This is a genomic window from Chryseobacterium populi (assembly GCF_000282115.1).
GTDB classification, from domain to species: Bacteria; Bacteroidota; Bacteroidia; order Flavobacteriales; family Weeksellaceae; genus Chryseobacterium; species Chryseobacterium populi.
This window is the reverse complement of sequence record NZ_AKJY01000035.1, coordinates 57,672-106,183: the sequence shown is the minus strand read 5'-3', so window position 1 is coordinate 106,183 and position 48,512 is coordinate 57,672. Positions and strand designations below refer to the sequence as shown.

At 35.7% G+C, this 48,512-nt stretch carries 50 protein-coding genes and 1 pseudogene (1 of these 51 only partly in view); 29 read left to right on the top strand and 22 right to left on the bottom strand.

Annotated elements, in window-relative coordinates; translation table 11 throughout:
* Positions 1-70: 70 nt before the first annotated feature.
* Complete coding sequence (gene cphA / locus PMI13_RS10850; RefSeq protein ID WP_007843568.1) at positions 71-2,698, bottom strand: cyanophycin synthetase; 2,628 nt, start codon at positions 2,696-2,698, stop codon at positions 71-73.
* 201 nt (positions 2,699-2,899) lie between these two features.
* Here cphA and PMI13_RS10845 point away from each other — a divergent pair, with 201 nt between their 5' ends.
* The 3 genes from PMI13_RS10845 to PMI13_RS10835 all read left to right on the top strand — a co-directional run bounded on the left by PMI13_RS10845 (position 2,900) and on the right by PMI13_RS10835 (position 5,064).
* A complete protein-coding gene (locus PMI13_RS10845; RefSeq protein ID WP_034669712.1) occupies positions 2,900-3,787 on the top strand; it encodes a cyanophycinase in 888 nt (295 codons plus the stop codon).
* 100 nt (positions 3,788-3,887) lie between these two features.
* Positions 3,888-4,730: an isoaspartyl peptidase/L-asparaginase gene (locus PMI13_RS10840; RefSeq protein WP_007843564.1), complete on the top strand. Its 843-nt coding sequence runs from the start codon at positions 3,888-3,890 to the stop codon at positions 4,728-4,730.
* Positions 4,731-4,827: 97 nt separating this feature from the next.
* On the top strand, positions 4,828-5,064 hold the full coding sequence (locus tag PMI13_RS10835; RefSeq protein ID WP_007843561.1) for a YtxH domain-containing protein: 237 nt from the start codon (positions 4,828-4,830) through the stop codon (positions 5,062-5,064).
* A gap of 48 nt (positions 5,065-5,112) precedes the next feature.
* Here the strand turns inward: PMI13_RS10835 and PMI13_RS10830 are convergent, their stop codons facing one another.
* The 6 genes from PMI13_RS10830 to PMI13_RS10805 form a co-directional block, all read right to left on the bottom strand.
* Positions 5,113-5,910 (bottom strand): class I SAM-dependent methyltransferase, encoded by a 798-nt coding sequence (locus PMI13_RS10830; protein WP_007843559.1) that lies wholly within the window; start codon positions 5,908-5,910, stop codon positions 5,113-5,115.
* Between the two features lie 99 nt (positions 5,911-6,009).
* Entirely contained in the window at positions 6,010-6,546 is a 537-nt protein-coding gene (locus tag PMI13_RS10825; protein ID WP_007843557.1) for a PH domain-containing protein, read from the bottom strand.
* Between the two features lie 65 nt (positions 6,547-6,611).
* Positions 6,612-7,259 carry a GNAT family N-acetyltransferase gene (locus tag PMI13_RS10820; protein WP_007843555.1) on the bottom strand — a complete coding sequence of 216 codons (648 nt, stop codon included), beginning with the start codon at positions 7,257-7,259 and terminating at the stop codon, positions 6,612-6,614.
* Between the two features lie 69 nt (positions 7,260-7,328).
* Positions 7,329-8,678 (bottom strand): histidine--tRNA ligase, encoded by a 1,350-nt coding sequence (hisS, locus tag PMI13_RS10815; protein ID WP_007843552.1) that lies wholly within the window; start codon positions 8,676-8,678, stop codon positions 7,329-7,331.
* Positions 8,679-8,821: 143 nt separating this feature from the next.
* Positions 8,822-9,280, bottom strand: coding sequence for an HRDC domain-containing protein (locus tag PMI13_RS10810; RefSeq protein ID WP_007843549.1), 459 nt, complete (start codon positions 9,278-9,280; stop codon positions 8,822-8,824).
* 20 nt (positions 9,281-9,300) lie between these two features.
* Positions 9,301-9,633 carry a single-stranded DNA-binding protein gene (locus PMI13_RS10805; protein WP_007843547.1) on the bottom strand — a complete coding sequence of 111 codons (333 nt, stop codon included), beginning with the start codon at positions 9,631-9,633 and terminating at the stop codon, positions 9,301-9,303.
* A 300-nt stretch (positions 9,634-9,933) separates the two neighbouring features.
* Between PMI13_RS10805 and PMI13_RS10800 the strand changes: the two genes are divergently transcribed.
* From PMI13_RS10800 to PMI13_RS21720, 12 genes are all read left to right on the top strand, one after another.
* Positions 9,934-10,830, top strand: a complete 897-nt coding sequence (locus PMI13_RS10800) for an arginase family protein (protein WP_007843545.1) — start codon at positions 9,934-9,936, stop codon at positions 10,828-10,830.
* Positions 10,831-10,839: 9 nt separating this feature from the next.
* Positions 10,840-11,439, top strand: a complete 600-nt coding sequence (locus tag PMI13_RS10795) for an HPP family protein (RefSeq protein ID WP_007843543.1) — start codon at positions 10,840-10,842, stop codon at positions 11,437-11,439.
* Between the two features lie 5 nt (positions 11,440-11,444).
* Positions 11,445-11,789: a hypothetical protein gene (locus PMI13_RS10790; RefSeq protein WP_007843541.1), complete on the top strand. Its 345-nt coding sequence runs from the start codon at positions 11,445-11,447 to the stop codon at positions 11,787-11,789.
* 25 nt (positions 11,790-11,814) lie between these two features.
* Positions 11,815-12,720 (top strand): TIGR01777 family oxidoreductase, encoded by a 906-nt coding sequence (locus PMI13_RS10785; RefSeq protein WP_007843540.1) that lies wholly within the window; start codon positions 11,815-11,817, stop codon positions 12,718-12,720.
* A gap of 20 nt (positions 12,721-12,740) precedes the next feature.
* Positions 12,741-13,229 (top strand): hypothetical protein, encoded by a 489-nt coding sequence (locus PMI13_RS10780; RefSeq protein ID WP_007843538.1) that lies wholly within the window; start codon positions 12,741-12,743, stop codon positions 13,227-13,229.
* 47 nt (positions 13,230-13,276) lie between these two features.
* Positions 13,277-13,855, top strand: coding sequence for a hypothetical protein (locus PMI13_RS10775; protein ID WP_007843536.1), 579 nt, complete (start codon positions 13,277-13,279; stop codon positions 13,853-13,855).
* 36 nt (positions 13,856-13,891) lie between these two features.
* Complete coding sequence (locus PMI13_RS10770) at positions 13,892-14,473, top strand: Crp/Fnr family transcriptional regulator (RefSeq protein WP_007843534.1); 582 nt, start codon at positions 13,892-13,894, stop codon at positions 14,471-14,473.
* 63 nt (positions 14,474-14,536) lie between these two features.
* On the top strand, positions 14,537-14,893 hold the full coding sequence (locus PMI13_RS10765) for a DUF4406 domain-containing protein (protein WP_007843533.1): 357 nt from the start codon (positions 14,537-14,539) through the stop codon (positions 14,891-14,893).
* Positions 14,883-15,464, top strand: coding sequence for a GDP-mannose pyrophosphatase NudK (gene nudK / locus PMI13_RS10760; protein ID WP_007843532.1), 582 nt, complete (start codon positions 14,883-14,885; stop codon positions 15,462-15,464). The genes PMI13_RS10765 and nudK overlap by 11 nt, the downstream gene beginning before the upstream one ends.
* A gap of 22 nt (positions 15,465-15,486) precedes the next feature.
* The gene (locus PMI13_RS10755) at positions 15,487-16,023 is read left to right on the top strand and encodes a hypothetical protein (protein ID WP_007843531.1); all 537 of its coding nucleotides are present in this window, start codon (positions 15,487-15,489) and stop codon (positions 16,021-16,023) included.
* Between the two features lie 229 nt (positions 16,024-16,252).
* Positions 16,253-16,699, top strand: a complete 447-nt coding sequence (locus tag PMI13_RS10750) for a KTSC domain-containing protein (protein WP_007843530.1) — start codon at positions 16,253-16,255, stop codon at positions 16,697-16,699.
* 168 nt (positions 16,700-16,867) lie between these two features.
* Positions 16,868-17,590, top strand: coding sequence for a hypothetical protein (locus PMI13_RS21720; RefSeq protein ID WP_007843529.1), 723 nt, complete (start codon positions 16,868-16,870; stop codon positions 17,588-17,590).
* Positions 17,591-17,652: 62 nt separating this feature from the next.
* Here the strand turns inward: PMI13_RS21720 and PMI13_RS10735 are convergent, their stop codons facing one another.
* The 4 genes from PMI13_RS10735 to PMI13_RS10720 all read right to left on the bottom strand — a co-directional run bounded on the left by PMI13_RS10735 (position 17,653) and on the right by PMI13_RS10720 (position 23,953).
* Positions 17,653-20,838, bottom strand: coding sequence for an efflux RND transporter permease subunit (locus PMI13_RS10735; RefSeq protein ID WP_007843528.1), 3,186 nt, complete (start codon positions 20,836-20,838; stop codon positions 17,653-17,655).
* Between the two features lie 7 nt (positions 20,839-20,845).
* Positions 20,846-21,907 carry an efflux RND transporter periplasmic adaptor subunit gene (locus PMI13_RS10730; RefSeq protein WP_007843527.1) on the bottom strand — a complete coding sequence of 354 codons (1,062 nt, stop codon included), beginning with the start codon at positions 21,905-21,907 and terminating at the stop codon, positions 20,846-20,848.
* Between the two features lie 9 nt (positions 21,908-21,916).
* Positions 21,917-23,269 (bottom strand): TolC family protein, encoded by a 1,353-nt coding sequence (locus PMI13_RS10725; protein ID WP_007843526.1) that lies wholly within the window; start codon positions 23,267-23,269, stop codon positions 21,917-21,919.
* Between the two features lie 90 nt (positions 23,270-23,359).
* Entirely contained in the window at positions 23,360-23,953 is a 594-nt protein-coding gene (locus PMI13_RS10720) for a TetR/AcrR family transcriptional regulator (protein WP_007843525.1), read from the bottom strand.
* A gap of 196 nt (positions 23,954-24,149) precedes the next feature.
* Here PMI13_RS10720 and PMI13_RS21770 point away from each other — a divergent pair.
* Positions 24,150-24,311 (top strand): annotated as a pseudogene (locus tag PMI13_RS21770) (T9SS type B sorting domain-containing protein); the annotation flags it as partial.
* 36 nt (positions 24,312-24,347) lie between these two features.
* On the opposite strand, the gene PMI13_RS10715 reads toward PMI13_RS21770, so the two are convergent.
* Positions 24,348-25,172 (bottom strand): CvfB family protein, encoded by an 825-nt coding sequence (locus PMI13_RS10715; RefSeq protein ID WP_007843524.1) that lies wholly within the window; start codon positions 25,170-25,172, stop codon positions 24,348-24,350.
* Between the two features lie 130 nt (positions 25,173-25,302).
* Here PMI13_RS10715 and PMI13_RS10710 point away from each other — a divergent pair, with 130 nt between their 5' ends.
* Positions 25,303-25,755, top strand: a complete 453-nt coding sequence (locus PMI13_RS10710) for a hypothetical protein (protein WP_007843523.1) — start codon at positions 25,303-25,305, stop codon at positions 25,753-25,755.
* A gap of 108 nt (positions 25,756-25,863) precedes the next feature.
* On the opposite strand, the gene PMI13_RS10705 is transcribed toward PMI13_RS10710, so the two are convergent.
* Positions 25,864-26,316, bottom strand: coding sequence for a carboxymuconolactone decarboxylase family protein (locus PMI13_RS10705; RefSeq protein ID WP_007843522.1), 453 nt, complete (start codon positions 26,314-26,316; stop codon positions 25,864-25,866).
* A gap of 113 nt (positions 26,317-26,429) precedes the next feature.
* On the opposite strand from PMI13_RS10705, the gene PMI13_RS10700 reads away from it, so the two are divergent.
* Positions 26,430-26,897 (top strand): Lrp/AsnC family transcriptional regulator, encoded by a 468-nt coding sequence (locus PMI13_RS10700; RefSeq protein ID WP_316928701.1) that lies wholly within the window; start codon positions 26,430-26,432, stop codon positions 26,895-26,897.
* 275 nt (positions 26,898-27,172) lie between these two features.
* Here PMI13_RS10700 and PMI13_RS10695 read toward each other — a convergent pair whose 3' ends face one another.
* The 4 genes from PMI13_RS10695 to recQ form a co-directional block, all read right to left on the bottom strand.
* Positions 27,173-28,027, bottom strand: coding sequence for a DUF4476 domain-containing protein (locus PMI13_RS10695; protein WP_007843520.1), 855 nt, complete (start codon positions 28,025-28,027; stop codon positions 27,173-27,175).
* A 99-nt stretch (positions 28,028-28,126) separates the two neighbouring features.
* Positions 28,127-29,530 carry a dihydrolipoyl dehydrogenase gene (lpdA, locus tag PMI13_RS10690; RefSeq protein ID WP_007843518.1) on the bottom strand — a complete coding sequence of 468 codons (1,404 nt, stop codon included), beginning with the start codon at positions 29,528-29,530 and terminating at the stop codon, positions 28,127-28,129.
* 259 nt (positions 29,531-29,789) lie between these two features.
* Complete coding sequence (locus PMI13_RS10685) at positions 29,790-30,872, bottom strand: glycosyltransferase (RefSeq protein WP_007843517.1); 1,083 nt, start codon at positions 30,870-30,872, stop codon at positions 29,790-29,792.
* Positions 30,873-31,339: 467 nt separating this feature from the next.
* The gene (gene recQ / locus PMI13_RS10680; RefSeq protein WP_007843510.1) at positions 31,340-33,544 is read right to left on the bottom strand and encodes a DNA helicase RecQ; all 2,205 of its coding nucleotides are present in this window, start codon (positions 33,542-33,544) and stop codon (positions 31,340-31,342) included.
* 157 nt (positions 33,545-33,701) lie between these two features.
* On the opposite strand from recQ, the gene PMI13_RS10675 reads away from it, so the two are divergent.
* The 9 genes from PMI13_RS10675 to PMI13_RS10635 all read left to right on the top strand — a co-directional run bounded on the left by PMI13_RS10675 (position 33,702) and on the right by PMI13_RS10635 (position 42,515).
* Entirely contained in the window at positions 33,702-34,661 is a 960-nt protein-coding gene (locus tag PMI13_RS10675; protein ID WP_007843509.1) for a KpsF/GutQ family sugar-phosphate isomerase, read from the top strand.
* A 119-nt stretch (positions 34,662-34,780) separates the two neighbouring features.
* Positions 34,781-35,608 (top strand): twin-arginine translocase subunit TatC, encoded by an 828-nt coding sequence (gene tatC / locus PMI13_RS10670; RefSeq protein ID WP_007843508.1) that lies wholly within the window; start codon positions 34,781-34,783, stop codon positions 35,606-35,608.
* 63 nt (positions 35,609-35,671) lie between these two features.
* A complete protein-coding gene (locus tag PMI13_RS10665) occupies positions 35,672-36,172 on the top strand; it encodes a MepB family protein (protein ID WP_007843507.1) in 501 nt (166 codons plus the stop codon).
* Positions 36,173-36,416: 244 nt separating this feature from the next.
* Complete coding sequence (locus PMI13_RS10660; RefSeq protein WP_007843506.1) at positions 36,417-36,803, top strand: DoxX-like family protein; 387 nt, start codon at positions 36,417-36,419, stop codon at positions 36,801-36,803.
* Entirely contained in the window at positions 36,796-37,533 is a 738-nt protein-coding gene (locus tag PMI13_RS10655; RefSeq protein ID WP_007843505.1) for a DUF2071 domain-containing protein, read from the top strand. Before PMI13_RS10660 ends, PMI13_RS10655 begins: the two co-directional genes overlap by 8 nt.
* Positions 37,524-38,276 carry a methyltransferase gene (locus tag PMI13_RS10650; RefSeq protein WP_007843503.1) on the top strand — a complete coding sequence of 251 codons (753 nt, stop codon included), beginning with the start codon at positions 37,524-37,526 and terminating at the stop codon, positions 38,274-38,276. Before PMI13_RS10655 ends, PMI13_RS10650 begins: the two co-directional genes overlap by 10 nt.
* 11 nt (positions 38,277-38,287) lie before the next feature.
* Complete coding sequence (locus PMI13_RS10645) at positions 38,288-38,683, top strand: hypothetical protein (protein ID WP_007843501.1); 396 nt, start codon at positions 38,288-38,290, stop codon at positions 38,681-38,683.
* Between the two features lie 74 nt (positions 38,684-38,757).
* The gene (locus tag PMI13_RS10640; RefSeq protein WP_007843499.1) at positions 38,758-40,389 is read left to right on the top strand and encodes a M1 family metallopeptidase; all 1,632 of its coding nucleotides are present in this window, start codon (positions 38,758-38,760) and stop codon (positions 40,387-40,389) included.
* A 269-nt stretch (positions 40,390-40,658) separates the two neighbouring features.
* Complete coding sequence (locus PMI13_RS10635) at positions 40,659-42,515, top strand: M61 family metallopeptidase (RefSeq protein ID WP_007843497.1); 1,857 nt, start codon at positions 40,659-40,661, stop codon at positions 42,513-42,515.
* Positions 42,516-42,589: 74 nt separating this feature from the next.
* On the opposite strand, the gene PMI13_RS10630 is transcribed toward PMI13_RS10635, so the two are convergent.
* From PMI13_RS10630 to pepE, 3 genes are all read right to left on the bottom strand, one after another.
* Positions 42,590-43,759, bottom strand: a complete 1,170-nt coding sequence (locus tag PMI13_RS10630; protein ID WP_007843495.1) for a sensor histidine kinase — start codon at positions 43,757-43,759, stop codon at positions 42,590-42,592.
* A gap of 6 nt (positions 43,760-43,765) precedes the next feature.
* A complete protein-coding gene (gene dacB / locus PMI13_RS10625; RefSeq protein WP_007843491.1) occupies positions 43,766-45,136 on the bottom strand; it encodes a D-alanyl-D-alanine carboxypeptidase/D-alanyl-D-alanine endopeptidase in 1,371 nt (456 codons plus the stop codon).
* Positions 45,137-45,255: 119 nt separating this feature from the next.
* A complete protein-coding gene (pepE, locus tag PMI13_RS10620) occupies positions 45,256-45,948 on the bottom strand; it encodes a dipeptidase PepE (RefSeq protein WP_007843490.1) in 693 nt (230 codons plus the stop codon).
* A 185-nt stretch (positions 45,949-46,133) separates the two neighbouring features.
* Between pepE and PMI13_RS10615 the strand changes: the two genes are divergently transcribed.
* Positions 46,134-46,688 carry a tetratricopeptide repeat protein gene (locus PMI13_RS10615; RefSeq protein ID WP_007843489.1) on the top strand — a complete coding sequence of 185 codons (555 nt, stop codon included), beginning with the start codon at positions 46,134-46,136 and terminating at the stop codon, positions 46,686-46,688.
* 61 nt (positions 46,689-46,749) lie between these two features.
* On the opposite strand, the gene PMI13_RS10610 is transcribed toward PMI13_RS10615, so the two are convergent.
* Entirely contained in the window at positions 46,750-47,238 is a 489-nt protein-coding gene (locus PMI13_RS10610; RefSeq protein WP_007843488.1) for a YdeI/OmpD-associated family protein, read from the bottom strand.
* Positions 47,239-47,451: 213 nt separating this feature from the next.
* Here PMI13_RS10610 and fsa point away from each other — a divergent pair, with 213 nt between their 5' ends.
* Positions 47,452-48,105: a fructose-6-phosphate aldolase gene (fsa, locus tag PMI13_RS10605; RefSeq protein ID WP_007843487.1), complete on the top strand. Its 654-nt coding sequence runs from the start codon at positions 47,452-47,454 to the stop codon at positions 48,103-48,105.
* 212 nt (positions 48,106-48,317) lie between these two features.
* Here the strand turns inward: fsa and PMI13_RS10600 are convergent, their stop codons facing one another.
* Positions 48,318-48,512: the 3' portion of a GLPGLI family protein gene (locus PMI13_RS10600; RefSeq protein WP_007843481.1), read on the bottom strand. The gene runs 714 nt beyond the window's last position; only the last 195 of its 909 coding nucleotides appear in the window; its start codon lies beyond the right edge, outside the window; the stop codon is at positions 48,318-48,320.

The following is a 48,512-nucleotide window of genomic DNA, read 5'->3' as shown; positions in this document are numbered from 1 at the left end:
TCTGATTTAAGTATATTTGATGTATTAAACTAGTCAACCTTTTTCAGGACTAGTCAATCTGTCATTTTTATTAAATCTTATCATCTTCCAGCAATTCTCTTGCCTGGTATTCCTGAACCAGATCTATTGCATTGGAGATCACATCACTTAATGCAGTAATAAATGTACCTTCTTCGGCCATACCTATCGCATGTTTTAAAGCTTCAATTTCTTTCGGGATGATTTCATAGCTCACATCCTTTCCTGCTTCGTGAATCCCGTCTATGATCAGTCCGTTGATTTCTTCTTCTTTTCTTCCGCGAAGGTGTTTTTCATTTCGGATGATAATATAGTCAAACATCCTTCCTGCGATTTTCCCGCAAAGCTTGATATCTTCATCCCTTCTGTCTCCTACCCCGGAAATAATCCCAATCTTTTTGGTAGACTCCACATTTTTCAGATAATCTTCAATAGCTTCATATCCGGCCGGATTATGGGCAAAATCAATTAAAACTTTAAAGCTTTTGAACTTAAAAATATTCAGCCTGCCGGGAGTAAGCTGAGCACTTGGAAGAAATGTCCTCAGAGAATTTGAGATGTCTTCAATCCCAAAACCGTATAAATAAGATGCTAAACTGGCTGCCAAAACATTTTCAATCATGAACCTGGCTTTTCCTTCCATCGTGATCGGGAAGTCTTTTGCTTTTCCGATACGTATTTTCCAGTCTCCTTTTTTGATCGTTACAAACCCTTCCTCATACACACAGGTGATCTTTCCTTCTTTTGCAAACTTTCTGATATGCGGGTTATTTTCATCCATACTGAAGATCGCAACACTGCTGTCGAGATCATTCACAATTCTCATGGAATATTCGTCATCCGCGTTCATTACACTCCAACCGTTTTTCTTTACACTGTCAAGAACTACTCTTTTTACTTTGGTCAGGTCTTTCAGATTATGAATATCATTCATTCCCAAATGATCTTCTTTGATGTTGGTTAAAACTCCGATATCACATTGAGAAAAGCCCAAGCCTGAACGTAAAATTCCGCCTCTGGCAGTTTCCAGAACGGCAAATTCTACTGTTGGATCCTTCAGGACAAATTCAGCCGAAAGAGGTCCTGTGGTATCTCCTTTCGTCAGCATTGTATTTTGAATATAAATTCCATCAGAAGTTGTAAAACCTACTCTGTAGCCATTATTTTTAACGATATGGGAAATTAATCTTGTCGTGGTGGTTTTGCCGTTTGTTCCTGTTACTGCAATAATCGGGATGGTAAAAGGTTTTCCCGCAGGATAAAGCATATCTACAACAGGAGCTGCTACATTTCTCGGAAGCCCTTCACTTGGGGCCAGGTGCATTCTGAACCCGGGTGCAGCATTTACTTCTATAATGGCACCACCGCTTTCTTTAAGGGGTTGTGTAAGATTTTCAGCCATAATATCAATTCCACAAACATCAAGGCCAATAATTTTAGAGATCCTTTCTGCCATTGTGATATTTTCCGGATGAACCATATCAGTGACATCAATTGATGTTCCGCCGGTAGAAAGATTTGCTGTAGATTTCAGATAAACGATTTCTCCTTTTTGAGGAACAGTTTCAAGGGTATACTGAAGTTTATCCAGAAGCTCGAGGGTATCTTTATCTATTTCTATTTCCGTCAGTACATTTTCATGACCATATCCTCTTCTCGGATCCTTATTTTCTTTGTCAATTAATTGCTGAAGATTATGCTCACCATCACCCACAATATGAGCAGGAACTCTTCTTGCGGCAGCAACCATTTTATTATCGATCACCAAAACCCTGAAATCATATCCGGTAATGTATTTTTCTACAATTACTTTCCTGGAATATTTCTGAGCATGTTCCAACCCTGTTTTTGCCGTTTCCCAATCATTTACATTGATGGATGAGCCTTTTCCGTGGTTTCCGTCCAAAGGCTTTAAAACAACGGGATAATTTATTTTTTTAATGACTTTTTCCAGATCTTCTTCATCGACCACCAGATCCCCGATCGGAACAGGAATAGCTGCATCGTGAAGCATTTTTTTCGTCAGCTCTTTATTGCATGCAATATCTACCGCAATTGAACTTGTTTTTCCGGTAATCGTTGCCTGAAACCTCTGCTGATTAACTCCATATCCGAGCTGTACTAAAGAATTGGTTCCCAATCTGATCCACGGGATTCTCCGGGAAACTGCTTCTTCAACAATACTTCCGGTTGAAGGGCCCAAACGAACACGTTCCCTGATTTCTTTTAATGTATGGATGCAGGTGTTTAAATCATATTCTCTGTCTTCAATCAAAGCTTCAGCAATTTTTACGGCTTCTTCAGCAGCATAGATTCCTGCATTTTCTTCAATATAATTAAATACAACATTATAAATTCCCGGCGATTTTGTTTCACGGGTTCTTCCGAAGCCTACGTCCATTCCTGCCAGTGTCTGGATTTCCAGTGCAATATGTTCAATAACATGCCCCATCCAGGTTCCTGTTTCTACCCGGTGGAAAAAACCGCCTTCTACCCCTTCCGAACACCTGTGCGTGATCAGTGATGGAATGAGTTTTTCTATTCTTTCTCTGAATCCTTCAATTTTATTGGTGGGGAAATTTTCCATTTCTTCAAGATCCAACCTCATCTGTATCAGTTTCTTCCTTCTTATGCTCCAGATATTAGGACCACGCAACGCCTGTATCTTCTCAATTTTCATAGTCAATTTGCATTTTCTTAGTTAACAATAACTTCTTCTAAAATCAAAGATAATGTAAAAGCATAAACAAAACCATAGCATACTTAAAGATTTATCAAAAAAAAGTTAAATAATATTAGTAATTTTAAAATCCTCAAAATCAATTTAAATGCTACTGATATTTCGTTAAATATTAATTATTTTTTAACTTTGCATCCTATGATGAAACCCGTTGGAAAATTAATTGTTATCGGAGGTGCTGTAAATAAAGGAAGCTTTGCAGAAACCGATTTTGATCAAAATATAGAGAAAAACCTTAACTTTTTTGAAAGAGGTATTTTACGAAAGATAATCAATGAATCTAAGCATAAAGAAAATTCTGTAATAGAAATTATCACCACAGCTTCACAAATTCCTCAAATCGTAGGAACAGAATATAAAAAAGCGTTTGAGTTTCTGGGGGCTAAAAACGTAAATATTCTTGATATCCACAACCGTGAAGAAGCCAATTCTGATGCAATGGTCGCAAGAGCCAGTGCAGCAGACGTAGTCATGTTTACCGGTGGAGACCAGCTAAGATTGACTTCTATTCTCGGTGGAACAAGATTTCACGATACCATTTTACTGAAATATCAGGAACAGGATTTTATTTATTCGGGAACTTCTGCCGGAGCTGCTGCTGCATCAGAAAACATGATCTACCAGGGAAGCAGTTCTGAAGCACTGTTAAAAGGAGAAATCAAAACAACACAAGGATTGGGGCTTATTGATAACGTTATTATCGATACTCATTTTGTACAGCGGGGAAGAATCGGACGTCTTTTCCAGGCCGTGGTCAACAATCCAAGAACACTGGGTATTGGCCTAGGTGAAGATACCGGACTTTTTATCTATAATGATGTGATGACAGCAGTAGGTTCAGGCCTTGTTATTATTGTAGACGGAAGGTTTATCAAAGATACCAACCTCACCAATATCAATCTGGGTGAGCCCATTTCTATTGATAATTTAACGGTACATGTCATGTCGATGAATGATCACTATGATCTTACAACCAAAACGCTTACGATAGAAAATTCGCAGTTTAACCCGATCCCACAAGACAAATAAAGAAGTGAATTGGTAATGGTGAACGGTAAATTTTATCAGCACCTATTTTTATATTAAGCTTTAAAAACTGACGATTCATAATTGACTATATAAATACAATATGAAAATAATCATTCACGGTGGTTTCTTTTCTGAAAGCGATCAAAGTCACGAAGTAAAGACAGCCAAACAAAATTCCTTAAAAAATATAGCCCAAAAGGCTTTTGAATATCTTCAGTCACATTCTTCTTTCGATACGGTAGCCTATGCTGTTTCTCTTCTGGAAGATGATGAACTGTTTAATGCAGGAATTGGTTCCCAGATTCAAAGCGATGGGATCATCCGTATGAGCGCAGCCATTATGAATGGTGAAACTCAGAAACTAAGCGGTGTAATCAATATCCAGAATGTAAAAAACCCGGTTTTCATTGCAAAAGAATTAATGAAGGAGGATGACAGGGTTTTAGGGGGAAACGGAGCAAAAAGGTATGCTTCAGAACATGGTTTTGAAAATTTTTCTACTGAAATTCCTCAAAGAAGAAGGGAATATGAAGCAAAACTGGGCAACGGTGGAAAAGGAACCGTAGGCTGTGTTGCTATTGATAGAGATGGCAAACTGGCAGTAGCTACTTCCACCGGGGGAAAAGGTTTTGAAATTCCGGGAAGAATTTCTGACTCTGCCACTGTGGCAGGAAATTATGCCAATTCATATTGTGCGGTAAGCTGTACAGGTGTAGGAGAAGACATTGTAAGCAATGCTACCGCCACAAAAATTGTAACAAGGGTAACCGACGGAATGAGCCTTGAAAATGCTTTCAGCAAAACTTTTGAAGAGCTTAAAATAATTGATGGGTTTGCAGGCGCCATTGCTATTGATAAAAACGGAAATATTTTTCATCAGGATTCTTACCCCACTATGGTTTTTGCAAGTTTTGATGGAGAAAATTTTGAAGTTTTCAATTAATTTAACATTATTTTATCATTCAATCTATTTTTTTGGCACGTATTTTACATGTTTATTTATATAACAAATCTTATATTAACTTAAAAAAATAGAAATCATGGGAAATAAAACAAATGGCTTACTGGCTTTATTAGGTTTAGGTGCTTTGGCATATTGGAAATATAAAAAATCAACTCCGGAACAGCAACAAGCGGTAAAGGATAAAATTAACAATGCTAAGGATAATCTTAACAAATGGGGAAATGATCTTAAGAATAAGGCAAATGATGTAGCTTCCCAGGTTCAGTCTAAGGTTGACGAAGTAAAAACAAAAGCTGAAGATTCTTTAAATTAAGACTAGTTTTTTTAACATTCATATATAGAAAGTCATCGTAGTTTAATATTACGATGACTTTTTTTGTGCTGAGATTCCATAAACTATCGGTACCTTATTCCCGAATTTTTCTATCCGCCATTTTCCTTTTTCAAACTCTGTTATATGTTTAAAGCAGGGATAAGGTGACCAGTCAAATTCCTGGAATTTTTCTATCTCCAGGTTATTTTTAATTAAATTCTGAAGAACTTCTGCCAGGGAATGGTTCCACATCACATATTCCTGAACAAGATCTGCAGAACGGTCGGCATACGTTCCTTCATAGGTTTCTACAATTGGCTTTTCATTAAAATAGTTATAACCCACTCTTTCGAAATCATCATCAAACATCCAGATTACAGGATGAAATTCTGCCATTACAAATTGCCCGCCGGGTTTTAGAAAATGCTGAATCACATTTGCCCATTGGTTTAGATCGGGAAGCCAGCCGATGGTCCCGTAGCTTGTAAAAACAATGTCATATTTCTGATCTAGAACATTCGGAAGGTTGTAGACATCCGAACAGATAAACTCTGTGTCAGTTCCGCATTTTTTAGCCAGATCTTTTGCTGTTTCAATCGCTTTGTCTGACAAATCTATTCCGGTAACTTTTGCTCCTAACCTTGATAAGGAAATAGAATCCTGCCCAAAGTGGCACTGCAGATGAAGAATCGTCTTTCCTTCAATATTTCCCAAAAGATCCAGCTCAATTGAATTCAATGAGCTTTTTCCATTTAAAAACTCTTTCACAAAGTAGAAGTCTGATTTCAGATGGGGCTCGACTTTGGCATTCCATGAATTTTTATTGATTTCAAGATAGTTTTCCATTAGTTTTTTATTATTTGTGATACACTTTCATATATCAGAAATTTATTTAAAATTATTTGGTAACCTTTTAATTACCTTTTCAGGCTTTATTTTCGGATATTACAATTTTTCAAGAAGTTTAGCCTTTTGTTCCAAGAATTCCTCCTCTGTTAAAACTCCATTTTCTTTAAGTTTTCCCAATTGTTCCAGTTGATCTAATACTGAAGGTTTTGTTTTAGGTTGAAAATACTCTTTCGGACGCGACATAAAATCTCTTGTTTTCTCGCAGAACAATTCTGCCTCATACTTGCCTACTCCATCAATCTCAACAATATCTCCTGAAACTTTAATATCTATTGAAGCCAGCATCAACTCTTTCTCATACTGTATTGAGGTGACTTTATCATACGAAAAGTCTTCCACCTTTAATCCGTACAGCATTTCTTTATCAACAAAAATCAGTCTTCTGTCTGTAGCTACTAAAATAATGTGATGCTTGGTGGTTTTATTCCGGCCTTCAACCAGATAAACGATTCTTTCGTCCGTTGAAAGAACGTTGGGTAACTCACGAATCTCTTTTCTTGCAAAAAATGTAGGATTGACATCTAATTTTTCCAGTTCGTCTTTTATTTCGTCAAATCTTGATCGCTCGCTCATAGTAATAGTTTATGAGGCCTAAATTACTACTTCTTTACGAATATCATTTCATGCAGATCAAAAATTTAAGCCCTCCCGGGAATCACGATTGAAGTATAAGAACTGTAAAATTCCCAGCCTAATGATTCGTATAAAGACCTGCCTTTTTCTGTTGCCACCAGAAAATTATCTAAAATGTTTTTTGACAGAGCCATTTTTTCAAGTTCTTTCATCAGGAAAGAAGCAAGCCCTTTTCTTCTGTGGTTGCTTTCAGTAGAGATCCTGTCATAGATAGCGAGATCATCGACGATAACAACACGGCCTATTGAAGCTAATTCTCCTGTTTTACTCAGTATTTTGACAACAGATGTTGAATTGTAATGGTCATATTCCAATAGATAATCCTCATGCAGATCAATATTGGGAGTATGCATGGGTTGAAAGCATGACATCATATAGCCTTGTGGCTGAGTCTTCCATTTATCAGGTATATTATTTTTGAATCTATCGGAAGAAGTACAGACTTTCAGAAAAACCCAGGGCTCATCAACCGATTTTGCCAATTGGATGAAGTCCTCATTGGGTTCAGCAAATACATAACGGGATTTTTGTTCAGGATCTCCAACCTCAACTTTAAATCCTGATTTATATTTAACCGGCAAAGGCTTATTTCTTGACAGGGTCCAACCTTTGAGCCATTTTTCCAGAATATCCGAAGAAATTTTTTCTTTCATTTTTCATCAGAGTCATTTACGTAACCATCAAAACAAAAGCATTATCAAAATAGACAATGCTTTTTATTTTTAACTTAAAAACTCTTCCAGGGAAATCGTTTTCTGTTCCCCGGCTTCAAGATTTTTAAAGGTTACTCTTTTATTTTTAATCTCCTCTTCGCCTAAGAAGACAAGGTTTCTTATTCCTTTCTTTTCTGCATAAGTGAACTGTTTGTTCAGCTTTGCATTTTCAGGATAAAGTTCTGCAGAAATTCCTTTTGCTCTCAGCTGCATAATCAGTTTTAAAGCTTCCAGAGTTTCGTCGCCACCGAAATTAGCAAACAGATATTCTACATTGGATGAAGCTTCTTCAGGGAAAAGGCCTAATTCTTCCAGCACCAGGTAAATTCTGTCTAATCCAAAGGAAATTCCGATTCCCGGGATATTTTTCACTCCGAAAACTTCCGTAAGGTTATCGTATCTTCCTCCCCCTCCGATAGAACCCATCTGTACTTCATCTGCTTTTACCTCGAAAATAGCTCCTGTATAATAATCCAGTCCTCTAGCCAGAGTGATATCAAAAACCAAATTCTCAATATTCACGCCAAGGCTTAAAGATTGTGTCAATACAAATTCCAATTCTTCAACACCTTTTAATCCGATTCCATTTCCTGCAAATTTTTCTTTCAGCTGAAGAAGGTTTTCCAAAGCATCATCAGATTGGGTAAACAAGAAATCCAGCTTATCAATAGATTCCTGAACAATTCCTCTTTCCAATAATTCATTAACAACGCCTTCTTTACCGATTTTATCTAATTTATCAAGAGCTACGGTAAAATCTATCAGCTTATCGGTAATTCCTGCATATTCTGCCAGACCGGAAAGAATTTTTCTGTTGTTCACATGAATAGTAACCGGAACTTTCAGATCTGAAAACGATTTTAAATACAGCTGAACCAGTTCTACTTCCTGTAAAAGGCTTTCGCTTCCTACAACATCTGCATCACACTGATAGAATTCTCTGAACCTTCCTTTCTGAGGACGGTCTGCTCTCCAAACCGGTTGAATCTGGTATCGCTTATAGGGAAAGGTTAATTTCCCATGATTCATAGCAACAAATCTTGCAAAAGGTACGGTAAGGTCATAGCGAAGAGCTTTGTCTGAAATCTGGGAAGTTAATTTCTGATGGCTTTTATTTTCCCAGTCTGCCTGATGCACTTTAGAAGTATAATCTCCCGAATTTAAAATTTTAAAAATAAGGCGATCGCCTTCTTCTCCGTATTTCCCTGTTAATGTTGAAAGATTTTCAAAGCTTGGTGTTTCCAGCGGCTGAAATCCGAATAATTCAAAATTATTCTGTAAAATATTAATGATATACTTCCTTCTTGAAACTTCCTGTGCTGTAAAATCTCTCGTCCCTTTTGCTAAACTTGGCTTCATTTTATAATTGATAATGATAAGTATTTGCAAAAATAAGGAATTGAAAGGACTTTTAACTTACAACATAAAAACCGGAGAAATAATTTTCTCCGGCCCATCTGAATGGTCTCATCATTTGTGCCTTAGAGCCATTCTTTTTAAACTCAGACATTTTCAAGGATTTCTAATATCTCCTCGCCGTAATTTTCTATTTTGTGCTTTCCGAAACCTTTAATATCCAATAATTCTTCTTTTTTAGCCGGTTTATATTTAGCAACAGACATCAGTTCCTTATTACTGGCTATAAAGTAAGTAGGCAGGTTTTGTTCTTTGGCTTTTTCAGACCGCCATAGTTTTAAGGCACTCAGAATCTTTTCTTCATCAAAACTCAGAATATCATTTTCCGCTGAATATTTGATCGTTTTAGATTCTTTAACACTGCTGGCCGACATGGGCTTAAGTTCTTCAAAATACAGTACTACCGACCAGTAATTTTCGTTATTTACAAAAGCTGTTTCCACTTTTATAATCTCATGACTGGCAAGAAAATGATCCAGTGATTTTTGATCTTTATGTAAAAATTCTTTGCCCAATCTTATGGTAAAAACTTTTATTTTCATCATCTGCGTTTTTTTGATTAGTATTATTTTCCTCCTAAAAGAAGAATCTCATCGACTCTGATCTCGGTAATATATTTCTTTACCCCATCTTTATCATCATAAGATCTGTACGTAAGTTTTCCTTCAATAGCAATTTCTTTCCCTTTCGGAACATATTTCTGAAAAATTTCCGCTACTTTTCCAAAAGCTACGAGATTGTGCCATTGTGTTTCTTCCACTTTTTCACCTTTCGCATTGGTGTAATGATCGCTTGTTGCCAAAGACACACCTGCTTTTACATTTCCGTTATCGAAGTTTACAATTTCAACTTCTTTTCCTGTGTAACCAATTAATGTTACTTTGTTTCTTAGTGACATAACTATAAAATTTTTAAAGATTAATTATTCAGATCAGAGACGTTCACTGTTTTCTCTAATCTCTGTTGCAAAGATTGCATAACTCTCAAACTAAAGCCGGTATAAAACTATTTAAGTTCATTTGTAGTCGTTTGTAAACGGGTAAAAATATTGATATCCTCCAATCTGCTTTGCTGATCAATTATTTAAAATTCACCGAATAATTTTAAAACTGTATACAAAAGATTTATACGGAAAGATTAACAAATTCTCAACCGTTTGAAAACGGATAATTCTGTATCTTTGACTAAATATCAATTTATGAAAAGGGATATCAATATTTTTGAGTTTCCCCTCAATTTGGGACTTACGAAAAAAGAACACGAAATTGAGCCCGGCGTAAAAAAGCTTCCGGATTGGCTCAGAAGATTTGATTTTCATAAAAGAATTGATCCTAAAAATATTTTCAGACTGGATTCACCGGAATATTCAATGGATTTTGATGAAGAAACCGGTGTTAAAAATTCTGACAAAATTATTGAGTATGCTAAGAAGCAAGCAGAACTTGTTCTTAGGAATTACGATAAAAGCACATTCAATATTATTCTGGGAGGTGATTGCAGTATTTTAATAGGAAATGCAATTGCCCTGAAACAGCTTGGAAATTTCGGACTTTTTTATCTGGACGGGCATACCGATTTCATTCCACCAGGGCTTTCTCCAAGTGGTGGTGTAGCAGGAATGGATCTGGCGATCGTCTCCGGAATAGGGCATGAAAAGCTCACCGATATCCATCATCTCAAACCTTATTTCTATGAGGAAAATATATTCTGCGTCGGAAATGCAGAGACAGATGATGATGAATATGTGGAACAGATCCTAAATTCTGAGATCCATTATTTTGATATTGAAAGCCTCAGGAAAAATGGTTTCAGAAAAACATCTGAAGATTTTTTACAATTAGTAATTGCCCAAAATCTGGATGGCTTCTTTATCCATCTTGATGTTGACGTTTTGAAAGATGAAATTATGCCTGCCGTTGACAGCAGAATGGAAGACGGAATTGATTATGAAAATCTTAAAGAAATTCTGAAACCTCTTATTAATAATGACCGGTGTTTCGGAATTGAAATTACTATTTTAGATCCCGATTATGATGAAGAAGGCTATTATACCAAAACTTTTATAGAAAATTTAATTCCGTTGATCAATAATTAAGAAGAATAAATGAAGAAGACCATAAAAAGAACATTCAGGGTTTCAAAATATGTAATTTATAAAGAAACGCTTGTCGATTATAAAGAGCATTTCTGGTCATTTCTGGGAGCATTTTTTGGCATTGGAATTATTGCATTCATCCAGTCACACTCGTTATTACAGGCTGAAAACATATTTCTGATTGGTTCTTTCGGAGCGTCAAGTGTACTGATTTACGGAGCAATTCAAAGTCCACTCGCACAGCCCAGAAATCTTGTAGGTGGGCACGTGATTTCGGCATTGGCAGGTGTTACGGTTTATAAAATATTTCCGGATATTATCTGGCTGTCTGCACCATTGGCGGTAGCCTTTTCTATTGTACTGATGCAATATACTAAAACCCTGCATCCACCGGGTGGAGCAACAGCTCTGATTGCTGTGAGTTCTACCGGGAAAATTCCTGAACTGGGATACTGGTACGTCATCTCCCCTGTTTTATCAGGATGTATTATCTTATTGCTGGTGGCTTTATTTTTTAATAATATTACCACCAACAGAAGTTATCCTACCCATATCAGGTTTATGAGATTGCTGAAAAAGAAAAAACACACCCACAAAATGAAAAAATAAATCCTATGAATTGCCTCGAATGTGGCGAAAAAATTATCGGCCGGTCAGATAAAAAGTTCTGCAATGATGCCTGCCGAAACGCCTATAATAATAAGCAGAACAAGGACTCGAGTAACCTGATGCGGAATATCAATAATAAGCTCCGTAAAAATTACCGTATCCTCAGAGAAATCAACACCGAAGGGAAAACAAAAATTTCAAGATCAAAACTTGATGGCTTGGGTTTTGATTTTGATTATTTTACCAATATAAAGGTTTATAAGAACGGTTCCGAATATCAGTTTATTTATGATTACGGTTATAAATTTCTGGAAGACGACTTTATTCTGATTGTCAAAAATCAGGTATAATCACTCTAACCGAAATAAATTATTTATGAAAGAAGTTGTTTTGATTACAGGCGCCGGTGGCATGATTGCACAGGAACTATCGAAGAAAATAGAAAAAGATTATACGGTCAGGTTTTTAACCCGGAAAAAAAAGCGCGATAATGATTATGAATGGAATGTACAAAAAGGGATCATTAATGAATCGGCTTTTGAAAATGTTGACCATATTATCCATCTTGCAGGAGCCAATATTTCTGAGCAACGATGGACTGAAGATCGAAAAAAAGAACTGATTTCCAGCCGTATAGATTCTGCAAAACTGATTCTGGATACTTTAAAAAAGAAAAATATTAAGCTTAAATCTTTTATTTCCGCATCCGGGATCAATGTTTACGGAACCCAGACAACGGAAAACATTTATAAAGAAGATGATGAAAAAGGCAGTGACTTTCTCAGTAAAGTAGTGATTTTCTGGGAGCAGGCAGCCGACCGGTTTCTTGAGGAAAACCTAACTGAAAGAGTGGTTAAAGTACGAACGGCTGTTGTTCTTTCTGAAAAAGAAGGAGCTTTAAAAAAGATGTTGCCAACTGTACAATTGGGTATCGGGTCACCTCTTGGAACAGGAAAGCAATATATGCCCTGGATTCATGTTGATGACATTTGTTCTGTTTATGAATTTGCTTTAAAAAACCCCCACGTAACAGGGGCGTACAATGCATCCTCACCACAGCATACCACTAATGAAAACTTTACAAAAAAGATTGCAGAAGTTTTAAAAAAGCCAGTGTTTATGCCAAATGTTCCTGCATTTGTTTTAAAATTATTATTCGGAGAGCTGGCAGATGCTTTGCTTGAAGGTTCAAGAGTATCTTCCGGGAAAATAGGGAGTGAAGGATTTCAGTTTAAGTTCCCTGATTTAAAGAGAGCTTTGGAAGATCTACTTCAAAAATAAAGATTAATTTAATTTCATATATGAAGAAGACATTATCTATTGTTGCAACATTTATAATATGCTTAATAAGCTGCACTCAAAACTTAAGAGAAAAGCAGATTTTAAATTCAAATATAAAAAAAATGAACAATTCAGATTTAATTGAAAATGTAAAACTTGCGATTAATCCTAAATTTCAAGATTGGGTTTTATTCAAAAATGGAACTTATATTATTTTTGATAATGTAGATACGATAAAAGCAGTCAATGATGAAGCAATAAAACAGATGAAAGAGTTTGGACCTGTATTTGCGGGTGGTCCTGCTGGTGATTTCAATACAATTCATTTAACCAAAACTGATGGATGGATTGTTTCGGGACATGGGTATGGCATGTATACCTATGTAAACCCTTCAGAAATTGAAAATAAAACGCCTAACGATATTGAAATCGGAATATTCGGAAGATCAAAAAGGGATCTTGATGGCAAGAACCCCGAAATACTATATATAAATAGTAGCAAAAAATAGATTTTCCTTAATTATTATAGCTAGAAATAAATAAAATTATGAAATATATGAAACTGTTAATTTCATTAGGTCTTTGTTTATCATTGTCAGTAAATGCCTTTGCCCAGAAAAAAGAAACGCTGAGTACAAAGGATAAAATTATTGCCGAACAGTTTAAAAAAGACTATCAGAAGAAAAATTACAAAAAATTTACCGGAAAAATAATTGTCACAGATCTTCAGGTTAGGTTTGATGACAAAGTTATCTTTTACGATAAAAAGAACCAGAATACAAAATTAATTTTACAGGAAGGTCTTATTTATCCTCAATTGCTGACCGATTATCTGATGGAAAAATTCCTTGATGAAACGACAGACAAAACACAAAAAAGATTTTTAAAACTTCAGAAAGATCCACGTGCTTCTTTTGATGTCAGCAATATGAAAATAGAAGGCTCCCATTATCTTTCTTTCCTGGATTCAGATCCCAAGACAAAAAAATTCAACCTTATCTGTAAAGACAATAAGCTTCCGGGGTCGATACAGTATCTAATAGAACTGACCAATAAAAATGCAACAAAAGATACTTCTATGGAAGATTTTATCAAAGGTTCAAAACTGACATTTTTACTGCAAAGAACTTTTTAACAGCACCAATTCTGATAAATGATGATGTAAATACCCATGAATGACAATTTAATTTTGAAGAATATCTCTAAGCATGTTTCACTCAATAATGAGGAGGCTTGCTATTTTATTTCTCTACTAAAAGAAAGAAATATTCAAAAAAAAGAACTTATTCTTAAGCAACAACAAATCTGTAAAGAAATCAGCTTTGTTCAGTCGGGTATTTTAAGAGCTTTTTATATGGATGCCGCGGGAAAAGAATCTACAATCATGTTTGCACTTCCAGACTGGTGGATTACCGATATGTTTTGCTTTATCAATAAGAAACCTGCAATGCTGAATATTGAAGCATTGGAAGGAAGCACTGTCTTGCAATTACAGAAAGATGATTTGGATAAACTCTATTCAAAAATCCCAAAATTTGAAAGGTTTTTCAGGATAATGATGCAAAATGCGTATATCAGAGAACAGCTTAGAATTATTGAAAATCTCTCACAGACGGCCGAAGAACGGTATTATACTTTTTTGCAAAAATACCCTTTGGCTTCGGAAAGAATCACACAAAAACAAATTGCATCCTATCTGGGAATCACTCCTGAATTCTTAAGTAATATTAAAACAAATAAGCATAAAAAGTAGTATCTCTTAAACTATCTTATTTTTTCTATATCTTAAATTCTGTTATTTTACTCAAAAAAAATTATGCTTATACTTATTGCCGGACCATACCGAAGCGGGACAAATGATGATCCTGAGTTAATACAACAGAATATGAACAATCTTGAATCAGCAGCGCTGCCTATTTTCAGAAAAGGGCATATTCCCATGATTGGAGAGTGGCTTGCATTACCATTAATTAATCTTGCAGGCTCAACTCACCCCGGTGATAAGGCATGGCAGGAAATACAATATCCTATTGCTCATCGCATTCTGGAAAAATGTGATGCTGTCTTGCGCTTGGAAGGAGCTTCAAAAGGAGCAGATGAAGATGTAAGACTTGCTAAAGAAAAAGGTTTGAAAATTTATTTTAACATAGAAGATATTCCATATGCAAAATAGTAATATAAAAATTGTAAAAACAGAAATTTTATCAGATAACTGGTACATCTTAAATAAAGTTACCTATGAAAAAACTAAAAAGGATGGCTCTACTGAGATCCAAAACAGGGAAGCCTATGACAGAGGAAATGGAGCCACTATCCTGCTCTACAATAAAAATTTAAGCACTGTTATTTTAACCAGACAATTCAGGCTACCTACCTATATTAATGGCAATTCAACAGGGATGCTGATTGAAACCTGTGCCGGATTACTCGACAATGATAACCCCGAGAAATGTATAAAACGGGAAACTGAGGAAGAAACCGGCTATAAAATCTCAAAAGTTGAAAAGGTTTTTGAATCTTATATGTCGCCCGGCTCAGTTACTGAAATCATTCATTTTTTTATCGCTGAATATTCCAAAGAAATGAAAACCGCAGATGGCGGCGGACTTGAGGAAGAAGGTGAAGATATTGAGGTTCTGGAATTTTCTATTAACGATGCCCTTACTATGATTGACACGGGTGAAATTAAAGATGCCAAAACGATTATGCTGTTGCAGTATGTAAGGCTTAAGAATATTATATAAGTTGAATACAACAAATAAACTAATGCCAAAAATATTAAAGAGCCAGGTAATATTTTTAATTATTACAGGGCTGTTTTTTTGTGTGTTCATTTTTCTGTTCGAACCAACAATCAAGGAAAAATATCTGGATTCTGATCTTAGCACCTTTAAAGATGATTCCTGGAAGTATACAATTATTCCATTTATCTTTCTTTTGATTGTTTATCTATTCCTAATCATTAAATCTAAAAGAAAGGATTTCTCAAATTTACCACTTGTCATTCTATTTTTGACACTTGGGTGTTTTGGCCTCCGTGGTCTTATTGACAAATTTCTGTTATATGTTAACACTCAAACAGAAAAAGAAAAGGTTGTAAGAATATATGAAGTAATAAACCACAAAGAGCAACAAGTTTTCTGGCTAAAAAGTAAAACCTTTATTCATTCTGATAATGAGATTGATAAGATTAACAACTACCGAATTAAGAAAAATTTAAAGTCTGTTTTTGAACTTAAAACTAATGATACCATTATCGTGACCTTAAAAAGAGGAATCATGGATGTGAGTTATCTTGATTAAGCTTAAACACAAATGCCACTAATTTTTCACACTAATGCTCACAAATAGATCACAATACATTTTCAAATAAATTAATAATGAATAACTTATGATTTTTAGAATTTAATTCCCTAATTTTGCACCCCGAAATAAGGATTCAGATGTAAACTTGTCTATAAAATACTGTACAAGCAAGTACCTACGAAAATATTGACTGCATATGACCTTAAAAATCAATAAATATCTACATATGAAAAGAGTCGGTGAACACAGAAAGCTTCTTGGGGTCGATAAAACCGTTACTTTAAAAGAATTAAAAACAATTTACAGAAATACGATGAAAGATTCGCATCCTGATAAATTTGTTAACGACGAAGCCGGGAAACTGGAGGCTGAAGAAAAAAGCAAATCTGTGATTGAAGCTTATCATTTTTTGGTGAGCATCAACCCGGAAACTCAGGAAAAATATAAAGAAGAATATACTGAAACCACAACAAAATCTAACATTCAGGATTTCTATTTTGAAAAACAGATCCTGACTGTTCAGCATTTGAATGGAAAAATGTATGAATATATTGGTGTTCCGAGAAATACTTATATAAAAATGGTCAATGCCGATTCTCCGAGCCGTTTTGCAAGAAGACACATTTATGGAAGTTTCATCTACAGAAAGTCTGGTGAGGCCATGGCAGATTAATTTCCTTATAAAAATAAGCAAAGGCTTCCGGTTTATTCTGGAAGCTTTTTTTATGGCTAAAAAATAAACGAATGACACTATCTTCTTGTTGATATGGACATTTCGTTCGTTGTTTTTTTAAATATGAATAATGAATCTTATTTTAATTCTATATAATAAGAATGCGAAATGTATAAAATTAAGTATATTTCAGCGCCAGAGATGTTTATGTCAGCAACGAAGATTATAACGGAAAACATAAAAAAAGAAATATTAATTAAACAAATGACCACTGAAGAATTCGTAAAAAACTTTTACATTGAAAAACAAAACATTTTAGATTCAGATTTTAAAACAAAAATTAAAGACTTAAATCTTGATGAGATTAAAACTGAAAAATTAAAGCAAACAATTTCTAACCTTTTAACAGATACTTTTTATACAATTTTACTTGGCTTAGATGGTTCTGCAAGTATTGGAAATTCACAAGAAGTTTTTAAAATTTATGATGAAGAAAATAATTTAATTTCTGAGGGTGGAGATTTGGAAGGCCATGCATATGAATATTTCCATGAAAATAAATTAGAAACTGAAAATTCAAAATGTGATTTTATTGCTCAAATTTATTTCAATAAAGAAAATGAAGGTGGAAGAACGCATCACGTTAAAAGTGATTACAGATCACAATTGGTTTTCAATTTTGACGATTACCAAACATCTCATCGCCAGATTTATATTGATACTAATTATGCTTTTCCAGGAGATATTGTTAATGCAGAAGTAGACATACTATCTCAGGAATATTTTTATGGAAAATTAAAAGCAGGAATGGGCTTCAAATTTTATGAAAGTTCACAATTGATTGGAACAGGAAGAGTCATTAAAATCATAAATAGTAAATTGAAAAAATAATTTAAAACAAAAAACCGTATCAAAATTGATACGGTTTTCGGTTAATTAAGGTTATTATATATTTAGTCTATGTGTTTAGGAGTGTACCCGTCATCACTTAGTTCTTTGTGTACGTAATCAGCTTTGATCTCAGCCTCGTAATCTACTTTTTCATGTTTACCCATTCTTCTCAGAACAGAATCAAACAGGGAGTACACTACCGGTACGATAATCAAAGTAAGGAAGAGAGACGATGTCAAACCACCGATAACTACCCATGCAAGCCCCTTGTTAAACTCCGCTCCCGCTCCTGTTGCGAGGGCAATCGGTAACATACCGAAGATCATCGCAATCGTTGTCATCAGGATCGGACGAAGACGTGCATGGTTTGCCTGTACTAAAGCATCATGCGTATTTGCGCCCGCGGCTTTTCTTGCATTCGTAAAGTCGACAATCAAAATCGCGTTCTTCGCAACCAGACCGATCAACATGATCATTCCCAACATCGTAAAGATGTTCAATGAATTGGCAGTTAAGGCAAGGATCACCATTACCCCGATCATCGCCAACGGAATGGAGAACAATACTACGAACGGATATACAAAACTGTCGTACAATGAAACCATTACCAGGTATACCAATACGATAGCCGCCAACAAAGCAATTCCTAACGTACCGAAACCTTCCTGCTGGTTTTCCATATCCCCGCTCCAGATGTAATCTACTCCTACAGGCTTGTTCTTATTATCCATAAACTGTGCAGCCCATTCGTTTGCTACGTCACCTACCGGTCTACCAACAGCTTTAGCTCTTACTTTCACGGAAGGTGATTTATCTCTACGCTCAAGCAAGCTCGGTCCTGATCCCATATTTACATCAGCAAACTGGCTTAAACGGATCTGCTCTCCCTGAGGATTGGTAAACATCAGGTTTTTAACATCATCAATTGATTTTCTGCTGTTATCTGCGAAACGGATATTGATGTCATATTCATATTCTCCGGCTCTGAACTTCCCGTCTGTATTTCCGTTGAATGCGGTCTGCATAGTCTGTCCTACACTTGAAAGGTTTAAGCCTAATGAAGCCATTTTATCCCTGTCGATATTCACCTGAACCTCTGGATTACCCGTGTCTGTTGACAATTCGGCATCTACTGCGCCCGGAACTTTTTTCAAAAGCTCTAAAATTCTTGTCGCTTCTTTTACTGCTATTGCATTATCCGGTGCCGTTACTACCATTTCGATCGGCGCATTTTCAGCACCCAGAATACCGATTGGAGCAGTTTTAAACTCAACTCCGGTGAATTTTTCTTCTAAAGCTCTTTTTACTTTTGCCGCTTTAATATTAGTACTTTCAGGGCGTTCAGACTTATCTGTCAGGTTTACCTGAACTTCAGACTGGTATGTTGTTGCCTGAGCACCGCCGAAACCTGTAGACTGCTGCCCCACTGTGGTAATCAGGTCCACAACATCTTTATCATTTCTTAAGAATTTCTCAACATCTAATGTCAGCTGGTTTGTTTTTTCAATTGTTGCATCTTTTGATAATTCCATCTGAACAAGGAACTGACCACGGTCTATCGGAGGGAAGAATTCACCACCGATGAATCCGAACGCCACCAGCATAAATGAGGAAATCAAAACAATAAAAGTGATCACTACTGTTGATATTCTTCTTAAAGTTGTTTTCAGACACCATTCAAGGATTCCTGTGATCCAGTGGGTGAATTTGTCAATTAAATCTTCAAACCAAAGGATGAATTTCTGAAACCAGTTTTTACCTGTTAAATGTTCCAGCTTACCAAATCTTGATGATAACCAAGGAATAATGGTGAATGAGGCCAGCAATGACAACATCGTTGCGATAACCACCGTGACACAGAACTGACCGAGGATATTTGCTACAAGCCCTGAACTCATCGCAATCGGTAAGAATACCACCACAATTACCAATGTAATGGCAGCTACGGTAAACCCAATCTCTGAAGCTCCGTCATATGCCGCCCTGATCTTGCTTTTCCCCATTTCCATGTGACGGTAAATGTTTTCCAGTACAACGATCGCGTCATCCACAAGAATACCTACCACGAGCGATAGTCCTAATAAACTCATTAAGTTTAAGGTGTATCCCATTAAATTCATCCCGATGAACGTTGCAATCAATGAAGCCGGAATAGAAACCATTACGATAAATGCATTTCTGATACTGTGAAGGAATAATAGCATCACAATTGCCACAAGAATAATCGCTAAGAACAGGTCAAAAATAACGTGGTTGGCAGATTCCAGGGTAAAGTCGGTCGTGTCATTTACAATTTTAACTTTAACTCCCTGTGCTGAATAGTTTTTCTGAACAGTTTCAATGGTTTTCTGTACACTTTCAGATACCGCTACCGCATTCGCATCAGATTGTTTTTTAACCTGCATTAAAATCGTCGGAAACTGATTGAATCTCGCTACTTTTTCAACATCTTTCTGAGCATCAAAAACCGTTGCAATATCAGACAGACGAACCTGAGCTCCATTTTTACTGGAAACAACAAGATTGTTCATTTCTGCTACCGATTTATACTTTCCTGATAATCTGATCGTAGATTTTGTAGTTCTTGTTTTCAAGCTACCTGTCGGGAAGTCAAGGTTTGATGAAAGGATAGACTGCTGTACATCTCCGATTGAAAGCCCGTAACCCTGTAGTTTTTTCTCATCAAGATTCACCTGGATCTCTCTTTCCTGTCCGCCCACAAGATCAACCTGCGCTACTCCGTTTACACGGGAGAAAATAGGTTCTATTTTTTTATCTAAAAGGTCATACAGGTCTTTACTGTTCAGTTTATCTGATGAAATACTCATTGTGATAATGGGTAAATCATCCAGAGAGAACTTATTCAAAGACGGTGCGTCCACATCATCCGGAAGATCTGCCAGAATAGCATTCACCTTTCTCTGAGCATCATTCAAAGCATAATCTACATCTGCTCCGTCATTCAGCTGAACCATAATTACAGATAAACTCTCGTAAGATGAGGATTCTACTTTTTTCACATTTTCCAAAGAACCAACGGCATCTTCAATCTTCCGGGTCACGGAAGTTTCCACCTCAGCAGGTGATGCTCCCGGATAAACCGTAGAAATGGTAACCATATTGGTTTCAAACTTCGGAATCAATTCGTATCCCATGAGCGTGTAACTCAGGATACCTCCCAACGTAAGAATTGTAAACAGTACAATAACTAACGAAGGTCTTTTAATCGATATTTCTGCTAACTTCATAAATCCTCTACTTTATAATATTGATTTTAGATCCGTTATCAAGATTGATCTGTCCGCTGGTAATAACCTGCTCACCGCCGTTAAGACCACTTAAAACCTGTACTTTATCTCCATAAACCTTACCAATTGTAACGGTAATCAGTTTAGCAGTTCCGTTTTGAACGATAAATAACTGACCTGAACTTACCCCATTTACGAATGCTTCTGCAGGAACCGTCAGCATATTCTGGGTTTCAGCTCCATTATTGGTTTTAAATATAGCAGTGGCATACATCCCTGCTTTTAAATTACCTCTGTTCTGTACTTCAATTTCAACCGGGAAATTTAAAGATGCATCACTTTTAGGAGCAATAAATGTAATTCTTCCGCTGAAAGAATCTTCAGGTAAAACATTGACCTTGATCGGAACTTCCTGACCTAACTGAATTTTTCCGATCTGGCTTTCATCAACCAATACAGAAAGTTTAAGACTGTTGATATTAACGATCTCAAACATCGAACTACCTACTGAAACTACAGTTCCCGGTTCAATCATTTTTTTATTGATCATCCCGCTGATCCCTGCACGGATGCTTGTATCATTTACTCTGACTCCCTGTGCACGAAGGGCGGCCTGCGCATTCTTCAGCTGTAATCTTGAGTTGTCTACCTGCTGTTTGGTAACTCCACCTGTTTTAAAAGCATTTTCATAACGCTGATTATCAATAATGGCATTCTGTAAATTATTCTGAGCCTGCGAAACATCCACTTCAATCGCATCTTTTTTGATGATTGCCAATGTCTGACCTGCTGAAACTCTTGATCCTTCTTTCACCAAAACGCTTACAATACGCCCTGCGATTTCAGAAGACTGCTCCATTTCCTGTTTCGGAAGGAAAGTTCCGTTTGCAGAATAATCTGTATCAATATTTTCTCTTTTTACAGTGACAACATTTACGTTGATTTTATCTACCTGCTTGGCAACCTCGGTAACTTCCTTGGTCTGCTTTTCTTTATTCCCGGCAATCTTATAAGCGGCTAAACCTACCAGTACAGCTGCTACGATGATATATATTAAAGTTTTTTTCATTATAGTTTATTATGGGTTTTGTAATGTGCTTAATTCTCCTTTAGCTTTTATTAATTTGATCTCAGCCTGCTTGTAATCCAATAATGCGTTTGAATAGTTCTGTTTTGCCTGTGTCAAAGCATTTTCAGCATCCAGAACTTCCGTCAATGTTGCCAGACCATACTGATAATTTGACTGCGTGTTTTTCTGAACCCTTTCTGCCAGACCCACATTATCTTTCATACTTTCGATATTGATCAATGCATTTTCCATATTGGTAACTGCATTTTTATAATCCAAACTTAAGTTTAGCTGGGTATTCTGAATATCCTGGTCTAAATCCTGAATATCAATTTCCGCCTGATTGATCTTAGCTTTTGTAGCTCCACCGGTGAAAATCGGAATGTTTATATTTAAACCAATCGCTGAATAATCACTCCAGAGAACTCCTTTGTTGATCCCATTTGTAAGAGGGAATTTTCCTCCTTGTCCACCCCAGGCGTAATTTGCTACCAGGTTTACGGTAGGATACAGATAAGCTTCCGTTGCTTTCTTATTATATACAAGAAGCTCTCTGTTTTTATTTAAAACTTTGATCTCCGTACGGTCGTCAAGGTTTACATTACTGGCAATCAGTTCCGGTTTTGGCTCGATTGTTTTTTCTTCAAGTGCAATATCTGTACTGATAGGAACCCCCATATAAAATTTCAAAGCATTTTTTGAAAGCTCTACCGAATTAATCAACGTCTGTTTGTTTGAACCAATATTGGTTAACTGAACATTCGTTCTATCCAGATCAATTGCCTTTGCCAAACCATTATCAACTAAACTTTTGATCACATTCCTTACTCTTTCCGTATTGGCATAGCTTGCTTCTACCGTTTTCAGATTTTCTTCCTGTACAAATACCTGATAATAGGCTGTTGCAACATTTTCGATGATTTGTTCATTAGTCAGCTGAGCATTCAGAATGTAGAATTCTCTTGTTGATTTCGCTGCCTTAAGGCCTGTAAAGACTCTTTGATCAAAAATAGCCTGCTGAACCTGTACAGAAGCAGTAGAACTCCATGGCTGTCCTAACTGAGCTCTTATTCTTTCCCCTCCAAATTCAAGCAATGACTCCTGAATAATAGGATTATAAGTTAAACCCGCTGTAGCACTCACCTGTGGTAAAGCTCCGGCTCTGGCTTCATCAATTTTGTATTCAGCTTTTTTGATCTGTAAAGCAGCCTTCTTAGCTTCTGCTTTGTTCTGAAGTGCCTGTTTAATAGCTTCCTGCAGGGAAACCTGCTGTTGAGCAGACACTGATGAAAAGCCGAAAATCATAAATGCAGCCGCTATCCCAATTTTTAGCTTTTGTGCAGTTATACGTTTTCTTTTCATAATTTTATACTTCGTTTATTTTTTTAATATTGTTTTTATCAGGTATTTATTTTTAAAGAACGAATCATATTTAAAAATACTTTAACATTCTTAATTTTTAAATAACATATTCAGAATAATCTCTTTTCGTTCTGAAATAATCAGGTCAAATTCTTTATCATCAATCATCAGATTTTCCATCAGAAGCGGGCGTATCGCACTTGGGAAAACCAAAAGAGAAACCATATTTAAAAGAAACTGGATAGGCTTCATCGTAGCAATATTTCCCAATTTCATTTCGCCTTCAATATCCTTGTACAGTTTTTTCAGTTCGTCTTCCTCGATATCTTTTTTATGACAGTTTCCTTTGTTGATCTGTGAAACAATATAAGTTTCCAGATATGGATATTGAAGACTTGTAGCCAGACTTCCTTCAATAAACTGGCTCATCTTTTCTTTAAAAGGCAAATCAGAGTTCATGATGATTTCAGATTTTTCCTTCTCAACCTTCTGAGCTTCATCAAAAATAATCTGGATAAGATTATCTCTCGAGCGGAAGTAGTAGTTGATAAGCGTTCTGTTGACTCCAGCTGCATCAGCAATTTCCTGAGTGGTAGCGTCAAACTTCCCTTTCACAAAGAATAAATTCTTCGTTGTCTCTTTGATCAATTCTTGTGTTTGGTCTTTTTTTGCTTGATTTGACATTTTTGTTAAACAAATTTGTGCAAATATAAACCAAACAAACGTTTTGACAAAATTGTTAAACAAAAAAAATAAACAAAATTATATGACATACATCAGGTTTACAGAATGGTATTCCAAATTAAGTACTGTTAATCCCCGTAAAGTATTTTTTTCTTTGCAGAGAATCAACCGGAACTGAAATGAGTGTTTTGACAGACGGGGAACTCCTGTTTTCAAGGAAACAATCAACAAAAAAGCTTTCGAATGGGACGGAAAATACAATTCAATACCATTACCAACAGGCAATTACTGGTATATTATCAAAGTTATTGACGGTAGAATATACAACGGATGGCTACTGATTAAAAACAGAAACTAAATAAAAAACGGGCAGAAATTTCTGCCCGTTTTGTTTTTATAATAATTTTATCCTGTCTTCCAGAATGTCTATAATTTTATCTTTATAAAGCCCGCCGATTGCCTTTTTGAAATTCTTTTTACTCATCTGAATCTCATCTTTGATCTCTTCCGGCGAAGATTTATCGGAAAGGTACAGAAGACCGTAGTTTTCCTCTAATTTATCAAGAATTTTCTGTTTGAATTCATCAATATTTTCAAATCCTTCCGGCTGCAGGGAAACATCAATTTTACCATCTTCACGAATCGCTTTTATATAGCCTGTTTCTTCAGATAGCGGATACAGTTTCTTGTATACATCAGATGCATAAATCAATCCGATATATTTTTTGTTGATCACCACATTCCAGCCCAGCTCACTTTCATTCATTAAAATCAGGTCTACCTTATCTCCTTTCTGAAAAGGCAGGTTATCATATTGCGGGTTCCTTTTGAATTTAGTCGTTCCTGTGATCAGATCAAGGTCTTCATCCACATAAATATTGACCAGATATCTTTTCCCTTCAATGATTTTAGATTTCTGCTGTTTGTAGGGAATGAATAAATCTTTGATGATTCCCCAATCCATAAACGCTCCACTAGGAAGGCTCTGTACACAGTTCATTACGGCAAATTCCCCAACTTCCGCCAACGGAATTTCAGTCGTTGCTTTCAGTTTATTATCATCCTGGTATACGAAAACCTCAACTTCTTCATCGATTTCTTTTTCTTCCGGCATGAAAATTTTGGGTAAAAAAGCCTTTTCACCAGATTCGTCAGTGAGTATCCATCCTGAACTTATTTTTTCTGAAATTTTTAAAGTCTGAGTTTTTCCGAGTAGCATTAATGATCAAATTAGTCTGCAAAGTTACGGATAATTAAGCAGAATTTTTTTTTTCTCTTCATGACGCTCGACAGAAAATAAAATAGTTATCAAATAAAACTTACATTTGACAATCAATAAAACTCTTATCATGAAGCTTTACAGTTTTTTATTCCTCTTGCTTTTTAACTTCCCGGTCACTGCTCAGGTTTTAAATAAAACGTCCATTAATCTGGCTTACCGTTATACCGGCCGCAATGTTCTGCAAGCAGGGCTGGAATTTAAAACCAATGATTCCAGTGCACAGTCTTTAATAGCCGGAGCTTCGTTTCTTTATACCAGAATAAACAGGGAAAATAAATTTCTTCCTGAAGTTAGTTTTCATTATACCAATATCAAAGGACAGTTATTTGGAGTATCACTAAACCCTTATTCTGTAGAACCCAGGCTCGGTTTCTCTCTTTTCAATCTGATGTATCTTAATACAGGATATGCCCTGCCAATACATAAAGAAAAATATTTTAAGGGAATCACTTTCGGAATACAGTTCAATATTGCACCGGTAAAATCATCTCAATTTTATGATCATCTCAAAATGATGTAAAAACTTTAAAACATTGATTTAGATTTTGGGATAAAGCTATTGGATAAACTTCTTAAAATGAAAACGGACTGTCATACTTTTGAGACCACTTTTTTGTCAATGCAATATTTACAGAATATCTTTTAATTTTGCAGCCGCATCTGTCTGCAGATCTTCTGTCAGATTAAATACTTTTCCTAATTTCTGTGAAGCATTCACAAATGAGATAAATGTACATAGCTCCGAAATTTCTTCCTCAGAGAAATGTTCTTTCAACATATCAAAATGCCCTTCGAAAATGGAACGATGATCTTTGCAAAATAATGCAGCAAATGCGGTTGTTAATGATATTCTAATTTGTGTTTGGTCAAAATCCGGTTTTCCTCCTTTTACCATACAATATTCACAGCCGTTTTCAAAAGCAGTTGTTCTTCGGATCTGTTCCAACAAGTTTTTGTCCAAAGAGCTATTATTCCATAGCGCTACCTCTAATTCGTTCCATTTTTTCAAGATTTCAGTATTGTGCCCGATCAGCTTTTCAAAGGCTGTTTTTCCATTTTCTGATAATTTTATTCTTGTCATATCTTTAGATTTTGTTTATCAAATTTCGGATAAAATAGTCTGTCGAAAAAAGCGGATTCAACCGTATATTTTACTATTTTTAACTAATTTAATTTTTAAAATACAGTTTAGCAATTAAAATAGTTTTAGATGAATTTGACTATAAGATTCTCAAGATTTTATGCAACAACTCAAGATTAAGCTATGCGGAGATAGGAAGAAAGATTTCGCTGTCGCAGTCGGCTACAAAAGAAAGAATTTTGAATTTAATTGATCTTGAGGTAATAAAAAATTTCAGTATAGGTATTGACTTTGAGAAATTGGGATATGGATTAAAAGTTCTGATCAGTTTAAAATTTAAAAATGATGATTTCAGAAAATTTATTGCTGACTTACCTAAATTTCCTGAAGTAATGACTTGCAAAAGGATAACTGGCGAATTTTGCTTAATTACAGAATGTATTCTGAAAGACAGCTCCCATCTCGAAAATCTTATCGACAGATTAATTCCCTATGGAACCCCAACGACTTCCATACAGCTATCAGAAGTAAGGATTGAAAATCTTTTTGACCACTTTACAGCAGCATCCAACAAAAGATGAATTAAATTCGGCAGTGAATACAATTTATTTTACAGCTACCAATTTTAACAGGGCTATTAAGAATAATTCCCGAAATTATTGGTTTCGGGAATTACTCATTTGTTTATTACTCTTTTCAGGATTAATAATTATGACTGGTCTCTGAAATTCGATACAGATTAATGGTAAGAAATTGCTCTGAGAACCTTTTAAATGATAAAAGTTGTCATCAGGCAGGAATTTTAAGACAGCCTTCCCATGAATACAATCTGCCAATAAAAAGAGAAACGTTTACTTTATGATTTTGTTATAAATTCCATGAGCTCCCGTTTGCTGCTTTCATAATCGAACGCATCGTAAACTAAAAAGTATTTGTTTTTATCGGCACATTTCCGGTACATAGACTTAGCCAGATCCAATTTGTTCCTATCAAAGCTTAAAGATTTCACCAGGCTTTTTATCTGGTAAGAAGTGAACATTGTGCTTCGCATCTGCTGATTGATCATTGCCATTTTACCGTCATCAAATTTTTCATTTCTCTCCAACATTTCAAAAAACCTGCTGAAGGCAGCATCTTCCATTACATTCTCCCAATTATTCCAGTTTCCAGACTGGCTTCCATAAGGGCTGTTCCAGACATCATTCCAGTCGCTGAAGCCTGAATATTGTCCCTGAACAGGATATGAATCCAATAAATATAAGCCTTCACTGGTGAAGAAATCCAGCACCATTCTATTGTTATTCCGAAGCATTAATGTTGTTCTGTAAATTAAAAATCCATTATCATAGATGGAGATCGGAACCCTGCCGGATGATAAATCAAAAAAACGATATTTCCCGGAACCGTTTGAAATCGTCTGATCATCAACTTCAACAGTGAAAAAGCCTTGCTCGGGAATACGCAGAAAGACTTCTGCATAGCCATAGTTTCTGTTCCACTGATAATTGGGATTTTTTGATCTGGTATTTTGACTTTCTGTATTTCGGTATTTTGACTGATCAAAAACTTTATTATTGGATTTTGCATTTCCGGAAGATTTCATCTCTGTTGTGGAAGCTTCATTTTTTAAAAGCTCACCCGCTTTTCCTGCTTCCTGGGCAAATGAATTAATTCCTACAAAAAACATCAAACTAATAAAAATATTTTTCATAATTACAATTTACAAAATCAATCCCCATTTTTATGCCAAAAAAAAGAGAAGCGCTGGCTTCTCTTTTTTATTTTAAATTTTTAAATGTTCCATCAGGCATTACATATGGATAGGCCTTTTCGCCGTAGCATCCAATGCAGCTTCTTTAATAGCTTCTGCATACGTTGGGTGAGCGTGTGAACTTCTTGCAATATCCTCAGCACTTGCACGGAATTCCATTGCGATAACACCTTCTGCAATAAGATCTGCAGCTCTTGCGCCTACGATGTGCATCCCTAAAACCTCATCGGTTTTTTCGTCTGCAATAATTTTCACCAGACCATCTACATCACCGCTTGCACGGCTTCTACCTAAAGCCCTCATCGGGAAAGAACCTACTTTGTAAGCTACTCCTTCTTCTTTCAGCTGCTCTTCAGTTTTACCAACTCCGGCAACCTCCGGCCATGTGTAAACAACGCCAGGAATTAAATTATAATTGATATGTGGTTTCTGTCCGGCCAAAATTTCAGCAACCAAAACTCCTTCTTCTTCGGCTTTATGAGCTAACATTGCTCCTTTGATTACGTCACCGATTGCATAAATATTGGCAACATTGGTTTGTAAATGATCATTTGTTTTTACTCTTCCTCTTTCGTCAAGTTCCACTCCTGCTTTTTCAAGAGCAAGACCATCTGTGTAAGGTCTTCTTCCTACAGAAACCAAGCAATAATCCCCTTCTACAACTACTTCTTCTCCTTTTTTATCTTTAGCGGTAATTTTCACAGAATCTCCGTTTCTTTCAACAGCTGAAACCGCCGTAGAAAGCATAAACTTCATTCCCTGTTTTTTAAGAACCTTTGTTAATTCTTTACTTAAAGCTCCGTCCATTCCAGGAATGATCTTATCCATAAATTCAACAACGGTAACCTGAGCTCCTAATCTTAAGTAAACAGAACCAAGCTCAAGACCGATCACCCCACCGCCGATTACCACTAAATGCTTAGGGATTTCTTTAAGGTTTAATGCTTCTGTAGATGTAATCACTCTTTCTTTATCAATGCTGATAAAAGGTAAGGAAGAGGGTTTAGAACCGGTAGCAATAATGGTATATTTAGATTCGATTATTTCTGATGAACCGTCATTTTTAGTTACTTTGATCTGGGTAGCTGATTCAAAACTTCCCACTCCTTCAAAAACAGTGATTGCATTTTTATTCATCAGGTAATTGATACCATCTGTATTCTGCTTTACCACTTCGTTTTTACGCTCAATCATTCTTGCGATATCAGCTTGCGGCTCATTGATAATGATCCCGTGGCCAGCAAAATTATGTTTCGCATTTTCAAAATGTTCAGAACTGTCTAGAAGCGCTTTTGACGGAATACATCCAACGTTAAGGCAAGTTCCGCCCAAAGTTGGGTATTTTTCAATAATTGCTGTTTTGAAGCCTAATTGCGCTGCACGGATTGCAGCAACATAACCACCAGGACCAGAACCTATTACGGTAACATCAAATTGACTCATGTTATTTTATGAATTTGTTTATTATTATCTTTCTTAATTCTCACAAATTTACAGATAAATTGCCAAGCACCAAAGTGAGTTTTATCAATTTTAAAATCGATTTTTTAAATCCACAGATTGTTTTTATAAATCCATATGTACTTTTCCCTGTTCGGATATACCGCTGCTGGAAAAATAAGATCTACTGTACAGATACCATTCTATATTTTCAATATATGGATTGCATTTTCCGGATTAAGGAAAAATTAAAAATATTGGATTATTTATTTGCTAAATCAAGAAGCACTTTTTCATATTTATCCAGAATAATATCCTTTGAAAACCGTGACCGGATAGAGTTTTTAATAGCACCTTTATCGTAAGACTGATGAAGGATGCTCATTATTTTCTGCGAAAAATCTTCATGATTGTCAATGTCTGAAATTTCGCCGTTCACACGGTTCTGAATGATCTCATTAATTCCGCCCGGGCAATTGTTGGCCAATGAATATGTTCCGCAGGCTCCGGCTTCCAGTAAAACGTTCGGAAAACCTTCATATCTTGAAGAAAGGACGAACAGATCGGCATATTTCAGAAACTGATACGGATTGTCCTGTCTGCCATGAAAAACAACATGCTTCAATCCAAGAAAATCTTTCATCTGATGCAGGATTTCCCTGTCTTTTCCGTCTCCTAAAATATGCAGCAGGATATTCTCGTTTTTAAGCCTTGAAAATACCTTCAACAGGTTATCAAACCCTTTTCTTGAAGATAGGTTTCCAATAGCTACTACATTTTTAAAATTATATTTGAAACTTTCCGGCTTGACAGAGTTTCTCAGCTTTTCATCAATAAAATCAAAATCCACAGGGTTGTTTATTTTGACAATTTTATTGGAATTAACCCTGAAATTCTTCATCAGATCTTTCATCATATCATCGCTCTGAGCAATGATCTTCTGATAATTATTATAGAAATTATAGAAAAACCTGATTTCTTTTCTTGTAACATGCTGGCTCACAACATTGGTTTCTCTGGCAATAAATTTGGTCCTTGGAAAAAGTTTGATAAATAATGATAAATAAGCATTCACTTCCCCAAACCCGGAAAATACAATATCCGGCTTTCTCCGGTAGATTTCCGCTAGAATAGGTTTTAACGAATGCCTGATCCTTTCGGTATTCAGATCAATAATTTCAACATCTTTTTTAACAAGATTAAGATATCCGCCTTGCTTACGCAACAGCAAAATCTTGGGCTCAAACCGATCTCTTGAGAGATGATTCGCAATGGTGGTAACAATTCTTTCTGCGCCTCCGGTTTCCAAATCCGGCAGAATAAATATAACAGAAATCTTTTTCATCAATGTAAATTTAGTAAAAAGTTTGGGTAAGTTTCAAATATTGGGAAACAGAAGCTTCAATCTTCATTTTTTGCCATTAAGAATATTAAGTTATTAAGAATAAAAAATTAAGTTTTGACCAATATTTTTATATTAACGCAAAGGAAAACAAAGATTTTTTAAAGAGGAATATTTTAAAGATAAACAAAGGCGTAAACTTATTAAGGTAATACAAATTTTCTGCATTTTAGATAGCAGTAAAGCAATACTTAATATTCATAAAACCTATACCATCTTAATGATTTAAAGTAAAACTATACCGTTCCTTGTATTTCACCAATAGGCAACACGGCTTTGTTTATCTTTAATTTAAAGCTTGTTTACTATTCTTTGTTTTGCTTTGCGGTAAAATAAAGCTCATTCATAAAAAAAGAAACTCTCTTTTGAAGAATTTCTTTTATTGTGTTTATACTAAGGTAAATTAACTTTTAATTGGCAACGTCACTGATGAATTTTATCCTCAGCATTCTCACTTCTTCGTCAGAAAGCTCATCCCCGAATTCATCCAATAAGACTTTCATGCTGTCACTTTCAGATTCATTCATAAATTCCATGAACCCGTCTACGATATCTTCATCAAAATTATCTTCGATATAATAATCGATATTGAGTTTCGTGCCCTGGTAGACAATACTTTCCATTTCCTTCAGCAATTCATTCATGCTCAGGTTTTTGGCTCTTGCAATATCTTCAAGGTCAATTTTTTTATCTGTGCTCTGGATAATGAAAACTTTGTGGCTGGATTTGTTGGCAACCTGCTTCAGAACCATATCCTGGGTACGCTCAATATTATGGTCTTCGACATAGGTTTTTATAAAGTCTGCAAATTCTTTACCGTATTTTTTGGCTTTTCCTTCACCTACTCCATAAATTTTAGCTATTTCTTCTACGGTAATCGGATACTGAACTGTCATATCTTCCAGACTCGGATCCATAAAAACCGTATAAGGCGGAATCCCGTATTTTTTAGCTACTTTTTTTCTTAATTCTTTAAGCTGACCAAATAAATTCTGATCCAAACCACCACCAGACTGCATCTGAATCTGATCACTTTCAGCTTTTGCCTGTGTTAAATCAAATTCCCTGTCTTCAGCAATTAAAAACGAATGTTCCAGTTCACCTTTAAGGACCAATTGCCCTTTTTCCGCAATTTTTAAAACGCCATAGGTCTCAATATCTTTTTGCAGAAAATTCTGAACAGTAGCCTGCCTTAAAATGGTTTTCCAGTAATTATCCTTTTCTTCTTTTCCGAAGCCGAAATGGGAACTCTGTTCCAGTTTATAAGACTTGGTAACCGCATTCTCTTTTCCTGCAATAACGGAAATCAGGTCTTTGGATTTGAATTTTTCTCCGGTATCTTTAATGAGCTCCAGTACTTTTTTGAGATCATCAGTTGCGTCTTTCAGTTTTGGAGGATCTGATGCATTGTCGCACATTTTAGCTCCTTCTCCGGTCACAGGATCAAATATTTCTCCAAAGTAATATAAAATATACTGCCTTCTGCTCATTGAGGTTTCGGCATATCCCACCACCTCATTTAAAAGCTGTAATCCGATCTCTCTTTCCGAAACAGGTTTCTGAGCTAAGAATTTTTCTAATTTTTCAATATCTTTAGGATCATAGAATGCAAGACAATAGCCCTCTCCGCCATCTCTTCCCGCTCTTCCCGTTTCCTGATAATAGCTTTCCAGGGATTTCGGAAAATCATAGTGAATAACGAAACGTACGTCCGGCTTGTCAATTCCCATTCCGAATGCAATAGTAGCTACGATTACATCCACTTCTTCCATCAGGAATTTGTCCTGATTGGCTACTCTCACCTTCTGATCCAGCCCGGCATGATAAGGTAAGGCATTGATCCCGTTTACCTGTAAAAGCTGGGCAAATTCTTCAACTTTTCTCCGGCTCAAACAGTATACAATTCCGGACTTACCTTTATGTTGGTTGATAAATTTAACGATCTCCTTATCTACATTCACCTTTGGGCGAACTTCATAGTATAGATTAGGACGGTTGAAACTTTCTTTAAATACCAAAGCATTCGCCATTCCCAAAGTTTTCTGGATATCATCCTGTACTTTAGGGGTTGCTGTAGCGGTAAGGGCAATCACCGGAACATTAGCAATCTTGTCAATAATAAGTTTCAAATTTCTGTATTCAGGTCTGAAATCATGTCCCCATTCTGAAATACAGTGCGCTTCGTCAATAGCAAAGAAAGAAATAGTAACTTCTTTAAGGAAATCAAGATAATCTTCTTTAATTAACGATTCCGGAGCTACATATAAAAGTTTTGTCTTACCGCTTTTAATGTCATCAAAAACCTGTTTGGTCTGGGTTTTATTTAATGAAGAATTTAAAACGTGTGCGACCCCGTCATCAGATGAAAGACCATTTACAGCATCTACCTGATTCTTCATTAATGCGATTAGGGGTGAAACTACGATTGCCGTTCCTTCAGAAATAAGAGCAGGAAGCTGGTAACATAATGATTTTCCCCCTCCTGTCGGCATCAAAACAAATATATCTTTTCCATCTAACAGGTTTTCTATAATTTGTTCTTGTTGACCCTTAAAAGTAGAAAACCCGAAATACTTTTTCAATTCGCCTGATAAATTGGCTTTTTTTGCGCTCATCTAATTTTCTATTGCTAAATTTGCATCTTATCCAAAGTTATAAATTTTTTGCTTAAAATAAAAGCGAACGAATTTATAAAAAATAAAATTTATATTAAATATTCTTTTTTAAATATAACATTTTTTAAGAGATTTTTTGTATACCTATAAAATAAAAATGGAAAAGACCGACATCATCTCAATCGCAAAGAGCACTTTAGAAATAGAAATTTCAGAACTTGAAAAATTAAAAAACAGGATTGATGACCAGTTTGTGAAAGCTGTGGAAGTCATTCATTCGGCAAAAGGGAAATTAATTGTAGTGGGAATCGGAAAATCGGCCCACGTCGGCAATAAGATTGTAGCAACCTTAAACTCTACAGGAACGCCATCACAATTCCTTCATGCTTCCGAAGCCATTCACGGAGATTTGGGAGTTATTCAGAAGCAGGATGTTGTTTTGTGTATTTCAAATTCAGGAAATTCACCTGAAATAGCGAATCTTGTTCCTTATTTAAAAGACTATTCTTCCGCACTGATCGGAATGACAGGAAATAAAAACAGTAAACTTGCAGAATTCTCTGAGATTGTCCTGGATACTCATGTAGATCTTGAGGCCTGCCCGAATAAACTGGCCCCCACAAGTTCTACAACGATACAAATGGCGCTTGGAGATGCGCTGGCTATCTGCTTAATGGAACTGAATGATTTTAAAGAAAATGATTTCGCAAAATTCCATCCGGGAGGAAGTTTAGGGAAAAACCTGGTTTCAAAAGTTGATGATTTTCTTTCTTCACAAAAACCTCAGGTGACGGAAGATGCTCCGGTAAGGGATGTTATTATCTCAATCAGTGCATCCAGACACGGAATTACTGTTGTGACGGATAAAGACCAGATCATTGGTGTAATTACCGACGGAGATCTGAGAAGAATGCTGATGAAAGGTGAAGATGTCTCTAAGGTTTTAGCCAAAGACATTATGTCTGCCCATCCTAAAACCATCGAAAGAAATATCCTGGCAAAAGAAGCCATGAAAATTCTTAAAGAAAACAACATCGGCCAGCTTATCGTTACGGAAAACGGAAAATATTTCGGGATTATTGATTTGCATAAATTGCTAGACGAAGGAATTAATTAATTCAGAAATAAAAAACAGAGGTTAAAAATCAGTAAATATTCAATCTGTTTATAAAGCCAGTTTCTAACCTCTAACTTCTTTAAATATTTCATAAATTTGGAACTTTAAAAAATTATTCTGTGAGTGAAGGTAAAGAAATGTCCTTTCTTGGGCATATTGGAGAATTAAGAGGTCACCTCGTACGCTCAATTATTGCTATTGTAATTGCCGCTTTCGCAGTCGGTTTTAATATCAACTGGATCATGGATCACATTTTCTTTGGTCCTACAAGAAACGATTTTCCAACATTTAAAATTGTCAATCACTTTTCCAGAATGCTTTTAGGAGAGGACAGCATTCATCTTCCCAAAGATTTCCCGGTGCGTGTACAAAGACTTTACCAGCAGTTCAATGTCATGATGTCTGTTTCTATCTTTGGAGGAGTTATTGCGGCATTTCCGTATATTGTCTGGGAGTTATGGCGTTTTATCAGCCCGGCTTTGCATCCTAGAGAAAGAAAGAATTCAATTTTTATCATTAATGCAGTCTGGATCCTTTTTATGACCGGGGTTTTGTGCGGATATTTTTTAATTCTTCCATTTGCAGTCAACTTCGGCGTAATTTTCAAAATTTCAGATATTATCGTTCCTTTGTATGACCTCAGTGATTATACTACTTTATTTTTACAGGTTATTTTAGGTATGGGTGTTATTTTTCTATTTCCTATCCTTATTTATTTCCTTACCAGTATCGGAATTCTGACCCCTACATTTATGAGGACTTACCGTCGTCATGCCATCGTATTGATCATGGTAGTAGCCGCAATTATTACTCCTGCAGATGTTTTGAGTATGATGATGGCTGCCTTGCCATTGCTTTTATTGTATGAGTTCAGTATTATCATGTGCTCTTACACTTATAAAAAAGTTCAGAAAAGAGACGGAAATCTTCCGGTAGTTCAGAAATAGCCACCATAGAAGGGAAAAAAGGCTAAAAAGCCGATAAGAAGGGAAAAATTAAAGAATAAAGGAATGGTTGGAATATTAAGCCGGATTGAAAATTCTGTCTTCAAGGCTTTGCAGTTAAAGTTATCGGATATTAAAGTCGAGCCGGAATCTGAAGACTATTCCGGATATAATTTTTCACTGGATCATTTAAGCATCAAATTCAGGAAATCAAAAATCACTCCCACAAAGAACGGGCAGTTTGTAACATTATGGAGAAGAAATTCAGCCGGAAAAACAGAACCTTTTGATGCATCCGATCATTTTGATTTTTATATCATTGCTGCCGAACAAAATAATAATTCCGGATTTTTCATATTTCCCGGAAACATATTGACTGAAAAACAAATTCTGACAAACAGCCAGAAGGAAGGTAAACGGGGATTCCGGGTTTATACTCCATGGGATGAACCTGAAAGCAAACAGGCTGAAAAAACCCAAAACTGGCAGCTACAATTTTTTATCGACATCAGTAATCCCGCAACTATTGATTTTGATACCTTCAAAAATATTTTAACCCAGCACTAGAATATTTGTCATAGGATTTCAGCATTCATCGGGCTAAAACAATAAAGTTCCTGTTTCTGAAACATCGATTCCAAATACATTGATTGTTACAGCATTAAATTTAAGAGAAATCATTTTTAAATTATATTTTCAATAATTATTGAAAGTTCAGAAAATAATATATATTTGTAAAAGATTTAGGAGTAAAAATTTCAAACGCACATCCCGAAATTTTATAACCATTAGAACCAATCACTTTTACTGAATGAGAAAAATCCATACCATATTGAATTACTGTATTGCTACAGTCTGGATTATAAATGGGCTGTTTTGTAAGGTTTTCAATTTTGTTCCCCGTCATGAGCAGATTGTTGCAAGAATTTTAAACAATGATCATTCAAGAATATTAACCATTCTGATCGGATTATCAGAAATTGTTATGGCATTATGGATTTTAACAGGAGTTAAAACAAAACTAAATGCCATTTTACAAATTACAACAATTGCAGCAATGAATATCCTTGAATTTATATTAGTCCCCGACCTATTACTCTGGGGTAAATTCAACTCATTATTTGCTTTTTTATTTATTCTGCTTATTTACTTCAATGAATTTTATTTAAATCCAAAAACACCACATCATAATGCTTGAATTTTTAAAAAATCACCCGTTTGCCGTTGAAGCTTTTTTTGAAAGTTCACTTGTTTTGACGTTTACTGTTCCTAAAGAACAATTACAAAACCTTATTCCCGAATGTCTGGAGCTCGACACATTTCAAGATAAATGGGCTTTTGTTGCAGTGGCAATGGTACAAACAAAAGACCTGCGCCCAAAAGGATTTCCAAAATTTATGGGAAATGATTTTTTTCTGATAGGTTATCGTGTATTTGTACGATACACAAACAATACAGGAAAAAAATTACGTGGCTTATACATCCTGAAATCTGAAACCAATAAAAAGAAAATGGAATTCCGGGGAAACTTATTTACCCATTATAATTACTCTACAACAGATATTCAGCAAACTGAAAAAGAAAATCTAAAAGAAATACAATCAATTAAGTCAAAGTTTAAAATTGTCTTCAGTACAGCAGAAGAAAACATTCCTTTACCTCAGGGCTCACCATTTGCAGACTGGAAAGAAGCAAGAAGATTTGCAGGCCCATTACCGTTTACATTCACCTATAACAAAAAAACCAAAGAAGTTCTTATGATTGAAGGGGTAAGGCAGAACTGGATCCCTAAGCCTGTAAAAGTGGTTGGGTATCATTTTGATTTTTTAAACACGCTGAAACTCGAAAACCCTATTTTAGCCAATGCTTTTATTATTAACAATATTCCATATTACTGGAAAAAAGGAAAAACAGAACAATGGAAGTAAGGAGAAGAAAATTTCAGGGCGTTTTAAATATTTTAAGTTTTAACCGCCATTTTTATATAGCAGGAATAGGAATTCTGGCATTCATTATCATTAGTCATCAGATATTTGAATGGTCGGATCTTTTATACATGACCATTATCGCAGCATTTCTTTATGGGCTTATAATGCCTTTAATAATATCAGCATATGTCTATGATTTCTCAGGATATTACACATTTCACTGGTTGAAAAATTGTTCAATTGATAAAGAAAATGTAAAACAAATTCTAAACATTAATGCAGGTTTTGACGAAACAAGCTATATTATTAAAGATAACTTTCCACAAGCTGATTTAAAGGTGTTTGATTTCTATGATGCAAAACGGCATACTGAGCCGGCAATAATAAGAGCCCGGAAAGTGAGCCTTATGTACCCTGATACCCAACAGATAGTAACAGATTCAATACCTATAAATGAGCAATCGGCTGATCTGATTTTTCTGCTTTCAGCAGCTCATGAGATAAGGTCACATGAAGAAAAAATTCTTTTTTTAAAAGAATGCCATCGGGTATGCAAAACTCATGGAAAAATAATTATGGTGGAACATTTACGGGATTTTCCTAATTTTTTAGCATTCTCGGTTGGGTTTACTCATTTTTTTTCAAAAACTACATGGAAAAATGCTTTTGAAAATGCAGGTTTCACATCATGTAAGGAGGTAAAATTTACCCCTTTTATGTCTATTTTCATTTATTCACTTTAAATTCAGTCAAAATGGAGTTGCATTTAAAAATAACCGGCGGACTTTTAATTATTTTAGCATTAGTTCATATTATTTTCCCAAAATATTTTAACTGGGAAAAAGAACTCAGGTCATTGAGCCTGATCAACAGACAAATGATGATTGTTCATACTATTTTTATTGCTTTAACGGTATTTCTTATGGGCCTGCTTTGTATAACATCTTCCAATGAATTAACAGAAACCTCTCTTGGCAAAAAAATATCATTGGGGTTAGGTATTTTCTGGACTATCCGGTTGATCGTTCAATTTTTCGGTTATTCATCAGAACTATGGAAAGGTAAGACCTTCGAAACAGTTATGCATCTGTTTTTTTCTTTCCTCTGGCTATACATAAGCACTGTGTTCTGGATGATATATTTCAAATGATTAAACAAATTTGTAATTAAATAAACGTATTGCTGTTAAATTTTCTATTTTTGGATAGATTAATTTAATTTCAAATGAAAAAACTGACCTATACCCTTCTGTTTGCATCGGGACTTGTTTTCGGGCAATTCTTTGAAAAACCTCAGGCTTTTACCAAGCAGGATACTTTAAAAGGCTCCAATACCAAATTCCGGAATTTCTGGGATGTAAAAAAATATGAACTGTCTGTAGAACCGAATTTTGAACAGAAAAGTATAAAAGGAAATAACACCATCAGCTTTGAAATTATAAAAGATATTACCAATCCTGTTTTCCAGATCGACCTGCAAAAACCGATGAGAGCAGATAAGGTAGAAGGCAGTTTCCCGATCGCCGAATATAAACAAGATGGTGATTTCATTTTTATTACAGCAAAAAAAGCCTTCAAAAAAGGAGAAAAGCATACGATTGATGTCGCTTATTCCGGGAACCCTGTTATTGCCAAACGTGCGCCCTGGGACGGAGGCTGGGTTTTCACAAAAGATGATAACGGAAATCCGTGGATGAGTGTTGCTGATGAAGGAATCGGAGCATCTATATGGCTTCCGACAAAAGATATCTGGAGCGATGAGCCCGATAATGGCATTATCATGAAAATCATTACTCCAAAAGACCTTGTGGGCGTAGGAAACGGAAAGCTGATCGACAAGAAAACGGAAAATGATAAAAATATTTTCACATGGCAGGTTAAAAACCCGATCAATGCCTACTCTATCATTCCGAATATCGGAAAATATGTGAATTTCAAGGATACTTTTAAAGGGGAAAAAGGAAATCTGGATTTAGATTACTGGGTTCTGGATTATAATTTAGATAAGGCTAAAAAACAGTTCCAGCAGGTAAAACCAATGCTTTCTGCATTTGAATATTGGTTTGGCCCTTATCCTTTTTATGAAGACTCTTATAAGCTTGTAGATTCCCCTTATTTAGGAATGGAGCATCAAAGCAACGTAGCGTACGGAAACAAATATATGAACGGATATCTCGGTTCCGATCTTTCAGGAACGGGAATCGGCTTAAACTGGGATTACATCATCATCCACGAAAGCGGACATGAATGGTTTGCCAATAATATCACAGCAAAAGACCAGGCAGATATGTGGGTTCACGAAGGCTTCACGATGTATTCTGAGGTTCTTTTTACGGAAAAATATATGGATAAAAAATCTGCAGATATTTATGCACAAGGAATCCATCGCAACATCAGCAACGATATTCCCATTATCGGAAAATACGGCGTAAGAAACGAAGGAAGTGGTGATATGTACACTAAAGGGGCAAGCATGCTTCATACCATCAGACAGGTGATCAACAATGACGATAAATTCAGACAGATTTTAAGAGGGCTTAATAAAGATTTCTACCATCAGACCGTAACAACAGAACAGGTTGAAAATTATATTTCCTCAAAATCAGGAATCGACTTTTCAAGTTTATTCAACCAGTATTTAAGAACCACTAAGATTCCAACACTGGAGTATTCTCAAAAAGGAGAAACTTTACAATACAGATATACCAATGTGGTTAAAAACTTTAAACTTCCGATCAGGATAGACAACGAGGAAACCATTAATCCAACTGAAAGCTGGCAAACGGTAAAACTGAAGAAAGGAAACCCTGCAACGTTTAATAAAAATTATTATATCAATTATAAGAAGGTACAGTAAATAGGCGAAAAAGCTGAAAGGCTGAATCGCAAATTGCGAAACTATGAAACTGTAAAATTGCTGAAACGTAGAATTGCCGGAAAATTAAGATAAAAATATAAAAAAGATTTATATTTTGGTTTTATGATGCCATTTACCCTTTAACGGCTTTGCCGTTTTACTTTTTATAAAGTTTCACAATTATCCTTATTTTAATTTTAAGAAAAGTTTAATACATTTCTTCGTAACAAAATGATTTTTATGACAACTATTTATATAAATCAAACTCAATGAAAAAAATAACACTAAGCTTAGGGATTTTAACAGCTGCTTTTATTCATGCGCAGTCTATTAAAACCAATATTGATCTGGTGAATGTAAAAGACGATAAAGTTGCTGTTACCATGGAATTCCCAAAAATGAAATCCGGTGATATAAAGTTCCATTTTCCAAAGACAGTTCCCGGAACTTATTCTGTAGATGATTACGGGAGATTTGTAGAAGGCATAAAATTTCTTGATAATAAAGGGAAAGAATTAGCTTTCACGAAGATCAATGACAATTCTTATTCTCTTAAGAATGCTAAAGATCTGACTAAAATTACCTATCTGGTGAACGACAGTTTTGATGATGAAATGGATAATGACAAGCATAAAGCTGTATTTTCCCCATCAGGAACTGATATTGAAGCGGGTAAGATTTATTTAATCAATACCCACGGTTTCATCGGATATATTGATAATATGCAGGATGTCCCTTACCAGTTGATCATTCAGAAACCAACTGGTTTTTATGGAACTACCGCACTTGTAGATCAGGACAAATCTGAGTCAACAGATACTTATACTTTGGCTAATTATGCTAAAGTAACGGATTCTCCGCTGATGTATACCAAGCCTGATTATATCACATTCAATGCAGGAGGTATGGATCTGGTTTTAGGAGTATATTCGCCGTCCGGAAAATATAAAGCTGCCGATTTTAAAGATAATCTGGAAAAAATGGTGGTTGCCCAGAAGAAATTCCTGGGTGATATGAATACCAACAAGAAATATGCAATCATGCTTTATCTTGCAGGTGCAGACGGGCCAAGGATCAAAGGTTTCGGAGCTCTGGAGCACCACGAATCCACCAGTGTGGTTTTACCGGAAATGATGCCTAAAGAAGCTATCGACAAAACAATAACAGATGTAGTTTCACATGAGTTTTTCCATACGGTTAATCCTTTGAAAACCCATTCTGAGGAGATCCATTATTTTGATTATGCAGATCCCAAGATGTCACAACATCTTTGGATGTATGAAGGCGGAACAGAGTATTTTGCCAATCTATTTCAGATCCAGGAAGGTTTAATTGACAAAAATGAGTTCTTAAAAAGAATCAACGAAAAAATTACCAACTCCAAAAACTATGATGATACCATGCCGTTTACGGTGATGAGTAAAAATGTTTTGCTTGATCAATATAAAGACCAGTACAGAAACGTTTACGAAAAGGGAGCCCTTCTTGCCATGTGCCTGGATATTGAATTAAGAAAACTTTCCAACGGTGAAATGGGTTACAGGGATATGATCAGAAAACTGTCTCAGAGATTCGGGGAAAACAAGCCTTTCAAAGATGATAAGCTTATTGATGAATTGGTAACGGTTACCGGATATCCTCAGGTAAAAGATTTCTATAATAAATATATTGCAGGAAACCAGCCTACTCCATACGCAGAATATCTTAACCAGGTAGGTGTGGAAATGACTAAGAAGGATACACCGCCTATTTTCTGGTTTATTAAAGATCCTAATCAAACAGGATACAATGATAAGAACAATACATTTATTTTTGATGAGAGCTCAGCTTTATCACCTTTTGCAAAAAGCATTGGCTTTAAAATCACCGATGAAATCTTTTCATTAGACGGAAAAACCATCAATATTCAAAATGTTCAGGAATTTATCAACTACACCAAAACAATTAAGGACGGGCAAAATGTTACGGTTGTTGTTTTAAGAAAAAATGGCAACAAAACGGACAAAGTAGAGCTTAAAGGAAAAGCCATCCTGGATAAGCTTTCTGTAGAAACACTACAATACAAGGCCAATCCAACTCCGGCAGAACAAAAGCTGCAGGACAAGTGGCTAACCGGTAAGAAATAAAATAAGAAAAGCGAGGAAAGTACCCTCGCTTTTTTTGCTTTTCACGTCATTGCTTCGCTTCGCTCGCAATGACTTTAAGCTTTTCTGATAATTATTCTGAAGGTTGTCCCCTTTCCTATTTCGGTCTGTGAAATTTTTATATCTCCGTTATGGTATTCCTGTATCACTCTTTTGGCAAGAGAAAGCCCCAGACCCCAACCCCGCTTTTTAGTGGAATAACCTGGCTTAAACGCATTCCTTGACTGTTGTTTGGTCATTCCGCTTCCGGTATCTTTTACTTCGATCAGGATATTTTTATTCCTTTCGAAAACATACATTTGCAATATCCCTTCTCCTTTCATGGCATCTACAGCATTTTTAACCAGGTTTTCAATCACCCAGCTCATCAGGATCCTGTTGTGTGGAACCAGAATATCATAGGTAGGGAGATGTAAGCTGAAATTTATTTTCCTTGAAATCCTGGTCTTTAAATAATTGTAATTCTCCTGAATGGTTTCATTGAAATTCATATCGTTCAGTTCAGGAACAGAGCCTATTTTTGAAAATCTTTCGGAAATGGTTCTTAATCTTTCAATATCTTTTTCAATTTCATGTACGCCTTCAGAATCCGGATTTTCCAGCTTCATGATTTCCATCCAGCCGATCATTGAAGACAAAGGTGTTCCGATCTGATGGGCAGTTTCCTTGGCCAGACCGGCCCATAAATAACCTTCATCCGTTTTTTTGATCGTTCTTAAAAACCAGAATGAAAATAGAAAGTACGAAAAAACAAGTAAGCCTAAAAAATAAGGATAGTATCTTAAGTTATTGAGCAATGCTGAGTTATCATAAAAAACAAGCTGTTTTTTTCCATTAGCCACTTCAATTTCAAACGGCTCATAATTGCTTTCCATTTTAGTGATTAATTTTCTCAGCTCCAGAGGATTATTCAATATTTCCTGTGAAATATTACGTGAGCTTCCGTCAAATATAAAAGGCTGTTTATTTTCATCCGTTAAAATCGACGGAATCTGGTCATTCTCTGTAAGGATGGCAAACAATAAATCCTGGGTTTCAGAGCTTTTCTGCTGGTTATCCTGTAAAATTTTGATTGCTGTAGCAAAGACTTTTATTCTTTCGGCTTCTTTCTGTCTTAAGTTTTTAATGAGAATATTGGATGAAACAATCAGAGCTGCCACAATTACAGTAAGTAATGTAAATACAAACCAATTATTTATCCTTGATAAAAACGGACGATTTTTCATTAAAATTTATTTTAAAACATTCAGAATCTTTTGCAGCTCTTCATTTCCGTTTCCCTGGTAATTGTTGATAATAATGGAAAACACATATTTCCGGCCTTCTTTTGACGTATGAAAACCGGCAAAGGATTTTGTATCCCGCATGGTTCCGCTTTTCATTTTCATCCCGTTATCCTGGGTCGGAAAACCGTCATAATAAGCCTCAAACCAGGATTGTTTTTTGGCATACAGCAAAGCCTGAACTTCCGCTTTAGCAGAAACATAATTCTGTGGTGAAAGCCCGCTTCCGTCTGCAAAATTGATCATATGGGGATTTATGCCTTTTGATTTCCAGAATTCCTTCAGATAGGCAACTCCGCTTTTAAAGCTCGGATCTCCTTTCTTCTCTTTACCTAAAGTTTTGATGAAAGTTTCCCCATAAAGGTTGATGCTTTTTCTTAAAAACCAGTAAACGATCTTATCTAAAGTAGGTGACTCAAAAGTAAATATAATATTATTTTTCGGGGCTTCCCATTTTCCGTCTTCTATTTCCAATTGTGAAGAGGTAAGCACTTTTCCTGAAAAATCAATTCCCGATTCTTTCAGCCATTGTTTTACTTCCATTCCCAGTTGCAGTGGAGGATTGGGAACTGATCCGGAAACAGTGACCATTTTTCCTGCCGGTAAAGTTCCGTTGATTAATGCAATATCAGAATGAGGTGCTGTGAAAATCAGACTTTGATCTGAGTTTCCGCCGGTTTTAAGATCATTAAGCCACTTCACGCCTTCCAGAGGATAGGAAAAACTTTTAAAATCTTTCCCGTTAATATTAATATCAAACTGATTTTCCCTCCAGTTTACACCCCAGACTCCCGCTCCGTAATAATTTCCAAGATCATCCCATGGCCATCCTCCCGGTATCGTCTGATGGTCAAAATAAGAATCATCAACAATCAGGTCGCCTGATATTTTTGCAATTCCTGAGGTTTTAACGGCTTCAATCAATTTCTTTTTAAAAGTATCGGGTTTACAGGATTCATATCGCCAGCTTCCCAATGTAGGATCTCCGTTGGAAGAAATATAAAGGTTCCCGTTCAGAACATTTCCTGAAATACTTCCGGAATAACCTGATGTTGTTTTATAGGTATAATTCTTGCCCAGGGTTTCCAGAACAGCTCCGGCTGTGAATATTTTCTGAGTTGAAGCAGTGGAAAGCCCTTTGCTTCCCTGGTACTCATAAACAAAATTGCCATTCTCATCCGAAACATAAAAAGATAAACCGGATGCAACTGCTGCTGAAGAATTCATCAGATCTTTGGTAGCAGCATCAAGCTTCTGGGGAATATCCTGAGCAAAAAATATCTGTGTTGAAAGCGTAAGAACGGCAAACGTTTTTTTCATTTTCTATTATAAAACTTTATTTGAATATTTTGATATGGCTGGGTATTTTAACTTGTTTAAAGCTGAAAAACACTTCAATTCTTAATCAAAGATAATAAAATAAGCAAGTGTTTAATAAATTATAATGTACTTCCGCCCTCTATTTCGTAAGGTTCTTTCCCTTTTTCAAAAATTCTGGTCAGTTCATTGCCTTCTACGGTAATGGTATCTCCGACCCTTCTGATCCAGTTTCCTTCACGAAGTCCTACTACTTTAAGGTCATTTTGGGTCAGGAATTCTTTAATCCTTGTTTCTCTGGTTTCTCCGTTATGCTTTAACTCAGGATTAGGATCCAGATAATGTGGATTTAGATTAAAAGGTACCAATCCCATACATTCAAAACTTGGCGGGTACACAATCGGCATATCATTCGTTGTTTTCATATTCTGACCGCCAATATTACTTCCTGCACTGCATCCAAGGTAAGGCTTTCCGGTTTCCACATTTTTTTTCAAAAGAGACATTAAGCCTTCTTCATGTAATGTTTTAACCAGTAAAAAAGTATTTCCACCTCCCGTAAAATAACCTTCAGCCTTATTTAAAGCTTCGGTTTTATCTTCATATTCCTGCAGGCCTTTTACTCTGATATTGATTGTTTCAAAAAATGAACGTGCTTTTTCGGTATAATCTTCATGGGAAATTCCGCCCGGCCGGGCAAAGGGTACAAAAATTATTTCGTCGATCCCTTTATACAGTTCAATCAATTCTTCTCTCAGATATTCTAAATATGCTCCCCCGAAAAGAGTGGAAGTTGAGGCTAATATGATATTCATACAAAAATTATATAGATTAAAATGGTAACATACAAAGATAATCGAAACCGCCACGAATCAAAAATTTAGATAAAAAAACATTAATCCCGTTAATATTTTCAAAAAAAACTTAAAGGTTCTAAAATTTAACTTTTTGTGGAATTATTATTGAATTTTAGCATTTACAATTTGAAAAATATAAGATTATGAAAATGATTAAAATTGATATTAAAAACCTTTTTTTAGGTTTAATATTGGTAGGAAGTGTAAGTTTTGTGAATGCTCAAACGACTAAAACAGACAGCACAAATAATACGGCTGCTACAGGCCAGACAGGAAGCAATCCTACTATTGACAGCCTTAAAAAACAAATTGAAGCCAATCCGAAAGATACAGAATCATTAGCAAAACTGGCTGCAGCTTATCAGGAAGCTTCAGATTGGACCAATGCAGTGGAGACATGGAAAAAAATATCTGCTTTGCTACCGGATTGGGCTCCATCATATTACAGCCAGGCGTACGCCTATCAGTCTGCTAAAGATGATGCCAATGCAAAAATTGCTTATGAAAAATATATTGCTACTGTAAAACCGGAAGAAGTGGAACAAAATAAGAAAAATCTGGCTTACGCTTACTTCTATCTTGCTTTTGCGGAACAGAAAAATGATCCTGCCAAGGCGAAAGAACATATTGCTAAATCCTTACAGTATGATCCTACCAACCAAGATGCGATAAAGCTTAACAAGGTTTTAAATTCATAAAAAAATATCCGGAAATGTTTTCCGGATATTTTTTATTGTCTTTATGGATTCATCGCTCTATTTAATTGATTTTCTTTCCGAAAAAGTCTGTTTCCCCCTGCAAATGCCGGATGATTTTTTCAATATTTCGATTGATGCTTGCTTCAGTTTTCAGATTGTTGATATATCGAATCAGTTCTAATTTTCTTGAAGGGATCAGACTTTCGAAATTCTTTAATGCAACCTCGCTTTCTTTGATTGCTTTTTCTAATTGCGGATGAATGGGAATCGCCCTGTCTGAATCGTCAAATTCAACAAAAACTTCGATCACTTCACCAATTCTTTTAGGGGAATTTTTGAGCATTGTCAGATTAATGTATAACCGCCATTCACCCAAATATTTCATCAGATTTTGCCTGAATTCTTTACCATTTACGGTACCTTTCACCGGAATCGGGCTTTTGATTCTTCCGGAAGAGTCAAAAATAAGATGTAAAACTTCTTCAGGAACAAATACGAAAGGATTGATCCCAATGATTTCAAGTTTTGCTGTAAACCTGTTTTTTTCCATAACAAGCAAATTTAGAAAAATGTTTTTATTTGAAGCTTAGGGTAAGAATAGATCGTCTGTGAGTTTAAACTACCCCATCTTTTTTCTCTGCAAAAATCCACCTCTTCAGGGAAGGGGAATTTTGAGCTTTATTAAAAAGCTAATTCCTAAAAAATTAAAATTTCCCACTCGCAAAGGAATGTTTATCTTTGCAAAAATAAATCTATAAATCAAATGAAATTTTTTATTGACACTGCCAATTTAGAGCAAATCAAAGAAGCTAAAGACCTTGGGATCTTAGATGGTGTAACGACCAACCCTTCATTAATGGCCAAAGAAGGAATTCAGGGTGCTGAAGCGATCAAAAATCACTATAAAACAATCTGCGAGATTGTAGACGGTGATATTTCTGCTGAAGTGCTTTCTACAACTTATGAGGAAATGATCAAAGAAGGAGAAGAATTGGCAGCTATCCACCCGAATATCGTGGTAAAGATCCCGATGATCAAAGACGGGATCAAAGCATTAAAATATTTTTCAGATAAAGGAATCAAAACCAACTGTACTTTAATTTTTTCAGCTGGACAGGCTCTTTTAGCTGCAAAGGCCGGTGCTACTTATGTTTCTCCTTTCTTAGGAAGGCTGGATGATATTTCTACAGACGGATTAAATCTTATTCAGGAGATCCGTTTAATTTTTGATAACTATATGTATGATACTGAAATTTTAGCGGCATCTATCCGTCATTCAATGCATATTATCGACTGTGCTAAAATCGGTGCGGATGTGATCACTTCTCCACTGCCTCCGATCTTGAGCTTATTAAAACACCCGTTAACAGACAGCGGACTTGCCCAGTTTATTTCTGACTCTCAGAAATTAGCTTAATCATAAAAGAATACACAATAAAGAATACACAATAAAGAATCCCGGAACTCGTTCCGGGATTCTTTATTTAAGCAGCTCGAACGTGAAGATTATTATTCCCTGTATTTCGCATTTTTTCAGTCACAGGAGTGGAATTTGATTTAAAAATAATAAAACAAAAAAACAGGATAACTCAATTAATTACCCTGTTTTGATTAGAAAAATATGTTTTGTTAATTCACCAGATCAGGTTCGATAGGATTGTTATTCTTTTTTAAACTTTCTTTGGTACGCTTTTCCATTTCCCTGAACACCTGATTAGGGTCTGAGATCTCTTTTCCATCAGAAGTTCTTACTTTAAAAGCTACTTTCGTGTTTGAATCCCCACTGTTTCTCATCATCATTTCCCGCATATTTTTGGAGGGATC

Coding starts and splice junctions, on each gene's coding strand:
- cphA (WP_007843568.1), bottom strand. CDS start 2,698: ATGAAAATTGAGAAGATACAGGCGTTGCGTGGTCCTAATATCTGGAGC.
- PMI13_RS10845 (WP_034669712.1), top strand. CDS start 2,900: ATGAAACCCGTTGGAAAATTAATTGTTATCGGAGGTGCTGTAAATAAA.
- PMI13_RS10840 (WP_007843564.1), top strand. CDS start 3,888: ATGAAAATAATCATTCACGGTGGTTTCTTTTCTGAAAGCGATCAAAGT.
- PMI13_RS10835 (WP_007843561.1), top strand. CDS start 4,828: ATGGGAAATAAAACAAATGGCTTACTGGCTTTATTAGGTTTAGGTGCT.
- PMI13_RS10830 (WP_007843559.1), bottom strand. CDS start 5,910: ATGGAAAACTATCTTGAAATCAATAAAAATTCATGGAATGCCAAAGTC.
- PMI13_RS10825 (WP_007843557.1), bottom strand. CDS start 6,546: ATGAGCGAGCGATCAAGATTTGACGAAATAAAAGACGAACTGGAAAAA.
- PMI13_RS10820 (WP_007843555.1), bottom strand. CDS start 7,259: ATGAAAGAAAAAATTTCTTCGGATATTCTGGAAAAATGGCTCAAAGGT.
- hisS (WP_007843552.1), bottom strand. CDS start 8,678: ATGAAGCCAAGTTTAGCAAAAGGGACGAGAGATTTTACAGCACAGGAA.
- PMI13_RS10810 (WP_007843549.1), bottom strand. CDS start 9,280: ATGATGAAAATAAAAGTTTTTACCATAAGATTGGGCAAAGAATTTTTA.
- PMI13_RS10805 (WP_007843547.1), bottom strand. CDS start 9,633: ATGTCACTAAGAAACAAAGTAACATTAATTGGTTACACAGGAAAAGAA.
- PMI13_RS10800 (WP_007843545.1), top strand. CDS start 9,934: ATGAAAAGGGATATCAATATTTTTGAGTTTCCCCTCAATTTGGGACTT.
- PMI13_RS10795 (WP_007843543.1), top strand. CDS start 10,840: ATGAAGAAGACCATAAAAAGAACATTCAGGGTTTCAAAATATGTAATT.
- PMI13_RS10790 (WP_007843541.1), top strand. CDS start 11,445: ATGAATTGCCTCGAATGTGGCGAAAAAATTATCGGCCGGTCAGATAAA.
- PMI13_RS10785 (WP_007843540.1), top strand. CDS start 11,815: ATGAAAGAAGTTGTTTTGATTACAGGCGCCGGTGGCATGATTGCACAG.
- PMI13_RS10780 (WP_007843538.1), top strand. CDS start 12,741: ATGAAGAAGACATTATCTATTGTTGCAACATTTATAATATGCTTAATA.
- PMI13_RS10775 (WP_007843536.1), top strand. CDS start 13,277: ATGAAACTGTTAATTTCATTAGGTCTTTGTTTATCATTGTCAGTAAAT.
- PMI13_RS10770 (WP_007843534.1), top strand. CDS start 13,892: ATGAATGACAATTTAATTTTGAAGAATATCTCTAAGCATGTTTCACTC.
- PMI13_RS10765 (WP_007843533.1), top strand. CDS start 14,537: ATGCTTATACTTATTGCCGGACCATACCGAAGCGGGACAAATGATGAT.
- nudK (WP_007843532.1), top strand. CDS start 14,883: ATGCAAAATAGTAATATAAAAATTGTAAAAACAGAAATTTTATCAGAT.
- PMI13_RS10755 (WP_007843531.1), top strand. CDS start 15,487: ATGCCAAAAATATTAAAGAGCCAGGTAATATTTTTAATTATTACAGGG.
- PMI13_RS10750 (WP_007843530.1), top strand. CDS start 16,253: ATGAAAAGAGTCGGTGAACACAGAAAGCTTCTTGGGGTCGATAAAACC.
- PMI13_RS21720 (WP_007843529.1), top strand. CDS start 16,868: ATGTATAAAATTAAGTATATTTCAGCGCCAGAGATGTTTATGTCAGCA.
- PMI13_RS10735 (WP_007843528.1), bottom strand. CDS start 20,838: ATGAAGTTAGCAGAAATATCGATTAAAAGACCTTCGTTAGTTATTGTA.
- PMI13_RS10730 (WP_007843527.1), bottom strand. CDS start 21,907: ATGAAAAAAACTTTAATATATATCATCGTAGCAGCTGTACTGGTAGGT.
- PMI13_RS10725 (WP_007843526.1), bottom strand. CDS start 23,269: ATGAAAAGAAAACGTATAACTGCACAAAAGCTAAAAATTGGGATAGCG.
- PMI13_RS10720 (WP_007843525.1), bottom strand. CDS start 23,953: ATGTCAAATCAAGCAAAAAAAGACCAAACACAAGAATTGATCAAAGAG.
- PMI13_RS10715 (WP_007843524.1), bottom strand. CDS start 25,172: ATGCTACTCGGAAAAACTCAGACTTTAAAAATTTCAGAAAAAATAAGT.
- PMI13_RS10710 (WP_007843523.1), top strand. CDS start 25,303: ATGAAGCTTTACAGTTTTTTATTCCTCTTGCTTTTTAACTTCCCGGTC.
- PMI13_RS10705 (WP_007843522.1), bottom strand. CDS start 26,316: ATGACAAGAATAAAATTATCAGAAAATGGAAAAACAGCCTTTGAAAAG.
- PMI13_RS10695 (WP_007843520.1), bottom strand. CDS start 28,027: ATGAAAAATATTTTTATTAGTTTGATGTTTTTTGTAGGAATTAATTCA.
- lpdA (WP_007843518.1), bottom strand. CDS start 29,530: ATGAGTCAATTTGATGTTACCGTAATAGGTTCTGGTCCTGGTGGTTAT.
- PMI13_RS10685 (WP_007843517.1), bottom strand. CDS start 30,872: ATGAAAAAGATTTCTGTTATATTTATTCTGCCGGATTTGGAAACCGGA.
- recQ (WP_007843510.1), bottom strand. CDS start 33,544: ATGAGCGCAAAAAAAGCCAATTTATCAGGCGAATTGAAAAAGTATTTC.
- PMI13_RS10675 (WP_007843509.1), top strand. CDS start 33,702: ATGGAAAAGACCGACATCATCTCAATCGCAAAGAGCACTTTAGAAATA.
- PMI13_RS10665 (WP_007843507.1), top strand. CDS start 35,672: ATGGTTGGAATATTAAGCCGGATTGAAAATTCTGTCTTCAAGGCTTTG.
- PMI13_RS10660 (WP_007843506.1), top strand. CDS start 36,417: ATGAGAAAAATCCATACCATATTGAATTACTGTATTGCTACAGTCTGG.
- PMI13_RS10655 (WP_007843505.1), top strand. CDS start 36,796: ATGCTTGAATTTTTAAAAAATCACCCGTTTGCCGTTGAAGCTTTTTTT.
- PMI13_RS10650 (WP_007843503.1), top strand. CDS start 37,524: ATGGAAGTAAGGAGAAGAAAATTTCAGGGCGTTTTAAATATTTTAAGT.
- PMI13_RS10645 (WP_007843501.1), top strand. CDS start 38,288: ATGGAGTTGCATTTAAAAATAACCGGCGGACTTTTAATTATTTTAGCA.
- PMI13_RS10640 (WP_007843499.1), top strand. CDS start 38,758: ATGAAAAAACTGACCTATACCCTTCTGTTTGCATCGGGACTTGTTTTC.
- PMI13_RS10635 (WP_007843497.1), top strand. CDS start 40,659: ATGAAAAAAATAACACTAAGCTTAGGGATTTTAACAGCTGCTTTTATT.
- PMI13_RS10630 (WP_007843495.1), bottom strand. CDS start 43,759: ATGAAAAATCGTCCGTTTTTATCAAGGATAAATAATTGGTTTGTATTT.
- dacB (WP_007843491.1), bottom strand. CDS start 45,136: ATGAAAAAAACGTTTGCCGTTCTTACGCTTTCAACACAGATATTTTTT.
- pepE (WP_007843490.1), bottom strand. CDS start 45,948: ATGAATATCATATTAGCCTCAACTTCCACTCTTTTCGGGGGAGCATAT.
- PMI13_RS10615 (WP_007843489.1), top strand. CDS start 46,134: ATGAAAATGATTAAAATTGATATTAAAAACCTTTTTTTAGGTTTAATA.
- PMI13_RS10610 (WP_007843488.1), bottom strand. CDS start 47,238: ATGGAAAAAAACAGGTTTACAGCAAAACTTGAAATCATTGGGATCAAT.
- fsa (WP_007843487.1), top strand. CDS start 47,452: ATGAAATTTTTTATTGACACTGCCAATTTAGAGCAAATCAAAGAAGCT.